Origin of the sequence: Aliivibrio fischeri, from assembly GCF_009727955.1 — a bacterium.
Lineage (GTDB): Bacteria > Pseudomonadota > Gammaproteobacteria > Enterobacterales > Vibrionaceae > Aliivibrio > Aliivibrio fischeri_A.
Map to the genome: position 1 here is coordinate 115,343 of NZ_WOBR01000011.1, position 56,577 is coordinate 171,919.

The window sequence follows — 56,577 nt, forward strand, 5'->3', positions numbered from 1 at the left end:
GATTCTCTAACCTTCGTATTATGTACCAACCTTCACATAATTTAAAAATTGGCGTGATTATTTTGTAGCTTCTTCCAATACTAATTAAGCAACAATAATCATCCGTACGTAAATTTCTGTGAGGTATACAAATGAAAAAATTACTTTTTACAATGCTGTTATTGATGTTTTCTAGTTATTCTTTTAGTGAACAAGAATCTGTGACTGTTCCCACTCAAGGGCTTAGTACTATTTCACCAACGCTAACAGAGCCAATTGAAATTCCTTCCTGTTTAAAACAAGGCAAGGAAAATTTACAAGGATTTGAACGTTCAAAAAAACTGAGCATATGTCAGATGAAGAATTTTCAAGATCATGCAGTCTTTGGCCATGTGAACTCTGTTGCTATGCTGCATGTACTGGGTGTTAGTTAGCTAGTTGCTAAGAGCCAGTGTCGTACTGGCTCTATTTTATATTGAAATAATTTTAGTGGTGATCTCCACAATCTGAGTCATGAAACAGATTAAAATGTGGCATAGATATATCCATTCCATGGCCTAGATGTCCATTAAATGCGTAAGCGGTTCCAACTGATAATGCAAAAACGGCAGCAATTATTACGATTATTTTTTTCATTATTTATTCCTTTTTTATGCAGATTTGACGTTTCATATTCATTATCCACGGTATTTTTCTGCATAAAAACGTATTTACTTTGCTTTACATAAAAATGAGATTTTTTACCAACAATGCCCATTTTTAACCGCTTTTACCCATCTGGTTCACCTAATTGAAAACCACTGTTTACGTATAGGATACTTAAACGAAAAGAAATGAGAAAAATTACAGTATTCTCACCGCAATCCTTTTTCTTGTGGTATAAACTTGCCATAATATAAACATCACTAAACAAACAGGCACTATTTTATGAGCATTGCAAAAACTCTATTAACTCGTTGCGATTCTAAATGTGAACTATGTGGTTCAACTAACTCACTAGCTCCATTTGCAGTTCCGCCTAAAACAGATATCACGGTTGATAACTGTGTAATGATTTGTGATACATGTACAGCACAAATCGAAGACGCTGATAAAATGGATGTTAACCACTGGCGTTGTCTAAACGACTCTATGTGGAGCCAAGTACCGACTGTTCAAGTTATTTCTTACGTTCTTTTAAGCAAACTTGCTTCTGAATCTTGGGCTCAAGATGCGCTAGATATGATGTACGTTGAAGAAGACGTTAAAGAATGGGCCGAGAAAGCTCTTCTTTCTGACGGTGAAAAACCACGTGATGTTAACGGCGTTGAACTTAAAAAAGGTGACGACGTAACAGTAATTAAAGACTTACCAGTTAAAGGTACTAACCAAGTAATCAAACAAGGTACAGTTATTCGTGGTATCAGCCTTGGTGACGATCCTCGTTTAGTTTCTGGTAAAGCTAACGGCGGTCAATCTATGTATGTAATCGCTGAGTTCTGTCGTAAAAAGTAATTGATTAATTATTAAAATGACATAAAAAAAGACGCGAATATGCGTCTTTTTTTATGTCTGTATATTATTGAAATAGCTAATCCCTACTCCATTCGTACACGTCACTCTGACCTTTTCCTTTAAAAAAATTAGAATGTTGCTGTATAAACTGATCTTTTTTTAATTCATCAATTGGCCATTCAGAAAAGTTTTCTTTTAGTTCAAATTTATCGGATTTGATTTGAAGTGATGTAAGTTGGTTTGCGGTGCGTCTAAACAGATAACCTTGACCATTCTTTTCACATTGGAAATTAATTTGTTGTTGCGGGGTTTGATTGAACTTTAGCGCAGCAGGTAAAAGTGATCCAGATACACACGAGTCTTCATACGTCACTATGATTTCTAATTTGTTGGTATAAGTAATGTTTACCACAGTAGTAAGTTTTGAACTGGTATCCACACGTCTGAATAACAGCTGCTTAGTGTCTTTAGTGCGTGTGGTTTGAATTCCATTAGAAAACGGTTCGTAGTACATCCATGACCATTCCCAGTCCATGTCTCTTGATACGTAATTAAGTTGAGTTGATGAGTGTTGCCATAAAGCAAATAAAACAGCACAGGCACTTAAAATGAGTGCAACAGAGAAAGCTTTAAAAAAAGAAGAGACTGAAAACATGATGATACTGATTAATGAACGGTTTTGAGAGTTTATCATATGGAAGATATAGGAACTAATTTATTCACTAAAGTGCATGAATACTCAAAATGTTTTGTATAACCCCGGTAGTTTTTTTAACCAATTGAATTTTTATGTCTATTAATTTATTACAGATAAAAAAAGCCGAGACATAATATCTCGGCTTATCGACTTTATCAGATTAGCATATTAGATATGTTTGCTGATTTCCACACAACTTTCTTTAGCATCACCGAAAAGCATTTCAGTGTTTTCTTTAAAGAATAGTGGGTTTTGAACACCCGCATAACCTGTGTTCATAGAACGTTTGAATACGATTACGTTTTTCGCATTCCACACTTCTAGAACTGGCATACCAGCGATTGGGCTGTTTGGATCTTCCATTGCTGCAGGGTTAACGGTATCGTTAGCACCAATAACTAGAACGGTATCTGTTTCAGATAAGTCATCGTTGATCTCATCCATTTCTAAAACGATATCGTAAGGTACTTTAGCTTCTGCAAGAAGAACGTTCATGTGACCCGGTAAACGACCCGCAACTGGGTGGATACCAAAACGGACTTCAACACCTTGAGCACGAAGTTTTTCAGTGATTTCGTGAACTGGGTATTGAGCTTGAGCTACTGCCATGCCGTATCCTGGAGTGATAACTACAGACTTAGAGTTTTTAAGCATTTCTGCTACTTCTTCAGCTGTTGTTTCACGATGCTCGCCCTGCTCTTCATCACCAGATGAAGCAACAACGTCTTGACCGAAACCACCAGCAATTACGCTGATGAAAGAACGGTTCATTGCTTTACACATGATGTAAGACAGAATTGCACCTGATGAACCTACTAATGCACCAGTAACAATCAGTAGATCGTTTGATAGCATGAAACCTGCTGCTGCTGCTGCCCAACCAGAGTACGAGTTAAGCATTGAAACAACAACTGGCATATCTGCACCACCGATTGAAGCAACCAAGTGATAACCGAATGCAAATGCGATCAATGTTACTAGAATAAGTGCGAACATACTGCCTTCAACACTTACAAAGTGGTAAAGAAGACCAGCTGAAGCAACTAATGCTAGTAAGTTCAGTTTATGACGGTGAGGTAATTGAAGTGCAGATGAATTAATCACTCCGCGTAGCTTACCGAATGCAACTAAAGAACCTGTGAAAGTCACCGCACCAATGAAGACGCCTAAGAACACTTCTACAAGGTGGATATTTAGCATTGCACCAACAAGAACACCGTGATCGATGTAACTGTTGTAACCAACAAGAACCGCAGCCATACCTACGAAGCTGTGAAGAATTGCCACAAGTTCTGGCATTTCAGTCATTTCAACTTTTTTCGCATAGTAAAGACCAATTGCGCCACCCATAGCCATTGCTACGATGATCCAACCTGTCCCTGTTGAATCAGGACCAAAGATAGTCGCGATAAGTGCGATAGCCATACCAGTAATACCGTAGTAGTTACCGCTACGAGCTGTTTCTTGTTTAGACAGACCGGCTAAACTCATGATAAATAGAACGGCAGATACAATATACGCTGCTTGAACTAATCCTGCTGACATTGTCCTACTCCTTATTTATCTTTACGGAACATTTCAAGCATACGCTTGGTTACAGCGAAACCGCCAAATATATTAATACTTGCGATAAGAACTGCGATAAATGCTAAAAATGAAACGACACCATTACCCTGACCCACTTGCAGTAATGCACCTACAATGATGATACCTGAGATAGCGTTCGTTACTGACATTAGTGGTGTATGAAGTGAGTGACTCACGTTCCATACTACATAATAACCAACTACACACGCTAATACGAATACCGTAAAGTGTGCTAAGAATGCAGCAGGAGCTACAGATGCAACCCAACCAAATGCAGCAATACCTGCACCGATCATTGCGAACTTCTTAACTGGTGATGTTGGCTCTTCAACTTTTGGCTCAACCTTAGCTTTTGGCGCTGCTTTCGCTTGTGGTTGTGCTGACACTTGAATTGGTGGCGCAGGCCAAGTTACTTCACCTTCTTTAACAACGGTTACACCGCGAAGAACAACGTCCTCAAAATCGATGTTGATGTTGCCATCTTTTTCTTTACATAACAGTTTTAGAAGGTTTACTAGGTTTGTGCCGTATAGCTGAGATGATTGAGTTGGTAGACGACCAACCATATCAGTATAACCAACGATCTTAACGCCGTTTTCTGTTACGAAAACTTCGTCTTTTACTGTGTATTCACAGTTACCACCGTTCGCTGCCGCTAAATCGACAATAACACTGCCCGCTTTCATGCTATCAACCATTTCTTTGGTAATTAGCTTCGGCGCTGGACGCCCTGGGATTAATGCTGTTGTAATGATGATATCAACGTCTTTAGCTTGAGCTGCATATAGCTCTTCTGCTTTTTTGTTGAATTCATCAGACATTTCTTTAGCGTAGCCATCACCTGAGCCAGAGTTTTCTTTGAAATCAACTTCAAGGAATTCTGCACCCATTGATTGCACTTGTTCTTTTACTTCTGGACGAACGTCAAATGCACGAACGATTGCACCAAGGCTACCAGCAGCACCGATAGCGGCAAGACCCGCAACACCAGCACCAGCAACAAGTACTTTAGCTGGTGGAACTTTACCAGCGGCAGTTATTTGACCTGTAAAGAAGCGGCCAAACTCATGTGCAGCTTCAACTACAGCACGGTAACCAGCAATGTTTGCCATTGAACTTAGGGCATCAAGCGCTTGAGCACGAGAAATACGAGGAACCGAATCCATAGCAAGAACGTTAATGTTCTTTGTCGCTAACTTTGCTAGTAGTTCTTCATTTTGTGCTGGCCAAATAAAGCTGATTAAGCTTGCGCCATCTTGAATTAAATCGAACTCATCAACGCCCGTTGCTTCATTTACTTGAGGTGCATTTACTTTCAGAATCAGTTCTGATTTCCATACATCATCAGTTGAAACAACGGTTGCGCCAGCTTGTTCAAAAGCTGAATCATCAAAGCTCGCTAAGATACCAGCGTTCGATTCTACAGCAACTGTAAAACCAAGCTTGATAAGCTGCTCAACCGTTTTAGGTGTTGCAGCAACACGGGTTTCACCCGCGAAGACTTCTCTAGGTACACCAATTTGCATAGTAATTCCTTGACTATTGGCATGAATTTGTCAGTTAGTTTTATCCAAGCTAACCGATTAATTCAAGTGTTTTGTAATAAAATGACATATTTTCATTACTTAAAATTTTATACGACCTTATTCTCACCGCTATTTAGTAAAAAAACAACATTTTGGTGACAAAAAAGAGGTCAAACCACTAATTGTTACTTATTGATTTTCAAGAATAAGTCGAAAAAACAATCAAATTGTTTATTTTTTAATATCAATCTAGTTACATTATTTAAATAATGAATCACCAAGTTGATCGATCAGTACTTTTGCTTTACTTACCATGAGTTCATCGGCGTTGACTTTTGATGAGATAACATCAGAACGAATAAAGCGATGTTCTTTTAATTCGCCATTGATTTCTTTGGTGAGTTTTCCAGCAATTCGAAATTGCGAACCGTCTGGTTCTGAATTTGGATAGATAAGAAAGGTTTTGTACTCAATTGGTTCAACACTAGGCCGTGTTGTGTTGGATGAGCCAAATAAACGTGAAAAAAGCCCCATTTCATTTTCCTTTTTGAAATAAGGCTTATTATACATCAGTGCGCTAATTATTAAGTAGATCTGCTCTAATAAACTGAGATCATTCTTTTTCGAAAAGCTCAGAAATTGGTGTAATTCTGATTTCTATACGACGGTTCTTTTTACGCCCTTCTGCATTTATGTTGGTAGCAATTGGCTCTGATTCGCCAAAACCATAGGTATTGATTCGATTTCCATCAACCCCATTTTCTTCTAGTAACGCCAGAACAGAATCAGCACGTTTATTGGAGAGAGACATATTGAATTTTTTGCTGCCACGGCTATCAGTATGACCTGCAATAAAAACTTCTGACTCTGGTTTATCATTCAGTAATTTAGCTAACTGTGATAGTACAAGTTTGCTCTCATTTTTAATTTCTGTACTGCCTGAATCGAAGCTCTTATCACCATTTAGTAAAATGATAATTTCTTCATTCGTTTGAGCAACACTGCCAATATCTTCCGTAACAAATTGCTGTAGCTGTTCATTGTGATAATCAACAAATGACGCAACGGTTGGTGTTTCTGCAATATCTGCCATTTCATCATCTGATGTGCTCTGGCACCCCATTAATAAACTTGCTGATATGATAATTCCAAGTAGCTGTTTTTTCATTATAAGTATCCCTAGTCCAAACTAAGAACAATTTATCAAACTTCTTATACAGTTACTCACTCAGTAAAAATGAAATCGAGTCACTTCATTTACTTTTGAAATTATGATGTTACTCAGTATCACCTTTGAGATTGTTTTTATTTCGAGTAATGAAAAATAGAAAAGCATAAAGGATACACAGTGCGTACAGACCACCTAAATTCGTTAATACTCCGCTTAATCCTGCCCCTTGCTGATTCAGTTTTAAAAATCCGTTAATGGCAAAGCCACTAGGCAATAGATGCATGATATCGGTAATAATACTTGGTACCATTTCTGCTGGCCAAATAAAGCCTGCACTAAATACAATTGGCATGGAACTAAACAAAACAAGTAATAAAATACTTTCAGAGGTTGGAAGTATCTTACCAAGAAATAAGCCAAGTAAAATCACAGATGATATGAATGGCACCAATAAAACAAGCAGTTCTAATGGCGTACCAAATCGACTGATAGAATAAAAATCAAAGAAATAACCAAAATACAAACACGCTAATAATAGTTCGGTAAATAGGAATATTCCAAACCTAACGATCAGATGCGTTGCTGTATTTTCATTAGCTGATGATTGTTTTTGTCTTACCCCTACAGCCATTAATAAGGTTTGCTGAAGGATAAGCACAAATACTGCGGGAACAACATATTGTACATAACCCATGTAATGGTTAAATACGGGAATGTAATTGGATTGGAAAGGTCTAAATGAATGAACTGCAGCATTCATCGGTGTACCATCTATAGCCAAGTGAGCAACTCGGTATTCAGCAGAAATAGTTCCACCGGCTGTCATTAACCCTTCCACGATGGTACCGTAAATCAAGAAATAAGAGGCATCGCCTGCGTAACCAACGGTTGGTGCTTCGCCTAACTGTAATTTTTTTGAAAATTCAGATGGAATGACAAGAAACCCAGTAATATCGTTATTTAAAAATTGGTTTTTGGCTTGGTTAATACTGTTTGCTTGCTCAACCACATTGACTTGTTGTGAGGTATTTACCATGCGAATAAATTTTCTACTTAACTCAGATTTATCCAGATCCACCACCGAGATCTTTTGCTCTTCAGGGCTTTGATGTTGATATGGCAATGGATATAAAAACGCATAGAAAAGTACGCCACCAATCATTGCTAATACAATCGTAGTGTTACTGAATATGGCTTTTGCTTCTTTTTGAATAAGTAGAAATAGCGACATAATTTATTTCTTTAGCTTAAGAGAAAGTAATAACAAAGGAAGAGTAAATAAAGTAAGTATTCCAATGTTAGGAAATGCACTAACTAAAGAATCTCCGTAATTTGATAATTCAATTTGAGCTCGAACAAAATGGCTTGCTGGCAAAATAGAATGCCAAAACGTTGCTAATGAATTCATATCAGTTACGGGAAATGTCACTCCTAAAAATGCAAAACTAGGTGCTGTATAAGCGCCAGAAATGCTCATTGCTTTTACAATGTCATTAGTACCATAACCGATGGCAATGCCCAAACTGATGCAAGCAAAGCTCATCAAACTCATGTTTAAAATAAATGCAGTGATTGAACCATTAAACGGAAATCCAATGACACCGTATAAAAAATAAAACAGTACAGCCCCTAGCATCATCGCTATGCAAAAATAAACTAAGGTAAAGTTGAATATACTTAGGCGTTCTTGCTTATCAAACCACTCACGAAGCGAGTCACATCCTGTTCGTACAGATTCGTTTTGCATCGCCCAAAGCATGCCAACAATAACCGCCATTTGCCAAATAGCAGGTAAGATGGCAGAAACAAGGAATTGATTATAATTACTACCAAGGTTAAACAGTGGCGTAACTTGCACCTTAATTGGAACGGCTGAATTAATAGCCTGAGTCCATGTGGTTTCTTTAATGCTTAATTGTTTAATTACTGACAGTTTTGCTTGTGCTGTCATGTCTGTTTGCATTAATGCTGAGTTTATTTGCTTAGCGATAAGAATGAACTGACCGTTATAAAAGCCTGTTATTTTCGGGCTTTTACCAAGCATTACGTCTTTCTCAAAATCACGAGGGATAATAATATAGCCATAATTATCACCTCTAGTTAATGCGAGGTTGGCTTTTTCTTTATTTGGTTGAATACTTTTAACTGAAAGTGTTGGCGTGGCATCGTAATCACGGATCATCATTCTAGATAAATGAGATTGATCGAGATCGACGACATCAATGGGTAATTCTCTAACGACATTTGAAGAGAATATCCACCAAATCACAAGCGAGATCAGTAGCGGTAAAACAAAAGTCACCGCCATAACCCAAGGGCTTGTAAAGTATGAACGCCAATATGTTTTCATTGATATCATCGTATTCTGCACTTGATTCTTATTTACTTTCAACCGTAACAATGGCACTCATGCCAACTCGAAGATCTGTAATTGGATTTACTGGATGCGCCTCTATCTCAAAAGTTTTAAGATCAAAACCTTGGCTGTTATCTGTTGCACGCCATGTGGCGTAATCACCTAAAACAGAAATATGGGTAATTTTGAATTCTTCCGTTTTATCAAGTGCTGGAAGGTATACATTTAAAATGTCACCTTTTACATAATTTTTAAGCTTATCTTCACGAACATGGAAAAGCGCCCATGCTTCTTTCATATCAATAACACTAACAACAGGAAAGCCTTGTGGCGCTATTTCACCTGCATTTAATAGAACTTGTGAAACTTCACCTTGATACCAACTGTCGATTTTTGTATCTGCGACATAGGCTTCCACTTCAGCAACCGACCCCATGGCCATTTTTACTTTTTCGTTAGCTGCACGCTTGGTCTCAGTACGAGCCCCCTCTTTAGCCATTTGGTACATTTGGTATGCAGCACTTTCTGTGTATTTGGCTGCTTGCCATTGCGTATAGGTTTCATCTTTTTTCTGCTCAGCTACAACACCATCTTTATATAGGTTATTTACACGAGCATAGGTTTTTTCAAGTAATTGACTTGCCGCTTTTGCTTTACGCCATTGATCTTTTGCTGCGGCAACTTGTTGAGTTCTTGCACCTTGTTCAGCTTCTTCTGCTAATGCACTTGCAGCTGCTTCACCGGCTTTTGCTTGTGCTAATTTAGCTTCAATTTCAGGGCTGTAAAGTGAAAATACCGCTTGGCCTTTTTCAATCATATCGCCCTTTTTAACGTAAATGTTTTCAATACGTCCAGGGACTTTGGATGAAATATTGTATTGTTCAGCTTCAATTTGACCTTGAAGTAATTCAGGACGAGGTTGATATGCGGCCCAAAAGCTGTAGCCAATCCATCCAATAACAACCGATAAAGTAACAATGCTAATAATTTTTTTTGAGTTACTCATGAATTTACCCTTGTCTTGCTTGTAGTTGATATTGTACAAAAGTGTCTGTTTGATTACTTAGAGCTAATAATTTAACTAAAGAAATCACATAATTAAATGAAGCTAAAGAACGTTGCGTTTTAATGCTTGCAAGATAAAGCTCTGCATCAACCACATCTAACGAGGTCGATAACCCTTGTTTAAAGGCTTTTTCACGAAGTTCCACATTTTCTTTAGCAAGCTCTAAACTGGAAGCTAAACCGTTATATTCATCAATCGCTTGAAGTGCTTCTCGGTAGGTTTTCTCAACCAATAGTGCGAGATCTTGCTTTGCTTGTGTTTTTAAATATTGAACTTGTTGAATAGCACTGTGTGCTGCTACCACTTTATCCGAACGACCTTTGTTATCGATTAAAGGAACGTTAACACCAACACCTACAAGCCAATCAGGTGTTATTTCTGCAGATAAACTGTCCCCTTCATATAGATTGTAGTTACCATACAGGTAAACTTCAGGGTAATAGCTTCCTTTTTCGGCTTTAACTAAACTTTTTGCTTGCAGTTCTTTTGCATCTAAGAGCGCCAAACCAGGATAGGTATCTAAAGTACTATCAATAAATGCGTTTAATTGAGGCAATGATTTGTTGATGAATAATTGAGTTTCAGGCGTGACGGTTTCTGTTGTTTGTAACATGCTAACTAATGCTGCATTAGCGATGTCGTAATCTTGCTGTGCTTTTCGCAAATCGACTTTTGCTTTGTCGTAAGACGCATCTGCTTGAAGGCGCTCTACTTTAGCAATTTGACCTTGTTGCTGTAGTTTAATAGCATTATCACGGTGTTTCGCTAGGCCCTGTTCTACTTCGCTATAGGTATTAACTACTTCTTTCGCTAATACTGTACTAAAGTAATATTTGGCCAAATCTTCGTAAGAAGCCTGTTGTTTCATTAATAGTTGGCTACGTGCTTCTGCTGTTTTTCCCTCTGCGGCACTTTCTGCTGCTGAAATTCTACCACCAGTAAATATTGGCCAAATAGCACGAATCGAACTGGTGAAAATATCACGCTCAGTAAGTGTTGAAGTTACTGGACCTACTAATTGTCCAAGTAAGCCAGCTATTGCTGGGTTTGTATTGGTGCTATCAATTAGCTGTTGCCCTGAGACGGTAACATCATCATCAAGATAAGTGTAATTTGCGCTTAACGTGATTGAGGGAAGATTTAGATCAGAAGTTCCAGATGCCAACGACTCTTGTCTTTGTACATTCATTCGTTCTGCAGCAATACCGTTGTGATTATTTAATACATTTTTCCAAGCAGAATCGAAATCAACAGACTTAGCCTGTACAGATATAGATAATAATGTCGTTATTAAAATTGAAACACGTGTCATTTTTAGCATAAACCCTCCGTTAAATAGAGTATATACTCTAAATAAACTTAGATGCAAAAAAAAAGCTTACCATTAAGATAAGCTTTTTAATGCAATTAACCAGATTTATTTTGCCATACGGATAAGAGATAGACCTATTAACCACTCTAGATCTTTACGACTCTCTTCGCCATATAGGTCTTCAACCATGCTATATAAACGCTCAATACCGTTATGTGCAAACTCATGTGCATTTGCTGATGTTACAATATGGTGGAATAAAAGGCGCAAAATAGCACGGAATTGCTCGTCTTCTAAAGATGAAATCCAGCTATCAATAAATTGTTGTTTGTCACCTTGCATATCAAGGCGCTCAGCAAAAAGACGGAAAATACGACCATCTAGCGCTGCTGTAAAATCTGTTTTCTTTGGGAAATGGTGGCTAATGCCGGTTCTTGAAACACCAGTCTGTTGACTTAGTGTTGTATATGACATTTTGTCATAGCCTAAGCGTAATAGTTGATCAATAACCGCATCCATGATCTTTTGGATGGTGATTTCAGTATCTTCTTTACTTCTTTTTGGCATAATAAAGCTCTTCTAAGTGGTTAGTCCATTAAGAAATCAATCATAAAAATGTACTAATAATAAAATCTAGTAGATTTGTAAGATTCAAATCCTTTTATTAAATTATTTTTATCGTGTATTGCTCTTTAAGCATCATATAACAACTTGTCCGTTAAATTCGTTCTCAAAAGTAAGAAATAAAAAATGTAACGCAAATACGAAGTTGTGGCCTAAAAGGCATTTAGAGTCTAGTTTGCGGTATACAGTATTGAATTACAACAAACGCCTGCTGATTCTTACAAAAATTTGTCATATAGGTTCATTTTTTGAGAAATTCATCCCAAGTTACGTAACTGTGTGCAATTCTTTGTTCTGATGTTATCTTTTATACAACTAGATATTCAATATGATAAAAATGGTAGAGTTCTGATAAAAAGCAGCATAGTATTACCCTACTACTACTATTGAGGATACAAGCAATGAGTTCTGAAGTTGAACAAAACGTACCATGTGAAGCATGTGGTTGTAGTGCTGAAATGGGTTTTGTGATTAAAGAAGGTGATGATGTTGCAGAAGTAAGCATCTTTGCTGACAATAAAGTATTATTAGAATCTGAATTTTCTAACTACCTAGCATTGGCTAAAGAAGTATGTGCAGACGTTGAGCACAGTATTGTAATTACCGAAGATGAAAAAGAATTGCATGCTCGTCTTAAGTTTTCATGCAGTGCAGAAAAACTAATTTATGAATTAAAAACACGTTCTCTACGTCGTTAATTTTTAGTTCAAAATGAAAAAAAGGCCCTAACTAGTCACCTAGAGGGCCTTTTTTATTAATTCTGTATTATTAAAGAGCTACGATATTAGCTGCTTGCGGGCCTTTTTGACCTTGCTCAACATCGAAAGACACTGCTTGGCCTTCTTTTAACGTTTTGAAGCCTTCTGATTGAATTTGGCTAAAGTGAGCGAACACATCAGGTCCATTCTCTTGAGCAATAAAACCAAAACCTTTTTCTTCGTTAAACCATTTAACAGTACCAGTTGCTTTAGCCATGATGTTTCCTTAAACCTTAAAAATTTGAGTTTACTAGTGACACATTTGTCGCTTCGGTATCCATTACCGAATTTCACTATAACAAAAGTAGTTTCATAAATGAAACGTAAAATAAGGACCTATATCACTGATTTGAGATTAAACTTATTTGCAAATTTGTCGATAATATAGGAAGAGATTCATTTACCGTGAAAATTATGTCTAAATTCAATTACCTGCTAACTGGCCTTATTGGCTGTGTATTTTTAAGCAATCCAGTTTATGCAGAAAAGCTAAACAAACACCGTTTAATTAATCATATTGATAGTTATGGAAATATTACGCTTAGAAACACAGATTACACTGAGCTGCCTGATGACCTTGTTCTTAAAGGTAATTTGAATCTTGCGAATAGTAAAATCAAAAAATTACCAAAAGGTTTAGTTGTTAAAGGTAACTTAAATTTGGCCAATACGGTTATTAAAACCATTCCTCGTGGAACGAAGGTTGAAGGTTATTTGAACTTAGCTGGTACGACTGAACTAAAACGTTACCCGCGAGGTATTAAAGTCGCTGGTTTTATTAATTTTGCTGGCTCTAGTGTTACAGAACTTCCGCAACGTTTAACGGTAAATGGTGACTTAAGTGTAATTAGGACTCCCCTTACTCGGTTACCTAAACAACTAACGGTTACAGGGAATCTATATTTAGGTTATTCAAAAATCACAACGCTTCCTGATGATTTAGTTGTAAAAGGCAATATCTATTTAGGCGGCCAACAAATTACAGAATTTCCAAAAACCATAAAAGTTGATGGTTATATTTTTAAGTAGCATTACAATAAGTCCATAATAATTATGATGGACGGTATTATGTTAGACAATCTACACGAGATGGTGATTTTTGCTACGGTAGCAAATGAATTGAATTTTACCCGAGCAGCAGAGAAACTTGGTATTTCAAAATCTCATGTATCCAAACAAGTAAAGGCGCTAGAAACACGTTTAGATTGTCAGTTGGTTCAACGTAATAATCGCTCGGTTTCTATTACTGAACTTGGTAGTCAATATGCAGAATATTGCCAGAAATTAATTGATATCGCATATGAAGCTGACGCTTTATTAGATGCCCACCACGGCAGAATATCAGGTGTATTTAAAGTCGGTATCGCTCAATCCTTTGGAAATAGTCATATTATTCATGCTCTTGCTGAGTTCCAAGCTCAGTTTCCTGAAATCGAACTTGAAGTTAGCCTTTTTGATCACAAACCTAAACTGCTTGAAGATGGTCTCGATTGCTGGATTGCGATTCATGATGATTTACCTGAAGGTATGGTGGCAAGAAAAATAGCAGATTGTCGTTTTGTTGTTGCGGCTTCCCCTAGTTATATTGAACAGCATGGCTGCCCTACACGTCCTGCTGAATTGGTAAAACATAAATGCATTACTTATCAAAGTAACGAACGAAGATTTAATGATTGGGAGTTCACTCGTGATGGTGTACACCAAGTGGTCAATGTTCAAAGTAACTTTAAAATTGACAATGCTTCTGCCATTTTAGATGCAACGAAAGCCGGAGCCGGTATCGCATACTTAGCAAGCTACTTATTAGAAAATGAATTTGATAATGGCAGTTTAGTTCGATTGTTAAAAGAATGGCAGGCTGATATGAAGTTACCGATCTATGCGGTATACCCAAGGAGACAGCATTTGCCTCCTAAGGTAAGAACGTTTATCGATTTCTTATCCCAACAAGTTGGTAACCCTCCTCATTGGGATAAAAAACTATTTAATTGATTTATAATGTAGCTTCAGTATTGGTTTTGTGTGCGTTGTTAACTGGATTAGCGTAAAGCGCACGTAAATAAGGCTTTTCATCTTCGGTTAATTGAGCGAGTTTTTCATTTAGCTCGCTGATCACGCCTTGATTCACATCATTTGATTCAACATTTGCAGCGGCGTAATTGATCGGGAATAAGTGGTAGTTCTGTGTGATTTGCTTATCCATCTCAACCGCTAATTCATCAGCATTTTCAGGTGCATTAGTTACAACGTCACCAAAGTGAATGTGAATGCGTTTTTTATTACCTATGATGCCTTTAATAATGCTATCGATATCTTCAAATTCGCCTTTTTCATAAGAACCTTGAGTCGCTAATGCATTCAGTTCTTTGGCTTTTTGCAAATCAAGAGGGTCGTTTTCGTATGAAATGGATACAGGAACAATATTCAAACCGTTCATGTAATCAGCGAAACTTTCTTTACGCTTACGCCCTTCTACATGAAACATTTTTAAAATAGCTGGATCAGTAAAATCATTACCGTCTTTCGCTCGACCTTCTTTTTGGGCAATCCAAATTGAATTATTAGTTTCTAGTGAATGTTTGATATATGAAGACAATAAGCCTAACGCTTGTAGCATTTGGCGAGGTGCTTTTGCTGAGCGTTTAACAATGAAACTTTTATTCAGTTTCATTAATTCAGTGCTGCACGCTTTCTTTAATAGATTGTCGCCAATGGCAATGCGTACCGTCTGCATTTTGTTGTTATATAAAACCCAGTTCATTAATGCTGGATCCATTGCAATATCACGGTGATTAGACACGAACAAGTAAGACTGTTCTGGATCTAATTTATCAAGACCTGAATGAGTAATACCACCTGTTGTGGTTTTGATGGTTTTATTCAAATACTTCGCAACATTAATTTGCACATCTTCAACGGTTTTGATTTTTGATAATGTGCTACGTAATTTGTAACGTAGTAATGGAGCAAGAAGCCAAAACAAAAATTTAGATGCTGATGGAAATTTGTAGTGAAGAATGGCTGTTATGAATTCATCATCAGAAATTAATCGCTCAATAGCCGCAGGCACTTCGTTGTCGTTATATGGACGAATTTCTTGATAGATATCTTGTGTGGTCATGTTTGGACTTCTGGTTACCGAAAATGTAATAAGCGCACATTCTACTTGATTTTTATGTCGTTGTACGTGATCAATTTCAGAGGTCGTACCATTGAAGAGCAAATCGATGATAAACCATGAGAATGCATTGATTTTTTAATGGAAACCAGTAAAGTTACGCACTTCAATTTAGAGGTCGATATGAAAAACGCAATTACATTTGAGTCAGACACACTTACTACGCTTTTTTACACTGCTCGTAAGAAAAAAAATCATTACGAACTGGTTTCGGTTGAATCTGGCGCAATGCTAATCCGTCTTGGTAAGTGGGAATATTTGGTTGAAGCTGGAGAGATGTTTTGGCTGCCGTTCGACTCTTTAATCTCAGAAACGGTGGTTCCTAATTCAACCATTTCAAGAGTCTGTTTTTCTATAAGAACTCGTGAAAACTTGCCGCACCAAGGTGGTTACCTTCACTCGACACCATTGCTTTGTGCTGCTTTAAATAAGCTTCAAACGAAAGCTCTCAGCAATGAAGCACAGCAACGTCTATTATCTGTGATTCAGGATGAGATCTTGGATTCGACTTGTCACACATCCCTTTCTGCTAAATCAAGTGCAATAACCCATTATGTTACAGCATTAGGGAAAAGCACAATTCCAGCAGAAATTGATTTATCTGCCGATATGATGATGCTATTAAAAGTTCGTGAAGCTGATAAATTGAGAAAATCAGGCGGTAAGATGGATGTTATTGCCGAAAGACTTTTCGACGGGAATGTTCAATTAATGGAGCAGGCTTTTGCTATTTTGAGTGAATAACACCCTGCTCTAATAAAGGTCTTTATGAATTAGGTGGTTACTGAAAAGGCACTTCAAATTGCATAAAGACCTGATCATCTGCTTTATCGTGCCAGCGATAATCAATACGAAATCGAGCACTTTTTCCTTTTTTCTCCCCACCAAACGCCAAACTCAATTGTAGACCGTGACTTTCAAGCCATTCACCATACGATTCAAATTCTTCAATTTTTTTATCGTAATACTCTTCTGGTTGCCAAACGGTAAAGCCAACGGCACTGTCACTTAAATAACCCGTTAGTAATGGATCATCACCTGTACTGTAAGCCCAGTTCTCCCAGAATGTAGGCTCTTCAAATACTTCGCTTTCAATTCTATTTGTCATACTGGTTAGTTGATTAATGAACTGGTTTACTTCAAACAGAGGAATTAAGCATGACGAGGTTGAAGAGTAAATTTCACGAGAATAACTATCGTAACTTTCCTGAAAACAAGTGGCCTTATTCCCTGCACTCACATTTAAAGGCAGTAAGAAAAGCAGACTAAGTAGGCTCATTTGTTTCATCATTTATTGTTACTCGTATAATCGATGTTTCTTTATATAATCCGCAACATGCGGTGTTGTTAAGTGGCTAATTTCCATATTGTCACTAATTGCATTCCTTATGTCTGTGCTGCGGATCGCAACTGTTTCAGGACATGCCATGACAGACCAACGTTTTACTATTTCGTCTGACTTATGAAACTTAGCAAATTGTAATAGGTTGTCTGGTCCTATTATGAAAGTTATATCGGCGTTTTTTTCATTTTCTTGAAGTTTATTTAGCAGTGAAAATGTAGTTACGCTCTGATCTGGAATGTGAATCTCTTTTTCTAATGTCGAGATTTCGACATTTTTGATAATTAAATCTTTAGCAAATTCATTCAACATTTCTACACGAGTATCGAATGAAAGCATGGTTTTTCCCCAAGCATGGGCAATACTCGGTACGAGTAATACTCTATCAAAATGCCCAAGACGCTCGATAACGCTTTTATGACCAAGAGATGGCGGATTAAACGCGCTTCCAAATACAGCAATCTTCATACAAACTTCCTATCGATTTGATTATAAACAGCATAAGTGAAAATTTTGTCAAAGGCTATGCCATGTATCATTTCTCTATTATTAATTACATTATTTCAGTATTATTAATCAACATTAATCGTAAATAAGACTCGAATGAGCAAAGGAATGAGTAATGCAGCAGCAAATTGTTGAAGAAATGAAAGTAAAGGTGTCAATTGACCCAGTTGAAGAGATCAAAAAACGTGTGGACTTTATTAAAGGTAAATTGCTTGAAGCTCACTGTAAATCGTTAATTCTTGGTATCAGTGGTGGTGTTGATTCGACAACTTGTGGTCGTTTAGCTCAACTTGCCGTAAACGAACTTAACCTTGAGACTCAAAGTTCTGATTATCAATTTATCGCAGTTCGTCTTCCTTATGGTATCCAAAAAGATGAAGATGAAGCACAACTAGCACTGCAATTTATTCAACCGACCCACTCTATTAGTATCAATATTAAAGACGGTGTTAATGGGCTACATTCTGCTAATCACATCGCGCTCAAAGATACCGGTCTACTGCCAACTGATAGCGCAAAAATTGATTTTGTAAAAGGTAACGTTAAGGCTCGTGCTCGTATGATTGCTCAATATGAAGTTGCAGGTTATGTCGGTGGTTTGGTATTAGGTACTGATCACTCTGCTGAAAATATTACGGGTTTTTATACTAAATTTGGTGATGGTGCGTGTGACTTAGCGCCTTTATTTGGTTTAAATAAACGCCAAGTTCGTGAAGTTGCAGCACAATTAGGCGCGCCTGAGCAATTAGTTAAAAAAGTACCAACTGCTGATTTGGAAGAGTTAGCACCACAGAAAGCTGATGAAGATGCTTTATTGGTTAGTTATGATCAAATTGATGACTTTTTGGAAGGTAAAAAAATTGATGCTGATGCAGAAGCTCGATTAATTAAAATCTACCAAATGTCTCAGCATAAACGTAAGCCTATCCCAACTATTTATGATTAATCATTAATCGTCGGTAATGGTATTTGATTAGTGACTAAAGCTTCTTTTGAGGCTTTAGTCATTTTTTTTATACGATATTCGTATTTTAAAGCAATGGATTTACTTTCAACGTTGCAGTGCCAAACTAAGGTCAAAGGTCCTTTACCTTTAAGGTATTTTGCCCCTTTCCCATCTTGATGCATTTTAAAGCGTCGTTCTAAATTATTAGTAATACCACAATACAAGCTACCTACCCGAGTTCTTATCAGGTAGATAAACCATGTGCTCTTTTCTTCTGCCATTATTTATCAAGTAAATTGTTGATAAGTTTCTTTAGTTCTTCAACTTCACGTTTTAAATCAGATACGTCTGATTCTAATGCAACAATACGTTCATTATCATCTGTATCTGAAGATATCTGTTGATACGTTGCAGTCGCTTGACTGACTTCACCACAGAATAAATGGGCAAACCGTGCTTCTCTTTTACCTGGTTCTTTGGCTAATTTGATCACTTTAGGGTTGTGTTCATCTGCAGAAAGGCCATTCAGCACATTTTCAACTTGGGCTACGTTATCAAATTCACATAAGCGTTGTGTTCTCGTACGAAGTTCGCCTGGTGTTTGCGGACCTCGTAGAAACAAAACACATAAAATAGCGAGTTCTTGCTTAGAAAGTTTAAGACTACCAAATTCCGTATTACAAAAACGATGTTGGTATTTTGCTACACGTGAATTACCTCGTGTTTCATCAGTGATAATACGCTCTTGGATTAGTGCATTCACACTATCTAGGACATCAGAATCAGTCAATGATGTTACAGGGTCACGATTGCTTTTTTGATTACAGGCCGTTGTTAATGCATTGAGAGTTAATGGATATTGCTCTGGCGTTGTGATTTCTTTTTCAATTAAACAGCCGATAACACGGATCTCAGTCTCGCTAAATATTCTCATTTTATCTATTCCTTGCTTATAACCGCCCAAAATGACGTAAGTGTGAGCTAAGCGGTTAAAATATGTTATTAACTAATCAATTAGTAGATACGCTATATTCTATTCATGATAGTATTCTTAAGTTAAATTAATATCAATTGGAGAAACACTCATGGGCCTTTTTAGTAGTCGGTCTACCTCGGCATCTTTATCTATCGTTGCAAAAGGTTGCCGTATCATCGGTAATCTAGAATCAGAACAAAGCATCCAAATTGATGGTTACGTTCAAGGTAATATTGCAACTGAAGCTGAAGTGATTGTTACTCCTACTGGGAGAGTTCAGGGCGATATCAAAGCGGGACTAGTTTTGATTAATGGTTTGGTTGAAGGAACTTGCCAAGGTGGCGAAGTGAATATTCAAGCTAAAGGTAAATTTAAGGGCACCATGCAAACCCAGCACCTTACTATCGATAAAGGTGGTTTGTTAATTGGTGAAAACCTTGAAGTTGTTGAAGTTGAAAATGTGACTAAGATTTCTCCAAACAGAGACTTAGAGAAAGAAGCAAGTGAAGATAGCTCAAAATCTGCTTAATACCATCTTTTTAACACTGTATTGATCTTGTTATTGTTTTCGCTATCGCATTTATGATTTAATCAAGATAGAAGCTATTAAATATTATAGGAAATTGAAATGAACAACGTTTTTGAAATCATCAACCAAGCTCGTCGTAAAAATAAACTGAAGCGTGAACTTCAAGATAACCAAAAGAAAATTCGTGATAACCAAAAGCGTGTAACTCTTCTAGAAAACATGCTTGATTACATTCACCCTACAATGACTACAGCTGAAGTTATTGCCGTTGTTGAAAACATGAAAGCAGATTACGAAGACCGTGTTGATGATCACATTATCAAAAGTGCTGAAATCTCTAAATCTCGTCGTGATATCAGCCGTAAGATCCGTGAACTGACAGAAGCTGATAAAAAAGCGAATAAATAATCATTTATTTGTTAAGTAAAAAAGGAGGCTAAATTAGCCTCCTTTTTTTATTCAGATTTTGTAATTATTTCTGGTTCAACCGCTCAGCCAAGGCTTCAGCAGTTACATCTTCAACGGCTAAAAACATTGATTTGATTTCCCCTGTTGTACTTCGCATTGGGTTTAATGTGACATTCTGATACATAAACTCACTCTGCTGAGTAATTGGCCGAACATTACGACAGCGAAATAAATACGGCTTTTGACGCCAAGTAATGAAACTGCGCGTGCCTAATTCAAAAACAGGTTTAGACTTTGCTTTAAACCAAGCTTCATTTATTTCCGGAAATAAATCAAACAGTGATTTTGTCATCACATCATGAGCTTGTTTTCCACTATGATGTGTCATGAATCCATTCCATAAGTGCACATTGAATTCTTTATCGACTACGATTAGTCCGATATCGACGTTTTGTACCATGTCGACCATCCAATGAAATTGTTCAAATTCAGCTGGGATCCCATTCATTATTCGTCATCCAATAGGTATGCAAGTTTGTTGTCTAAAATTGGTAGAGATTCGTCTACTATCATTAATAGCATATCGCATTTAATTTGTGTGCCATCAATGTTATAGCTGACCTCAAAAGCCATGATGCGATTGAACGTCCCTTTAGTTGATTCCACAACACTATCAATGGAAATATGTTGTCCAAGTAATACAGGAGCGCTTTGGAAGAAACGCACTTCTGCTTGCTCACCAATTCCTTTAAGGAAAGCACCAACTAAAATATTTGAAACATCCATCAATAACTCAAGTTCTAAACTTGCATCGTCACTTTCAGGATAATCCATTAAGGTCAATAAATCGGATACGCTTGAATCACTTAATAAAATCAAAGCTTCACCAGCGATACCCTCACCACTAAAGCCTTGGCACACTCCGGACATATGTTCATTAGTCGCTAAGTGACGTAATGTCATTTGCAATTCACTCATTTCGAATAAATTGACGTTCGGTAATGGCATGTGCACAAATACATCAAAGTGCCTTGCTAGTGAATCTGCTGCTCGACCTATTGCTACGTTAGCCACCTCAAGATAAACATCTCGACGTCGTAACTGAATTGGTTGAACCGACTGCACTTGATAGCTTGCAGGTTTTTCTGGTTGAATACCAATATTCTGTAATGTTGAGATTAAGGTGGCTTTATCTAATGGTTTTTTGATGAAGGCTTTCGCCCCTAACTCTGCAACTCGTTGTTGTGCTTTGGGTTGTATATCACCAGAGACAACAACGGTAGAAATGGCAATGTTACGTTTTTGAATCTCTTCAAGTGTACCGTAGCCATCTAACTCAGGCATGGTTAAATCAAGAAAAAGAATATCAAAGGTATTGGCTTCTAATTTATGAATGGCTTCCCAACCATGTTGTGCAAACTCAATATTTGCTCCCCATGATGCAGGTATTACTCGAGATAGTTGTTTACGAGCCAGAGCGGAATCGTCACAGATTAAGATGGAAATGGCCATCTATTTGAACCTTAATTAATAAATCTATTACTGCACTATAGCAAGGATTATAGGCCATGAATACGGTAAAGAATGTATAAGACATGAAAAAGGAGCCTTAAAAGCTCCTTTGTCGTCAGTTATTTGATGTTTTGTTTAAGCGGTCTTCAAGTACTTCTTTAGCAATGGCTTAGAAATTTTTGCATCTTTAATCTTAAACCAAAGGTAAGTTGCCACAATCGAAAAGAATAGATATGAAACGGCAAAAATAAACGGCGATGAGATTAACTCTGCATTCATACCAATGATCACGCCTGTTATGGTTACCGTAATTTTTGCGAATAAGCCTAAAACTAGCATTAACATTGCAAGTTGAGGATACTTGGTCGTTCGAAATGCAAACCAGTGGCAGCACCCTACTGCTAATGTAGCGATACTTAACCCTAAAATGAAAGAATGAAAATGCTCAGCAGCTGCAACACCACCGATGGTTGATATTAAAAAAATCAGAAGTAATTTCATAAACACCTCAAATGAAAAATTGGAGCATCCTTTCAAATTTGAAATCTTTGTTTCCGCTGCATTCTATCGCTTTTAATTTTAAATTCAAGTAGATGTAAAACGGCAATTTGTTACGGAGATGTTTCAGTGAGGGTGCGGGGAGATAAACAGTGAGCCATAAGCACTATTATTAATAAAAAAGTCTTATTAATGATGCGTTAAATGTTAATTGATAGTTAAATTTACTGGTATTAAGAAGAGAAATATATTTATAAAATATTTGAGATAAGGCATAAAAAAAGCACCCTTTTGTTTGGGTGCTTTTAAAACTAGATAAAACGCAGATTAAGCTTGAGTTGCTGCTACGTAGTTTTCTAATTCTGAAATTTGTACTGTAGTGATGTGTTTACCGTCTAGGTAGAATGCAACACTGTCATCTACTTTTTCGCCACGAAGTACTTGTTGAGTACCATCTAGTAATGCAACGTGCATTTCAAGCGTGTTTGCATCGATTTGTTCAACAGTTGTGCTCTTAACCTTGTTGTTAACCTGTAGAGGTGCAACTGGTGCTTTTGTCATTGATGCATCGATTTTGTCGTTAACTTTAAATACAGCGCCGCCAACATCTTTATCTACGATCGCAGGGCTCTTACCTGTGATGATGTTTTTACCTGTCCAGAATTCAATTGAGTTAAAGATAAATAAGTCAGCTGCAGCTGAAATACCATAAACAGGTGCAAGTAGAATATAAAGTCCAGCACGGCCGTAACGGTTATCAACTGCTTTTAAGTTACCAAAGGTAACAAGTTGAGTAACACCCATTTGACCCATACAACCAGTTAAAGTAGTTACGCCTAACGCCACTGCTACAGCTATTTTCATCTTTTTAAAGTTCATAATATTCTCTATTTATTAGTGTTGTTGTTAACGCGGCGCATATTATCAAGTAATTATTTGTAAAAATAGACCCAACATCAACATTTTACAAAGATATGACAGAATAATGCCGCTAGATCGTCAATTATATGACGCCAATAAAAGTGAAATATTAGATTGAAAAAATGTGGTGTAATTTTCATACAACCTATTCCAATAAATAAAAAGTGCTGATAAACTCCGCGCAGTTTTACGTGACACATGTCATATTTCTAAAAAACAGCAGTTAATTCATTCAAAATTAATTGTAATAAACTTTCAACTCACCGAGAAAACGATGAAAAATATCGATAAAGCAATGCGTATCCTGCTTGCAGGCTTTTGTATCAACCTATGTTTAGGAATTCTTTACGCATGGAGCGTATTCAATAAAGCACTTGTGACTGATATGGGATGGACTGCGTCTCAAGCGTCTCAACCTTATGCGACTGCAACGATCACTTTTTCAATCTGTCTTTTAGTTGCTGGTATTCTTCAAGACCGCATGGGACCACGCTTAATTCTTATTTTCGGTACGATTTTAGTTGGTCTAGGTATGATCGCTTCTAGCTTTGCTGAAACAGTGTTCATGCTTAACATTACTTTTGGTATCATGACTGGTGCTGGCATTGGTTTTGGTTATGCATGTCTAGCTCCATCTGCTATGAAGTGGTTCCACCCTTCTAAGAAAGGTATGGTAAACGGCTTAATTGCTGCAGGTTTTGGTTTAGCTGCTATTTACCTAGCACCTGTTACATCAGCGCTTATTTCTATGTACGGAATTCAAACTAGCTTTTTAGTTCTTGGTGTTGCAATTCTTATTATTGCCGTTCCTTTAGCGACAACGATTAACAACCCACCTGAAGGTTACCAACCTGAAGAACCTAAAGTTAAAGAAGGCAAAGCGCCAGTAGCAACTCGTAAACCAATGGATCTAAACTGGAAAGCGATGCTTAAAACGCCACAGTTTTATTCTCTATGGATTATGTACGCATTCGCTGCATCTGCTGGTTTAATGATCATCGGCAATATCACTACAATTGCAAGCATGCAAGCAAATCTACCAAATGCTGTTTACCTAGCTTCTCTTTTAGCAGTATTTAACTCAGGCGGTCGTGTGGCTGCTGGTATGCTTTCGGACAAAATTGGCGGCGTAAAAACACTGTTAATTGCATTTGTTCTTCAAGGTGCGAACATGGCTCTATTTAGCATGTACGACAATGAAGTAATGCTAATCATTGGTACGGCTGTCGCTGCTGTTGGTTACGGTACACTATTAGCAGTATTCCCATCGCTTACTGCTGAGTTCTACGGTCTGAAAAACTACGGTACTAACTACGGTGTTCTATACACTTCATGGGGTATTGGTGGTGCAATTGGTGCTGCTGTTGTTGGTTTCTCGATGACTCAAGGTGGTGACTACGCACTTGCATACACTATCTCTGCTGCTATGGTTGGTGTTGCAATTATTCTAGCTCTAGTTACTAAGCCTATCTCTGAAGAAAAAGCTCAGCAACTAAGTCCTGCTACTGTTTAATATTATTCAATAAAATCAAAGCCCGTTTGTATTTACAGACGGGCTTTTTTTGTTTTTTTCGCTTTTTATTATTACAATATGCTTTATCTTAAATTTATTGGATGTGCTTATGTTTTCTAAACGCTCACTATTGATTGCCTTTGTTGTTATTTTTTCAGGTTGTGCAACATATGCTACCTATAACTACGATCAATTATTTGGTGAGGCTCACGTACAGAATCGCATTCATGAGTATAAGTCACCTGAAAGCATTGATTATCTTGAAGAAGTTAAACCTCTAATTGATAAACGCTGTGTGGTATGCCATGCCTGTTACGATGCTCCCTGCCAATTAAAAATGTCTTCAGCAGAAGGAATCGATCGTGGTGCGCATAAATCGAAAATTTATGAAGGTACACGTTTAGTCGCTGCTAACCCGACACGTTTATTTGAGGATGCTCAAACAACACAAGAATGGCGTGATATTGGCTTTTCAGCGGTATTGAATGAGCGAGATCAAAATGAAATCGCGAATACTGAAGCCGGTGTTATGGCACGAATGCTTACACTGAAGCAAACAAATCCACTTGCCAAAGAAACGCAGTTAACGGGTTATGATTTTTCTATCGATCGTGATCAACAATGTCCAACAATCGAAGAAATGTCAGATTACGAGAATCAATACCCAAGCTGGGGGATGCCTTATGGAATGCCTGAGCTGTCTATTTCAGAACATGATTTACTAATGAATTGGCTAGAGCAAGGCGCTCATATGAGTGATATTGCTCCTCTTTCGGATTCTGATATTGCAAATGTTGAAAAATGGGAAACGTTCTTTAACGGTAATTCATTAAAAGAGCAACTGACTGCTCGTTATCTATATGAACACCTATTTTTAAATCACCTTTATTTTACGACCGATCCTAAAACATTACGTTTCTTTAAAGTTGTTCGTTCGGCAACGCCTCCTGGTGAACCTTTATCTTTAATCGCAACTCGTCGCCCATATGATGAACCAGGAGTAAAACGTGTTTATTATCGTATTGTTCCTGTACGTAGTAGCATTGTTGATAAAACACATATGCCCTACTTACTTGATCAAACACGCTTTGAAAAATGGAATAAATGGTTTGTTACTGCAGATTATCAAGTAACCTCACTACCAAGTTATTCAACAGAAATTGCAGCTAACCCTTTGGTTACTTTCGTCGATTTACCTGTTCACTCACGTTATAGCTATTTACTGGATGAAGCTCAAGATACCATTCAAGGCTTTATTAAAGGTCCGGTTTGCCGCGGGCAGTTAGCGCTAAATGTGATTAATGATCATTTTTGGGTTTTCTTTGTCGATCCAGATAAAACAGACAGTCCTGATGTCGTTAAGTTCTATAGAGAACAAAAAGAGAATCTCGCTCTACCTGCGGAGTTAGACAGTACTACTGTGCCAATTACGAGTTGGATTCAATATTCTCGAAATCAAGCTCGCTACTTAGAAGCGAAAAATACCTATTTAAATAGTATTTTTGCTGATGGAAAACATCTAACACTTGATCTCGTATGGAATGGCGATCAGAAAAACGATAACGCGGCATTAACTATCTACCGCCACTTTGATAGTGCATCGGTAATTAAAGGATTAAATGGTCCTACACCGAAAACCGCTTGGGTAATTGATTACGCCCTATTAGAACGAATTCATTATTTGTTAGTTGCGGGATTCGATGTTTATGGCAATTTCGGCCATCAATTAATGACTCGCATGTACATGGATTTCTTAAGAATGGAAGGCGAAAGTAACTTTTTAGCTTTATTACCTAAGAAAATGCGTAAAACAGAATTTGAAAGTTGGTATCAAGATCCGTCACCACAATTGAGCCGTTTTTTACAGCGTGATGTTCAACCATTTGAACAGCCAACGCAGATAACTTATACGTCTGATAATCCAAAAGATGAGCTTTTTGCTAAGTTACGTAAACGTATGGGTAAAGGATTATCAGATCGTTACAATGTAACTAATGCAGTTTTAGATAAATCATCACATGTTGCGTTAAATAATATTGATCGTATTCAAGGTGATGGTCTTCAATACCTTCCACAAATTATGACGTTAAAAATTGTATCGGGTAAAGGAAGCAGTGAATTTTTTACTTTATTAAATACAAGTGCACATAAGAATATTTCTTCTTTATTTAATGAGGAAGGAAATCGTATTCCTAAGCTTGATCGTTTATCTATCTTATATGGTGTTGTAGGTAGTTACCCTGCGGCCTTTTTAGAAATTGAAGAGTCTAAGTTATCTGATTTTGTTAAACAATTAAGCAAAGTCGGTTCTGAAGAGGATTACGTAGCATTACTTGATATCTACGCTATTAGACGCAGCTCAAATAAATTCTGGGCTTATAGTGACGAGTTAACAGAATGGTATAAAATGAAATATCCAATCGAAGCCGGTCTTTTGGACTACAATCGGTTTGAAAATAGATAATTCTTATTTTTGAATATTGAAAAGTGAGTGTACACAGGAGACACTCACCTTTTTAGGGGTATTTTACTTGTTGGAACAAATATTTATAGAATGCCTTAATGCATTTAGTGATGATTACAAAACCATTTGTAAGCACCATTACCCTACTATTCATAATCGTGGAATGTCGCCATCACATCTAAGTTCTGCTTTTCATCGACGATTAAAAACGATAGTTCAGGCGCAAGGTCACTCTTGTGACATAACACTTTTTTCACATGACACGGAACATCAATTGTATATTTTCTCTTTAATAATTAATGATGAACGTATATGGATGATCTATCCGCAATTTTTAAATGCAAAAACAGAAGCCAAAACACAAATATATACGGCTATAGAAACGCTTAAGAAAAGTGATGCTTTATCATTGAATGACCATTTAATGGTATTGTGTGACCATTGGTTTGATAGAACAAAAAGCAGTAAAGAATTGTATTTCTGGTGGACTGGCAAAATGCCTGAAGATAATACGATCTATGTTCATCAAGGTATTCATAATTTGATATCTGAAACCACACTCGATAAGCAATTGAACAACTTAAGCATGACATGTTTGAATCGCTCTATATATCACCCTTTAGAGTCGAATCAACAACATGTCTTACTTAAATACTTTTTATGCTTTGGTTTATTCCGCTATATTCACAACTAGTTTTTTATCCTAGAGCTTCATCATCGTCTTTGTTGATGTGCTCAATATGGATAACACCTTTACAACCTAAATTTTCTATCTGAGTCTTATGTAGTTGTGTACTTAGATAAAATCCATATTGATAAAGTGTTTCCCCTTTTACAGATTTAATTTCTTTACGATACACAATATCACCAATCATTGCAGGGAATGAACGTATTCTAAGTTCACAACTGCCTTCTTGTAATTTACGTTCACTTGTAAAACCAAACCCTTTTTTAGATACATCCATTAATTTAACGCTAACAAAAGGCATTAATCTATGCGCCCAAAATATTTTAGCATTAACAGATTTTTTACACTCAAATCTGGGCCAACGGCGTTTTAATAAAAATTCCACATCTCACCTTGAGTTTGTCTTTATGCGCTTATTCTCAACAAAAACCGAGGATATTTCAACAAGATTATCAGTAAAATTATCATGAATGATACACTGTATAATGGATTATTTTTGATTTTAGCAGGATCATACAAAGCACATATGTAAACAGGTTTTTATATTCATCGATATTAATGACTGAACATTAGGTATTTAATACGTTTGTGCAAGCTCAACTGGATACCCTCTTTCTATGGCAAACTGTTCAGCTAAGTGACAAACGTCATCATTAGATGGCTGAATTAGTGTATTAATTTCTGAGCCTAATTTTATTTGCTGCACTATTTGTTTAGCGCATTCAATAGCTGATGAGGCTTTTACTATCTCTGCCCTAAAATAACCATGACCATCATAATTAATCGTTGCCGCTCTTAGTGTCACATCATCTCCAGGAATTTGTTGAGCTCCATATAACGGTTTACCTGCTGTCGATGCAGTTTCAAAAGAAGAAATAAATTGAGATAAATGTTTGATGGCTTTTTCAGTTCGCTCTTGTTGAATGCTCTCTTTCCAACCATTCGTAATTTTATCGATGAACTTTTCTGGTAACTGCGGTTGAGATGATAGCTCTGAAGAACGAGATAGCCCATCTTTAAATAACGTAATGTCTTCAGTCATTCCGTGTAATTGAAAATAACCATTAGGGTATGGAGTTAACTGTGCCATACCTTTTGGTGTACCTCTTTCTCCATGGAATATTACTTCTGGCCATTTTCCAAAAAAGTCACTATTCCAATGTGTCACATAGGCAGCTTTGAATTCAACCAGCCTTTTGGTTTGCTGTTGTGCAAGATCATCTATGATACCGGTGCGAAACCCTGCGCAATTAATGACATAATCAAAGTTACAATTAGTGACAGTGTCACTGTTTGAGAAACTTAAAAACCAATTACCATTATCTTGCTTATTTAATTTTTCAACTCGACTTAAAAGGTGCAGATTTACATTGGATTGTTCACTAAGAATTAATTGTGCGGTTGATGCCATTCTAAATACACTAAGACCATATTCTTGCACAATGACTACTGGGTATTTTATTTGCTCTAAATCTGTTGTTTTAGCAAATGGGATCATCCACTCAGTCATTGAACGAGGTTGATTTGTTGGTTCAAGTTCTGCGATTTCAGATAATTGTTGCTTAGTAAACGTCGTGAAATACTCTTCTGGTTTACCAAACATTTCATTCTTTTCTGATTGCTCAACTAATTTTTGATAATGTTTTTGCAGTAAATTTAAACGCGGTAAAAGATCGCTCGCTTCTGCTCTATCGTCTTTAGGTACAGCGATAATTGTCGGTCGAATATTTAATGAATGAGGGAAAAATTGAGCGGTTTGAATTGACTCTGTTAATAAAGCGATGCATTGCTCATCAGAGATCTCACGGTACAAGTTACCGCCGGCGTGTAAATGACAAATAGGTGGACCATTAACTAAACTGGTTCCTTGTTCAAAAAGATCAATTTCAATATCAAACTTTGATAGATACATTGCAATTGTTGAGCCTGCAACGCCACCACCAATGATGGCTACTTTCTTTTTTGAAGGTTTTTTGTCCATTATTTTCCACAATCCAAACAATATTTATAATAACTTTGCTATTTTACTTTGCGTCGCAAAAAAATAATAGAATAGAGAAAGAAAAAGCTTGATCTATATACTTACCTTTTACATTTCAATGAGTTACTGTGTTATTCAAACAGTTACCCACAGAAATTGTGGATAACTGTGGGTAACTTTAAGTCCATAAGGTTAATTTAATAATTCGAATAGCTACGCCCAGGATAAGTGCGCTAATACCAATTCGATACCACTTATATTCATTAACAGACATTTCAATTCGTTTTACAAATAGCATAACTGCACCGGTTATGTCTGATGTTCTTCTGGAATATTGTGTTACCGAGACTAATATGCACACAATACCAATCAACATAAATAAATACTGTGCTATATCAATGAGAAGTTCCATATTTAAGCTCCTTATGTGTTCTATGTAACTATCTCTTTTTTCTGTAATTAAAGTAAATTAGCAAATAGTCTTATATATTTTCATTCTGCCGTTATAAAGAGGTACTTATTCATCCTTGTATTTTGTTATACTGCTCACAACTTTATTAGATTATGTGAATGTAATGGAACAGCTTGAAGCCAAACTAAAAAAATTAGAAAAACGAAACTACCGTAGCTATACCTCTATTAAAGGGGAATACGACTTTACCGACTTCACTCTGTATATCGATAATGTTCAATCTGACCCTTATGCACCACCAACTCGTATTCGTGCAAAACGGGCATGGTCGTTAACCCATCTTCAATGGCTTCAAGAGACATCTCTTGATTATCAACGTGCCGCTCGTGATTTTTTAGCACGTCACTTCAGCGAGTTATTGGAAAAAGATGCGACGTTATCTATTGCATTATCTGGCCAAACTGTTTTGGACCACACATCAGTAATTTTTGATGATGAAGGTATTGAACTTCGTTACAACATTAATTTACCGGCTGAAGGTCGTGAGATTTTAGCGAAAAAAGCAATTAACATTTTAACTTTCCATATGCCAAAATATGTACGCCGTACACTTTTGGCGCGTGAACTTCCTATTGATGAGTTAAAAGAGCATTGTAAGGTTATCGTTGATCAAGTTGCTCTTCGTCGTCAGCTTTCTGAACATGGTTTAGTTGCTTTTGTTGCTAATGGCAGTATTTTACCTCGAATTGCTGGTAATAATGATCGTCCAATGAAGGATGCGATTGCATTTCAAAGCCCTGAATCATTAGAAATCGAGTTAATGACGCCTAACCGTGGTCCTATTAAAGGTATGGGTATTCCAAAAGGCATCACGCTAATTGTTGGTGGTGGTTTTCATGGTAAATCAACATTACTTAATGCCTTAGAGCGCTCTATTTATGATCACATCCCTGGTGATGGCCGTGAGTATATTGTAACAGAAGAATCGACAACAAAAATTCAGGCAGAAGATGGGCGTTGTGTTCATAATTTAAATTTATCGAACTACATTAATCATTTACCTATGGGTAAAGACACGACATGCTTCTCAACTCAAGATGCATCAGGCTCTACATCACAAGCGGCATGGCTTCAAGAATCACTAGAAGCGCAGGCTAAAACACTCTTAATTGATGAAGATACGTCTGCAACCAATTTCATGATCCGTGATGAACGTATGCAAGCATTAGTAAATAATGGTGCAGAGCCCATTACCCCTCTTGTCGATCGTATTGGTCAATTACGCGATGAAATGGGTGTATCAACAATTCTTGTTATGGGTGGTTCTGGCGATTATCTTGATGTTGCAGATACAGTCATCCAAATGCATGATTACCAAGCTGTTGATGTTACTTCAAAAGCAAAAGAAGTGGTTGCTTCACACCCTACCACACGTGTACGTGAAGGTTCTGACAATTTGCTACCAACTGAGACACGTCAATTAAACCGTTCTTCTCTTCAGGCGATTCTTCAAGAAGGTAAGTTCCGTATTCAAGCAAAAAACAAAGATTCATTACGTTTTGGTCGTGAATACATTGATATTACCGCTATCTCTCAACTTCAATCTTCAGCACAAGTTCATGCTATTGGTTGGATGTGGTTTCAGCTGTCACAAACTCCAGGTTGGGAATCGAACCCTGTTGAGTTTATTGCTCAGCAACTTCATGATAATTGGCATGAAATGATGCCAAAGCACGGCGATTTGGCTAAACCGCGTGTTATTGAGGTAATGGCGACACTTAATCGTATGCGTGTAGCTGAATTTAAATAGTAAATCACAACTTTTATAAAGCCTCCTTCTATAGGGGGCTTTTTTGTATATAATGCTTTTCTTTTAACAAATAACAATCAATTTGATTACAAATTAAGCATTCAATAATGATTATCCACTGAATAAAAGTGAATAATTACTTTTTTTTAATGAATAGTATTCCACTTCATTAGAAAACAGTGTAATCTCCACTTTATTGAATGAATACGGAAATTTAGTGAATAATAATGCTAAGGAATAGCAGTTTATTAACTAGTGGTAATTTGAGAGATTTATGCAAAATTCAAGTGAGAGTATACCTATGAGCAAGAAGAAGAATCTTCTAATGTTTCTTATCCCGTCATTAATCGGCTTGTTCCTTTTTATGGCACCAATAACCTATAACGGTGATATCACTATCCCAGTGGCCGTTTTAGCTAAATCAATTCAGGCTCTATTCGGTGAGCACCTAGTAGCTATGGTTACTGGCATCACTATGTTTATGGCAGTAGTAACCATCTTATTTAAATTGTTTAAACCAAGTTTTATTACTAAAAATGAATTCCTATTTGGCTTGTTGAATCCAAGTCCACTTTGGTTCGTCGTTCGCTTAATTGGTGGCGCTGCGGCAGCAATGGTATTTTTCCAAGTTGGCCCTGAAGCTATTTGGGAACCAAATACTGGTGGCTTAGTATTAAACGATTTACTTCCTGTTCTATTTTCTGTATTCATTTTCGCAGGTTTATTATTACCTCTTCTTCTTAACTTTGGCTTACTTGAACTATTTGGTGCTTTGTTAAGTAAAGTGATGCGCCCTGTTTTCAATTTACCAGGTCGTTCAGCTATTGACTGTATGGCATCATGGTTAGGCGATGGTTCAGTAGGTATTCTTTTAACAAGCAAACAATATGAAGGTAAGTTTTATACTCAACGTGAAGCCGCTGTTGTTGGTACGACTTTCTCTGCAGTATCAATTACTTTCAGCCTGGTTGTTATTGCTCAAGTTGAACTAGAGAGTTATTTCTTACCATTTTATTTAACAGTATGTCTTGCTGGTGTTGTGGCTGCAATTATCATCCCTCGCCTACCGCCGTTAAGCCGTAAAAAAGATCTATTCATTGATGGTACCGAGCGTGATGCCGATGCAGAATTAATCCCAGAAGGATACACAACATTTTCTTGGGGTTTAGAGCAAGCGATGAACAAAGCAGCTAAAGTAACTTCTATTAGAGGCGTATTTGGTGAAGGTGTTAAAAATGCAGTAGACATGGTATTTGGCGTATTACCTGTAGTTATGGCATTAGGTACTGTTGCCCTTGTTATTGCTGAATATACTTCGGTTTTCACTGTACTAGGACAACCGTTTATTCCATTCCTTGAATTACTAGGTGTTCCTGAAGCGGCAGCTGCATCTCAAACGATTGTTGTCGGTTTTGCTGATATGTTTATTCCATCAATCCTAGCGGCTTCAATCGATAGTGAAATGACACGTTTTGTTATTGCTGCAATGTCAGTTACACAATTAATTTATATGTCAGAAGTTGGTGCCTTACTGCTTGGTAGTAAGATTCCAGTAAACATTTTTGAACTGTTTGCTATCTTCATCTTACGTACTATTATCACACTTCCTGTGATTGCTGGTATGGCACATTTAATTTTCTAACTAAAGTTACTCTCACATATAAAAAAGGCGAGCTCTATGAGTTCGCCTTTTTTTGATCTATAAATTGATAAAAAATAAAAGTTGATACTGGAGTGGCTATTAATGAAAAGAAAAAACACACTGGACCAGAACGCCCATAACTGTTTGCGATAATTGAAACGCCAATTGAAAATGACACATACAACCATAGAAATAGATAAATCATACTCACCTTACATTTATAAATGTATGATTAGATTTATATACTTTGTGCCTTAAACCGGATACTTATTATTACTCGAATTGCTTATATATCAGCATTTATGTAGATTGACGGCGAGCATTACTTCTTATGATGATTTACAGATAATAAAAAAGGCCCAGTAAAACTAGACCTTTAAATTTATATTATTTAAATGCTTATTTATAAAAAGCTTCAACAGTGCCTTTTAGTTTGATTAGCATTGGTTGTCCACGACGATCCAATGCTTTTGGTGAAGGAATTTTCACCCAACCTTCACTAATGCAATATTCTTCAACATCAAAGCGCTCTTTACCATTAAGACGAATACCGATGTGATGTTCAAAACATTCTGCCACATGGTGTGGGCTACGAGGATTGCCTGAAAGGTGATCGGGTAACGTTGGTTGAGTTTTAGCGTCGTTCATGTTCATGACCTATAAAATAAAAGTGCGTCATTGTAGACAATCTAAGACTAACTCACAAGTGCTCTTATTCAATATCATTAGTGATACTTAGTTAGTGATTAATTTTTATTATTTTGTGTTCTAACTGTTTTGTGATGGGATTCCTAAAATCTTTTTTCTATACTAGTCATAATATTAGATGAATAACATGGAGATAATACAAATGGATACAACGTCACTCATCTATGACACCCTTACAAATTTAGCAACTGCTAAGCCGACTCAATGTGCTCAAATTCGACAGAAACTGTATGATGAACTAAATTTACCATTTGATAAAAAGTTCGCACTATATTCGAGTGTACTTGGGCCGGTGAGTGCAGGAAGGATAGACGACCTTAATGATGCAGTTAATAAAGCTCGTGCTATTTTAGAAAGTTAAACTATTAATACTGTAATATGTCATTCTAGCCTTTTAATTAAGGCTAGAAATTCGGTTATATATAATAGGGTTTGTCTTGTTAAAAAGTGCTCAATATTTTTATAGAGCTGATTTTATTATCAAACCCTTTAGCATTCCCTTCCCCACTTTTACGAGTATAAAAACCGCCAGTATAGTTTTTACCTTCATAAAAACGAACAGTCCAACCTGATGGGATATCATAAGAAGACATTCTATCGTCAAAATCATAATCACTTAAATCAGGTTCATTATGCTCAATACTTATCGACGAGCCCATTTGATTACTTTGACTGTAAATCTCTACACTCTTATTTGTGTTTGATTCTAGACCAAGTATGATTGTTGATTGATTACATTTCGCTTCACGAGACTTACAAAAAATACTATCTTCGCCTTGAGATTTCTCACAGCGTCGTTGAACTTTATAACGAGCAATATCCTCTGTTATTCCTGCCTCTGCAAAAATATCTTGGAACGGTTGAAGAGTACAGATGTATATCTGACTTTCGTTAGCAGAATCAAAATTAAATCCAGCATGAGAAACAGAACTCAAACCTAGAAGCGTTGATAAAATGATTATTTTTTTCATGATTTCTATCTACCACAGCAAATACATTGCTGTCATAAAGCACCCAAAAATCCACCAAAATAACTGGCGGGAATATTATTGTAACGCAAAACAAATATTAGAATGATGTATTCTAATTTCAAAGAGTTATATTGTGAATCATTCAATAAACTAGAGCCGGGTCAACCTTATTACCTAGATAATTCAGTAATCGTATTGCTAAATGGGCCTTGTCATAATGAGTGGGTTCGGGTTTAGTGTTTCGCAGTCTTGATATAAATCAGCAGGTAGTTGACGATAAGCGGCCTGTTTAATATATGAGGTTTTAAAAGCAATCATTGCCTCTTCTATCTCATTAGAATACATAGGCGTAATAGACACATTATTCCACTGATAATTAACATCGGTAACGTAAACATTTAACGCATCATAAGGTAACTGAAATACTAATGTTTGATTGCAAGGAGTAAAAGTTCCCAAAGGCGCACCACTTGCATCTTGTGCTTTAGTGGAGGTGATAGCGATAAAACTGCCCGCTTTAGCCGTACCTACAATATAACGTCTATCTTTTGTATATTGATATGATAAAGAGGAAAACCAATCTTCTTTAAATACTGCATTTTCAAAATCGATTTTACCTAAAGATAGTTTGATATCATAAATACTTGTAATATTGCCGATAATAAAGCTCACATTATGTAATTCTGTTTCTTTTTCAGTTGCTACTTCGGTTTTAGTCGCTGAACATCCACTTAGGACCAATAACAGAGCTAAATTAAACATCTTTGTTAACATCTAAGTCACCTTGCACGTATAAAGCTTATTGATTTAAATTAGTTAAATCTTACAACATTGCTAATACATCAACAGATGTAAAAGTGTGAACTGATTCGAATATCTTCTTTCTGTTGTATCTAATAAGATTTAATTAACTCGTTTTGCCAGTTATGTCGGTTCCATCAAGAAAATAATGCCTAGTTACATAATAAAATGCCCTTTTAAATAGGACATGCTATTGAAATTGATAGTGTGGAAAATAACGTTGATGCGATTGTTATATTTCTAATATCTACTTGATTGTTGAGCTATCACCTCCGTATTCTTTATATAAATACGATAATAACCAATAGCACTACTTATTATAAATAACATGTCTATTAATACAGCCACTGGCGATCCTACAATGATGTCATGAGCTCCCCAAACTACTGTCCCTAAAACCATTAGCCAGCGCATAAGTTTATCGTTATGCATGAATGAAGCTTTAGTATGAAATAACGAAGCAATACAACTTAATACACTTGTGATGCCATTGAACGTTAAAATAGTGCCTAATACTGTTACAAGATAAAACAACCATTTCATTCTTGGATCCGATATAAAAATCCCTGCAAAGTAACGAGATGCACCAATCACAAGTAAACATGCAGCGGTCCACTGTTCTAGTAAGGCAAAATGGGTAGCGATTAATAACGCTGAAATACTTAGTGTTAATAAAAGTGTCTTACGATTTGTAAACTGAAATGATGCGATATCAAATAAAGCAGCTAAACCTACCAATATCTGAGAAATAATAAAAAAGGACATAAGTCCTCCATCAATAAATAGAAAATTTAATGGAAAAAATTAAGATAAAGTACTCAAAATAATCCGGAAATCTTGAGCTATCTTTTAAAAATACTATTTATTGGGGAGATATATTGCTACTGCTTGAACTTGAAGAAGGTAATTGAAATAAATTGAGGATATTTGACTGACTAATAAACTCATAGTAAAGATCCTCATAGCGGTGATGATAAATAATTAGTGTTCATTCTATATGTTAAAATTAAAAAAACAAATCACTATTACCTTTTGTTACGATTAACTGTTAACCAATCGGAAATGTAGCGCCCATATAACACGTTTGCTACTGTGCAATTATACTTAAAATTGACGCCTTAAAACGAGAAACACCCGGCAAACTGAGATTGCCGAGTGTAGTAAGTGGTGTTGGTGCATTTGTTATGCGATACAGACTACTTTAATAATCTAATCATGACAGCATTGCTATTGTAATTGTCAATGTGGCAAATTTCATCGCCTTCAAAACGAACTTCGACTTGTTTATTGTTTAATAATGCTTTTTCTGCTAAAGATTGAAATTGCATAATGTGTGATGAGTTATTAAAGGTTAAATTACCTTCAATTGTGGCATCTTCTTTATAAGTTGTACGAGGAATTAAACCGTCAAACACAGGCTCATCTTGAGTAACGCCAATTCTTTTCCATGCTTTCCAACCTTCAGTTTCATTTTCTAATAAAACCATAACACCATTATGCTCTGCTTGTACTGCAGCTACATTTAATGGACCGCAATCTTGCCAATCACCCACATCTGATGGTATCTGATTATCTGCGAATGATTGAAAAGCCATAGTAGAAAGTAAAGCCACTAAACATACATTTTTCATAAATATTTCCATTTTATTTTTATTAAAAGTCATTAATTATCTAGCAATATCTCAAAGGTGGATATTGAGCGTGTAAATATAAATGATTCACTATTCATATTTAATGAAAATTAAACCCAAATATAATGATTATTTAATTTAAGAAAATAGACATGAAAAAATAACATAATGTTATCAACTATAGATTCCTTGAACTTAATAACTCACAACAATAAGCCAAGCAAACCAATTACCCTAAAGCATTCAAAATGCAAATACTCAATTTAACTTATAAACGTCATAAAAAATTAACATTTTATTGTGAGAAAAACACTATTAAATGTATGGAAAAGTATTATATATGGTTCATATTGACTTAAGTTTAATTAAAAACTATGCCATATTGAATTTAAGAAACAAAAAATCAATTTAACATAGAACCAACATCTAATCAGCTTTATCAAAAGCTACTCATTGGAACTATTCATTAAAACTAACTATCAATTAAAATTATTTGCAAGATCAATTAAATAGTTACATCACTTATTTCTATAATTTGTTACATAGAGTTGAGTCACAAACTATAATCAATAAGACATTAATTCGCATAACGCCTACATAATACGTTTGCTGCCAAGCAATTATACTTAAAATTGATGCCTTAAAACGAGAAACACACGGCAAACTGAGAATGCCGAATGTAGCAAATCGTGTTGATGCATTTGTTAGGCATATGCCAACCCACTATCAGTTTTTAGCTTGTATAAAACTCTAATGCCGCCTTTACTAGTTTTCTCTTCACTAAATTCAAACAATTCTGTTTTAAGCATCAATGATTTTAACGATTTAAATTCCGTACTTTTACGAAGTGATTCCCACTCTTCGGGTTCATGTTTTTTTAATAAATAACTAGCTGAATGCAATAAAGTCCAACCATCCTTTCTAGTTGCTTCCTTTGCAATTTTAGCAAGCATAAGTACCAAACTATTTAACTGTAAAACTTGAATTATTAGCTCTTGCTTATAGACATCAGAAGAAATAAATTCCGACATTGTTTTTTTACAGTCTGCTAATGCTTTAATAAAAGACTGAGTCGCATTGATTTCTGAACGTATATGCTCACATTGTATATCTAGTCCTTTGCTAATGTGTTCACAGCTATCAATCGATTTTAAATCAAGCTCAAGAAGTAAATGATGAACTAATTTATTCCTTTCTTGAACTAATTTGGATAAAGATTTATTCTTATTTAAATAAAACTCCTCATTATCAACCCAAAATTTGAAAGATATATGAGGTTCTTTATGATCATTATCACTTCTTATGCTTTCGTTTTGATTATTATTCTCTGTAAACTGCCCAACTAATTGCCCCATCGTTTGTTTACTTAGGGAGGCTCTTTTAAATTCAATAATATCTTGGAGTTCACTTATATGGCCATCAATTTCCTGAAAAGTAAGAATATGCTTCAATAACCCTTCAAGCTGTTGAAATAAAATGATATTTCGACCTACTTGTCTTTGTACTTCATTAATTAAATCAGTTAATAGCATATTTACTCCATGTGCCTAACGCCGCAATAACACGTGCGAACGACCGACTTACAAAACCAATTACACTCCAAACCACAAACGCCGAGTGTAATTAGCATCGTGTTGATTGCTTTGTTACACGAACTTTGTCAACGCTTCGCTTTAATTGGTAAAGAACTGATTTACCAATAATATTTAGAAACCAATTCTAAATTACAAAAGCCAATTTAGCGAACAAAAGAACCGTTCAACTACAAAAACTGCGAAACGAAGCAATCCTTTTTCTAGCATCATTTGAACAATTTGGTTTCAGCAAGTTTTGAGCTGATAAACCAAATATCCAAACAACAATTGGGATTGATAATGCTGCGAGGAAAACACTGATGCAGGATACAATGAGACAACACCAATGAACAATTAAAGCGTAAATTAGCCTCTGAAACGCCTGAACTTAGGGAAATAAGGGCTAATTTGCCGAACCTGATGAAATGAATACTAAAAGGAAACAAAGAAGAAAGAAAACCGCCCTACTTTCACATCTAAAAATCGAATGGTTCTATCGCCGAACTGTGCCAAAAAACTGCTATCTTTAGTTCGTGTAACGCCTGCATAACACGTTTACTACTATGCAATTATATTCAATATTGACGCCTTAAAACGAGAAACACCCGGCAAACTGAGATTGCCGAGTGTAGTAAATCGTGTTGATGCATTTGTTATATTGCCTATTGATAAACGACATGAAATCGTTCCAATACAAGAACCATGTCCTCACTAGGCTCAATATTAAACTCTAAACATTCAGCACCAAAGAAACGCCAATGAGATTCACGCCACCATGTTAATGACCGGTCGCCCTCGCCTTCTGCATGAGCGAACTCAGCCGTAACTTCGTTATATTGACACATTTCAACTGAATCAATTTCAATGATACAAATTGGTTTTCCATTCCAATCAACAACCACTTGTAAATGACCAACGGTTGGCATTGGTTCTTCACCTGATTCATACCAAATATTTAAGCTACAAGTTGCTGTCTTTTGACCAATTCGGATTAATTCCGCACATAAATTGGCATTATGCTCATCAGCACAGAAATAGTCTGAACTAAATGATTGATACTTGTTACGCTCAATTTCAGAAAGTGAGCTTAGATACTGATCCAAGTAGATTTGAGACTGTTCTTCCATGAAATCCTCTTAACTATTTTCGCAATATAACGCCTGCATAACACGTTTGCTACTATGCAGATTAAGCTTAAATTTACCACTAAACACGGTAAACCCAAAAAAACCTAGAAAGCCGAATGTAGCAAATCGTGTTGATGCATTTGTTATATGCAAACAACCATTCTTACTATGAGGTCATTACTTTGATGCCAAAAATAGTAAACAATCCACCAGTGACATAATCCATAACCCCAGAAATGCGAGCATAAACGCTTTTAGCTGATTCATGGGAAAACGCCGTAGCTAAAAATAAATGCCAACTAAGCGTAATTGAAGCCATTGTTAGCATGATTGCTAATATCATCGTTGCACTCATGTTTTCAGGCATAGAAACACTGAATAAACTAACGACGAAGAAACCCGTTTTCGGATTTAAAATACTGGTTATAAAAGCTGAAATAAAAACCTTTCTTTTAGATGGTGATACCGTTTGATTGATTTCAGTTAACTCATCTAACCTCTTTATTTTTAGAGTTAGATAAATCTGACGCATTCCCAAATACAATAAATAACTACCACCTACCACTTTCATTGAGCCAAATAATTGAGGGAAATGCGAAAAGAGAATAACTAGACCGGAACCACCAAAAAACGACCAAATCAATGTTGCACAACTAACACCAAAAGCAGAAAATGCTGCAATTTTACGGTCGTAATTAAGTGCAGTGTTGATCGTTAAAAGAACATTAGCACCAGGGGTCGCGACAGCTAGCATCCAAATTAAAGCCACATGAAGAAGAACCAATAAATATTCCATTATCTACAATCCAATAAAATAGCCCTTGAGCTTAAAATGCATATAACGCCTGCATAACACGTTTACTACTATGCAATTATACTTAATATTGATGCCTTAAAACGAGAAACACCCGGCAACTTGAGGATGCCGAGTGTAGTCAATCGTGTTGATGCATTTGTTATAAGATTTTACGTGTGATTCTCGTTACAGTTCGAAAGTACAATGCATGATCTAAACCATATCTAGTGATATTACCGTACTCGGGATCATAATAACTTTGTACGATACCTTTCTTGTTAAAGAGTTCGAATGGAAGTGGATTAGTAGCAAAAGGATTATGATAAATTTGCAGCCCATCAACGGCTCTCTCGTTATGCTCTTGGTTTGAGTAAAGGTGTTTAACTGGAATTCCGTCAGCAGTGTGTGACCAAACAGAACCGACTTCTACATCAGAACCAAAATCAATACCCATTGCACTCAGTTTTCCCCAAGTTGCTGTTGATGAAAAAATAACAGCACTAATATGTTCGAAGTCATTATTTGCGAAAAAACCTAATGGAATTTCTGCACCATTGTCTTTTTCAACAAAATCTAAAAACTCCGTCGGAGGCCCATTAGGATATTCTTCAGGGTTATCTAAGTATACGTCTTCATTGACATATTGATTGTAAAGTAAAGCACTTATAGGACGATTATATTGCAAATTAAAATAAGGTTGCTCAAAAGGTGCAATAGCTAAAACAAATGGTTTTCCTTTTACATGTTCAATCTTTGAGTATGACTCTAAGTATTTCTTTGACTTATAAAGAAATGCATTTGATAAACGAATAATCGCTTCTCTATTTATTTCAGCAAATCTTTTAGTTTTAGCTATTTCTTCGGCATCAAATTTCTTATCCCATTCATTAGGCTTACCATTAGCTGCATTAGCGGTTGTTGCCTCAACAATAAACTCATTCTCTTGTGAGCTAACACTGAAATCTGGAGTTGCTTTACTCCAATCAACTGTTAATTCAAGATCTTTAAACACTTGAAATAAATAAACTTCCCAAAATGAAGAATTAAAAGTAGTCTGAAATTCCTTAATTAGTTTTTTATCTCTATCCACAAACCCTTTGGCCCACGAATTAAAGATTCTTCGCTCACACTCGCGCTCAGGAATAAGTATATTTTTAAAGTTATGATGCTGTTTTCTTTCATTTACTTGTGGTTCAAAAAAGTCCATATAAAATCCTTATAACGCCTGCATAACACGTTTGCTACCATGCAGCCTAAGCCTAAATTTACCACTTAACACGGTAAACCAAAAGAAACCTAGAATGCCGAATGTAGCAAATCGTGTTGATGCATTTGTTATGTTCGCTCTAACCGTTGATCACCGAACATATTTAAACTTAACATGAGTATCGATGTAAGAATTAAGATCACCACCAGATACTGCAATGATTTTCATTCTGTCAATGTGCTGCTTACCTGCACTATCGTAGTCATAACTAACTGAACGAGCCGTTTCATCGAACCAAACCGTAATAGAGTTAGAATCTAACTCAAAGCCACGTATTCCTGAAGAGTTGTAAGTTTGCATTTAAGCCTCAATAATCCATTTGTACCAATATATACAAATATCATTATTATAATCTTGGTATGAACTACTGTGACTAAGCTCACTAATTACTAACTTAATAAAAATTAAGACAATATTTTAGATAACAATTGCCTTCCGCCTAGAACATAACGCCTGCATAACACGTTTACTACTATGCAATTATACTTAAAATTGACGCCCTAAAATGAGAAACACTCGACAACCTGAGATGCCGAGTGTAGTAAATCGTGTTGATGCATTTGTTATATGTATTCCATAGCACTAACTTGAAATATAAAAGTAATTCAGATTACTAATCTTGAAATGTTAAATGTGCTTCTGGAAATTGAGTTGATTGTACCTTTAGGAATAAACCACCAGCAATCAAATAACCTACAATCATTCCTACCGTTGGGATGGTTCCTGAAAAGTGTAATAACGTAGATAAAAGAAAAATGCCACTAACACCTAACTGATACGGCATCAAAGCTTTGAAATCCTCAAAACGTTTATGAGCTACTTTTATCCCCTCTTCATTTAACGTCAAATCACCGCCACAGATAGAACAAGTTATTATGTTATCTTTTTTTAATCTATCTATTTCTTTAATTTGAATTTCAGAATCACCAGTACATTTTGGACAGCTATAATGAAGTGCAGTTTTCATTTCTTTTCCCCTTAGTAATAAACATCAATATTATCAATTAATTAAACCAAAATAAGTTAAAAACACGGCAGATAATATCACTAGACTTGGCTATATTAAGTTAATTAGAAAAGATTCATTATTTTTTGCGACCAGACCATTACCTTTGATTTAGATGTTTCATATCATTCATAGAATAACAATAAATCACCAAATACTGGGAAATAAAAAACTTAAATTACATATAACGCCTGCATAACACGTTTACTACTATGCAATCATACTTAAAATTGACGCCTTAAAACGAGAAACACTCGGCAAACTGAGACTGCCGAGTGTAGTAAATCGTGTTGATGCATTTGTTATGTTTACTCTTACCACAAATTCATATCTCTTTAGTTAACTGAAGCATTCATAACTTCAACTTCACTTAATAAAAGACAACTGTGTAGAGGTAAAAACATATCATAGCCATTACTGAGATCATCAAAAATAACTATATTTAGTCTTTCTAAATCCTCACGTTTAAAATAGTAGTAATCTGCATTCTCTGATAATAAATAACCACTTATGACCTTTCCAATATGTTCACTGGATAACGAATTGTGACCATAAGGAATACTTTTAATTGAAACTAGAACTTTTTTCATAATTTTTTCTCGTTGAGACTTCTACTTAAATAACAACATCTATTTTATATAGTACCTATGAATAACTTACCGGAAAGTAAAATGTAGGAATATCACACAATATCAATTACATAAACTCCCATCAGTGCTTAACGAACGATACTTACCCCGTAAACATAACGCTGGCATAACACGTTTATTACTATGCAAACCTACCTGAATTAACCGCCTTAATCATAAAACTAAAGGCAAACCCAGAACGCCGAGTGTAATAAATCGTGTTGATGCGATTGTTGTGCGTGCTTACTTTCGGCTTGGCTAGCTTGGTAAAGAACTGCCCTGCCAAGATTTTCTAAGTCCTGATTCTAATTTACCGATAGTAATTAAGCGAACAAAATGTTCTTAAATTGCGAGATGAAGTAAATGGAAAACAGATACATTTCTTACACCATTTGAACGGTTTGGTTTCAGCAGATTTGGAACTGATAAACCAAATATCCTAACCACAATTGGGATTGAAAAAGCTACGAGGAAAGCACGGATGCAAGATAAAATGAGGCAACACCAAAGAACCATTGAAGCGTAAAATAGCCTCTGAAACGCTTGAACTTAGGCCGACAATGCTTAATTGCCGAACCTGATGAAACGAACGCTAAAAGACAACAAAGAAGAGGATGTGTGATAACTAAATAGCGTTTACAAAAGTTTCGTTTCTATTGATGAACCGTGCAAAAAATTTCGGACTCAGTACGCACAACGCCGCAATAACACGTTTGCTGCCATGCAGATTAAGCCAAATTTACCACTTAATACGGTAAACTCAAAGAAACCTAGAATGCCGAATGTAGCAAATCGTGTTGATTGCTTTGTTATGCGCGACTTGACTAATTTGAATTTTATACCATAATCACCATATTATTTGGTATTTTAAGGTTAAGGCAATGGCTAAAAACACAAGTATTACTTTAGGTGATCATTTTGAAGGCTTTATTAGCTCACAAATTCAATCTGGAAGATACGGCTCAACCAGTGAGGTTATTCGATCTGCGTTACGTTTACTTGAAACACAAGAAACAAAATTGCATACATTACGTAACTCTCTTATTGAAGGAGAAGAAAGCGGAGTCGCTGATTACGATCTAGATTCATTTATTAATGAACTTGATAGCGAAAATTCAAAATGAAGCCATTCACATTAACGATTTCAGCAAAAAATGATCTTAAGGATGTAGCTATATTTACGGCTCGTCGTTGGGGAAAAGAGCAACGAAATATTTACCTTAAACAGTTTGATGATTCTTTTTGGTTGTTAGCGGAAAATCCAGATATAGGTAAAGGCTGTGATGAAATTAGGAATGGTTATCGAAAATTTCCCCAAGGTAGCCACGTGATATTTTACAAACAAACAGGTAGTCAACAAATACAGATAATTAGAATCCTGCACAAAAGCATGGACATCTCCCCTATTTTTGGCGCATAACGCCTGCATAACACGTTTACTACTATGCAACTATACTTAATATTGACGCCTTAAAACGAGAAACACTCAGCAAACTGAGATTGCCGAGTGTAGTAAATCGTGTTGATGCATTTGTTATATTTTTTTGTTCATTATTACTGGTAACTCTTCAACTAACCCAACAGCCACCGTTTTTAAATTATCGATACCATCATAAGCATGATCACAACAATCGCGCAATTGATCAATTTTACAACGAACATTTATTGGAAATTGATTTAATTCATCATCGTTAAACTCATCAATATCATCTTGGAAAATTTCATAAATACGATCTAATGAATCAGCTATTTTTCTCGACTCTTCAGCAGTTAAAATCAATAAAAGAGCCAACTCAGATTTTCGGTCCCCTGACCGCCTTACCATTTCAAGAGTATCTTTCAACTTTTCATTCGTATCTAATTCTTTTTTTCGAAATGGATTCTTAAACATACGTTTTCCTTCAAAAATATAACGCCTGCATAACACGTTTGCTACTATGCAGACTTAGCTGAATTTTAACGCCTTAATCACTGAAACTAAAGGCAAACTGACAACGCCGAGTGTAGCAAATCGTGTTGATGCATTTGTTATGTGCGTTTAATCCTCTTTCGCCATCGCTCGATTAAATCCATACCAACCTTCTATATCGCCAAAATCACTAATACCAAAACGTTTCTCTATTACGGTAAGAAAATAACGATATGCATCTTGAGAGGCCAACATTAATGTCTCATCAACATGACTTGCAGTAACAAAAAACTTACCATTATTTTCCTGACACTGATACATACCCACATCTTCACACCCAGATACTGCTTGATGCAATGCATAAACCTCTTCATGATTTTCTAAATCAGCCATGTCTAACCATGCATCAAATTCTGTAATTGTAGCCATTATATTTTCCTTCTAATTAATTTGGACAAGTAAGCCTGTGTAATCCAAGCTGCCAAAATTATATGGAATTAATTTCACACTTTCTTTGAGGTAACTAGCAGTTTTAAAGCACATAACGCCTGCATAACACGTTTGCTACGATACAGACTTAGCTGAATTTTAACGCCTTAATCACTGAAACTAAAGGCAAACTGACAACGCCGAGTGTAGCAAATCGTGTTGATGCGATTGTTATGTGTAAATACATATACTGATTTAAAACTGGTCTCCTTCATTAAAGTCAGAAACTCTAATAAAGTTAACACCTGAAAAGTTTTCTTTTGAAATGAATTCGACAATACTTTTATGAAAAAACAAATAACTCTTAGAGCAATTTGCAACTTTAAATATCAATCGACTTTCTTCATTAATATGATTTAGCACGGCTTCATTCAAGTAATATTGCTTAACTTCAAGGAAGTCATCATCATCGTCGTCATCGAAATCAAATATTTCTATTTTTGACCGAGTAAGATCAAGGCAATTTAACTCAGTATATAAACCCAAATACCAATAATTTCCATGGTCATTGTTGGCATTATCAATATAGATAGAAGGATAGATTTGGACACCATCGATAGTATATTGACTCAATTCGTCTTTAAGTTTTTTATTTATCAATAAACCAGAGGTATCTACAACTAAATCAGTTAATAGATCGGAAGTTTTCTCCCCCTCACTAAAACCATTAGTAAAAAATAAAGGGTCTCCTCCATTTTCTAATTTTTTGTAATGGTACTTTCTAAGTGCTGTTCGTTTATCTGGTTTTATATGAACTTGAGTGTCATCATTTGGACGAAAAGCAATATAGTACTCATCATTGTATTTTGTCATTACTTACTCCCAACTATGATCTTAAAAATTACTACTATATAAAACAAACACATAACGCTGGCATAACACGTTTATTACTATGCAAACCAACCTGAATTAACCGCCTTAATCACAAAACCCAAGGCAAACCCAGAACGCCGAATGTAATAAATCGTGTTGATGCGATTGTTGTGCGTGCTTACTTTCGGCTTGGCTAACTTGGTAAAGAACTGCTCTGCCAATATTTTTAATATCCTGATTCTAATTTACCAATGGCAATTAAGCGAACAAAATGTTCTTAAATTGCGAGATAAAGTAAATGGAAAACAGATACATTCTTTACACCATTTGAACGGCTTGGTTTCAGCATGTTTGGAACTGATAAACCAAATACCCTCGCCACAATTGGGATTGAAAATGCCAAGAGGAAAACACTGATACAGACTAAAATGAGGCATAGCCAAAGAACAATTGAAGCGTAAATATGCCTCTGAAACGCCTGAACTTGGGGAAATAAGGGCTAATTTGCCGAACCTGATGAAACGAAAACCAAAAGGCAACAAAGAAGAAATTTACGCTTACTAAGCCGAAACTACGGAAGCCTCGGCTCTATTGATGAACCGTACAAAAAATTTCGGACTCAGTACGCACAACGCCTGCATAACACGTTTGCTACGATGCAGACTTAGCTGAATTTTACTGCCTTAATCACTGAAACTAAAGGCAAACCGACAACGCCGAATGTAGCAAATCGTGTTGATGCATTTGTTACACGATCTTTGTCAACGCTTCGCTTTAATTGGTAAAGAACTGATTTACCAAGATTTACTGTAAATTGAGTTTAATTAGACTGGCTCAATTAAGCGAGCAAAATATCACTTCAACGGCAATAACTGTGAAACGAAACAATCCTTTTTCTAGTACGATTTGGCTTCAGCTAATTTGGAACTGATAAACCAAATACCCTAGCCACAATTAGGATTGAAAATGCTGCGAGCAAAACACTGATGCAGACTAAAATGAGGCAAGGCCATGAACAATTGAAGCCTGAATTGATTTCTGAAATCCATAAACTTTTGGCAATAATGGTCAATTGCCGAACCTGATAAAACGAATATTAAAAGGCAACAAAGAAAAAGGAAATCCACCCTACTTTCACGACTAAAAAACTAATGGCTCAATCGCTGAACTGAGCGAAAAAACTGTAATCTTTAGTTCGTGTAACGCCTGCATAACACGTTTACTACTATGCAGATCAAGTTGAATTTTACCGCCATAAACACAAAAACCAAAGACAAACCTACAATGCCGAATGTAGTAAATCGTGTTGATGCATTTGTTATATCGAGAATGCTAACTTACTATTTTCTTTGACATATTGTAGCCAGAAATAGCAAAACCAACCTCTTGATACAGTTTTAACGCTCTTTGGTTTTGGTACGCAACTCGCAATTTTATTTGCTCAATACCAATCAATTTCAATTGTGATTCAAGAGCAGTAATTGCCAATTTCCCATAACCATTATTGCGGCAGCTTGGGAAAATGAAAAAGTCATAAATAAACGTCGATTTATCATTTGCGTTAATCGAGTGCCACAAATAACCAACCAATTCTGAATCCGATTCAATACACAATAATTCATGGTCGTTAGTTTCCAAACCATTAGGAAAACTACGAAGAAGATCCTGATTAGCTATTTCGAGCGCCCTATCCATTGAGTGACCATAGTTTTCAGCTATTTCACGGCTGTAATCATCAATGAAATAATCACAATACGCTGGATATTCATTTGAGGTCATTGGTCTGAGCTGAATCATGTCTAATCCTTTAAAACGATGAACTTAAAAAAACGATATAACGCCTGCATAACACGTTTGCTACTATGCAGATTAAGCCTGAATTTACCACTAAACACGGTAAAGCCAAAGAAACCTAAAATGCCGAATGTAGCAAATCGTGTTGATGCATTTGTTAAATGCCTATTTACGTTATATACTAAACCCACATACTTAATGCGCATGAGTGGTAACGTTATGAGAAACCAATATAATACACAGGCGGTAAAAAAAGCGACCAATTTAACTTTAAATAGTGACCTACTCGCTGAAGCAAAACGTTTAAAAATAAACCTTTCAGCAACAATGGAAAAAGCACTTTCACAAGAAGTGAGTAAATTGAAAAGACAAGAATGGTTAGATCAAAACTCTGAAGCTATTGATGCTTGCAACGAACTAACCGAGAAACACGGTCTTTTTTCTGATTCATACCGAGTATTTTAAATGTCTCAATTTACGCTATATAAAAACAAAGATAAAAATTCAGCTAAAACCTACCCTTACTTTGTAGATGTTCAAAGTGATCTGCTTGATAACTTAAATACTCGATTAGTCATCCCATTAACACCAATCGAACTACTTGATAAGAAAGCACCAAGTCACCTTTGTCCTACGATTCATATTGATGAAGGTGACTTTATAATGCTGACTCAACAAATGACAAGTGTTCCAGTTAAAATCTTATCCGAACCTGTTAATGAGTTATCGACTTTCAGAAATGAGATTATTGCTGCAATTGATTTTTTAATCACTGGCATTTAACGCTTGCATAACACGTTTATTACCATGCAGACCAACCTGAATTTTACCGCCTTAATCACTAAACCTAAGGCAAACCCAGAACGCCGAATGTAATAAATCGTGTTGATGCGATTGTTGTGCGTGCTTACTTTCGGCTTGGCTAACTTGGTAAAGAACTGCTTTGCCAAGATTTCCTAAGCCCTGATTCTAATTTACCGCTAGTAATTAAGCGAACAAAATATTCTTAAATTGCGAAATGAAGTAAATGGAAAACAGATACATTTTTTACACCATTTGAACGGCTTGGTTTCAGCAAGTTTTTAGCTGATAAACCAAATATCCTAACCACAATTGGGATTGAAAATGCGGCGAGGAAAACACGGATGCAGACTAAAATGAGGCAACACCAAAGAACCATTGAAGCGTAAAAATGCCTCTGAAACGCCTGAATTTAGGCCGACAATACTTAATTGCCGAACCTGATGAAACGAACGCTAAAAGGCAACAAAGAAGAGGATTTGTGATAGCTAAATAGCGCTTAAAAAAGTCTCGTTTCCATTGAGGAACCGTGCAAAAAATTTCGGACTCAATACGCACAACGCCGCAATAACACGTGCGAACGACTTACTTTCCAAACCAATTATACTTCAAACCACAAACGCCGAGTGTAATTAGCATCGTGTTGATTGCTTTGTTACACGATCTTTGTCAACGCTTCGCTTTAATTGGTAAAGAACTGATTTACCAATAATATTTAGAAACCAATTCTAAATTACAAAAGCTAATTTAGCGAACAAAAGAACCGTTCAACTACAAAAACTGCGAAACGAAACAATCCTTTTTCTAGCACCATTTGTACGATTTAGTATCAGCAAGTTTGGAGCTGATAAATCAAATATCTTTGCCACAATTGGGATTGATAATGTTGTGAGGAAAACACTGATGCAGGATAAAATGAGGCATAACCAAAGAACAATTGAAGCGTAAAAATATCTCTGAAACGCCTGAACTTAGATCAACAATAGTCAATTGCCGAACCAAATGAAATGAAAGCTAAAAGGAAACAAAGAAGAAGGGAATCCACCCTACTTTCACGCCTAAAAAACTAACGGCTCAATCACTGAACTGAGCCAAAAAACTGCAATCTTTAGTTCGTGTAACGCCTGCATAACACGTTTGCTACCATGCAGATTAAGCCTAAATTTACCACTTAATACGGTAAACTCAAAGAAACCTAGAATGCCGAATGTAGAAAATCGTGTTGATGCATTTGTTATGTGAATTATTTTGATAGCTGCTCTCTAGAATACCGTTCAAGACTTTCGATATTTTCATATATAACACCCAAATTTCGGTAAGCTACACGAATCATTTCCCAGTCTAATTCTACTGCTTTAAAATCAGCTTCACTTCTAGCAAAGTCATATAACTCATTAATTAAAGCTTGAATTTCAGCAGCATTATATAAACAAGAACGTGCATATGGAGCATTTGCATAATTCTGTGTACAAATACCCTCAAGTCTAGAATGATGAATTTGTAATAATTTCAATAAATTAACCAAATACTTAGCAACGGCTGGTTCTGCAAACTTTATACAGTTCTTAAATACTGTAAATTGTTCCAAAGGTAATATTGGACATTCAATGTTTAAATTTGAACTCATGTTCCCCCTCACCGGTGGGAGCACGCTAATTAATACTAACGCGCTTGAATTTAAATACTTGCACAATTCACCTAGAGCATGGGGTAAAAATGCTTTTTCACCTTCAAATTCTCTTTTTGTATGCTCAATTGATTGATAACGAGAAACATACAAAGCAATTACAGTCGCTAAAAAAGCTAGGATGCCAACATTTAATGACTGCCAACTATGCCATACCCCATGAACATAGTTCCAATCACCATAAAACCAAGGGATTACAAACATAAATGGAACATATGTTAATAAAAATAACCAAGCAATTATCTTGATGATATTAATATATAATTCCGATTTTAAAAGACCTATTTTTCTCAACTAGTGATACCTCTTAATTCACATAACGCCTGCATAACACGTTTGCTACTATACAGACCAAGCTGAATTTTACTGCCTTAATCACTGAAACTAAAGGCAAACTGACAACGCCGAGTGTAGCAAATCGTGTTGATGCATTTGTTACACGATCTTTGTCAACGCTTCAATTAACTTGGTAAAGAATTGATTTACCAAGATTTACTGTAAACTAAGTTTAATTAGACTGGCTCAATTAAGCGAGCAAAATATCATTTCAACGGCAATAACTGCGAAACGAAACAATCCCTTTTTCTTACACCATTTGTACGATTTGATTTCAGCAAGTTTTGAGCTGATAAACTAAATATCCTAACCACAATTGGGATTGAAAATGTGGCGAGTAAAACACTGACGCAAGATAAAATGAGGCAAAACCATGATCAATTGAAGCGTGAATTAGCCGCTGAAATCCATGAACTTTTGGCAATAATGTTTAATTGCCGAACCTGATGAAATGAAAACTAAAAGGCAACAAAGAAAAAGGAAATCCACCCTACTTTCACGCCTAAAAAACTAACGGCTCAATCGCTGAACTGAGCCAAAAAACTGCAATCTTAGAGTTCGTGTAACGCCTGCATAACACGTTTACTACGATACAGACTTAGCTGAATTTTACTGTCTTAACCACTGAAACTAAAGACAAACCTACAACGCCGAGTGTAGTAAATCGTGTTGATGCATTTGTTATGTGTTTATACCAACAATCGCTATTCTTAATAGTTTATTTATTTTGTCCACTATTAATTGCCTCCCATTGCTTGATGGTAAATTGTAAACGTTCTATTAGGTCATCATAAGTAATAATATCAATTACATTTTTGTATTTTCTTTTTATTATTTCAAAATCTTGGAGTTGTTCATCAGACAAACCTTTTTTCCGACCCATTATGATAATACCACTAGGATTAGTGATTTTAAGCTTAAAGTTTGGAGCTAGCTTTTCTTTATAATCTTCAGTTAGCTTATCTTCCCCTCTTAAACCCCATTTGTTTAAATAAAATATGTATTTTTCAATTTGCATTACAGTGCCAGATAACTCTTTCAGTGGTACATAGTTATCTCGATATGTTCTTTGTGTAACAATACATTTATCAAACGGTTTTTTTATTTCAATAATATCAATATTTCCAGTTGAATCGACTAATAGATAGTCGATAAATCTATTTTTTTTACTATACGTATCTCTTACACGAGCTTCTTTAAAAACATGAATATACTTAGGATAAAGAAGCAATATTATTTGTAAAAGCTCCTCTTGCCATTGAGCTTCAGAATAAGATACCTCATCATTTAGCATTTTATTTAGTTTATCTAAAAGGCAATTATATTTAAAAACTTCAAATTCAGAAAAATGGATACTGAGATCCTCTCCCTTTTGAGTTACTTTTTTATTTAAATACTTTTGATATTTACTTTCATAGTCTTCTTTAGTGTCAATGTAAGAGGATAGAATACTGCTAATGCGAGCATTTGAATACATATTTAATTCATAGCTATTAGGGAAGGATTTAAGCAATTCAATATATATTAATAATGGTATCGCATCTTCATGATCTCCGCCGATATAGATTGAATTTTCAACTAAGTTATCAACTTTAGGAATGACTGATATTCCTCTTTCCGCTACAAAAAACTTTTTGTTGAAATCTACCGCTTCATCAATAAATAAATCATTTTTTAAAGACAGTACTTTCTTCGAGAATCGATAATATTTACCTTCTTTATTTGCAACATGAAACTCAACAACATCACTTCCATTATCTAAAGATGATATAAGATCAACAGAAGTAAAGGTAAATGCTCTTACTATTGATACTCTTCCCTTCTCTTTCATTTCGTTAAAAACCCAACTGGCATCGGGCTGTTCACTCGAATAAGACAAGATTAACTTATTATTTTCACGTCTAAATTTGATCACAACTTATTCCTTGCTTAAGGGGATTCCAACACATAACGCCGCAATAACACGTGCGAACGACCAACTCTACCAAACCAATTATACTTCAAACCACAAACGCCGAGTGTAATTAGCATCGTGTTGATTGCTTTGTTACACGATCTTTGTCAACGCTCGCTTTAATTGGTAAAGAACTGATTTACCAATAATATTTAGAAATCAATTCTAAATTACAAAAGCCAATTTAGCGAACAAAAGAACCGTTCAACTGCAAAAACTGCGAAACGAAACAATCCTTTTTTTAGCACCATTTGTACGACTTGGTTTCAGCCAGTTTGGAGCTGATAAACCAAATATCCTCGCCACAATTGGGATTGAAAATACTGAGAGCAAAGCACTGATGCAGAATAAAATGAGGCAAAACCATGAACAATTGAAGCGTGAATTAGCTTCTGAAATCCATGAACTTGGGGAAATAAGGGCTAACTTGCCGAACCTGATGAAATGAAATCTAAAAGGCAGCAAAGAAAAAGGAAATCCACCCTACTTTCACGCCTAAAAAAACTAACGGCTCAATCGCTGAACTGAGCCAAAAAACTGCAATCTTTAGTTCGTGTAACGCTTGCATAACACGTTTATTACCATGCCAACCAACCTGAATTAACCGCCTTAATCACAAAACCCAAGGCAAACCCAGAACGCCGAGTGTAATAAATCGTGTTGATGCATTTGTTATATGCATTTTACTTTATTTTAGCTAACTCTGCGTCAAGTCGGCTTAACTGCTTGCCGCTTAGAATTGTATGAGGTCTCAGGTACTTTTGATGCACTCTCGAGGCTTCATTATTCCATTGTACGGCTAAGTTTCGTAATGTTGTCATCCATTCTGGATTGTCAATCGTTCGATACAACAGCTCTTCATTTACGCTTAGTTTTCCTGATGTTTGAATATTCCAAATTTCATGGGTATAACGAGAACCCACACCAAATTTAGCTAGGTCATCTAGGATTAAATTATCCATAGAAGCTAGAGTAACACGATGCTTAGCTTTAACCTTTACTCTTCTGTAGAGCTTCTGGTGGTCATGGGAACAGTCTCTTGCTTTCTTTATTGCTGCTTTAGGTTTCTGCGTACTTGGGCTTAAAGAAATAACTAATGACTTCAAGGAACATTCTAATGACATAGCCAGATCAACCATAGCTTTCGCTCTAAATTGACGATGTTGCATTAAATCATGATGGCTATTCATCAAGTCGTATCTTTCAATGAACAAATTTCCATCAGTATAAAAATTTATGGCTACGACTGACTTAGCTGCCTGCACGATTTTTACATTGTTTGCTGCGCCAGCAATTTTCTTCATTTTAGATATATTTAAACTCATACAGCTTATCATTCCTCATATTGTTGATATTTCCAGCATGCATATAACGCCTGCATAACACGTTTGCTACCATGCAGATTAAGCTTAAATTTACCACTTAACGCGGTAAACCCAAAGAAATCTGGAATGCCGAATGTAGCAAATCGTGTTGATGCATTTGTTATGAGTATTACTTAAATGGGCTAAGATCGATACCCTCTAACTCGCAAACAGCCATGATTGTTGGATGTGATGATAAACGATTTAGATAAGCTGACAAATGATCAAAACTTAATGGCGATTGCTTAATTGGTAAACACCACTCAGAAAGCATAAATAAGAAGAAATCACAGGCTGATATTTCATCGCCTAAAAGGTAGTTCTTACCCTCAAGTTGATCATTAATTACGGATAGTGATTCAGCAATTCGATCATCTTGAGCGGCAACCATATTTGGAATAGTGCTTTCATCATTTGTATGTCGATGTGGATAATATCGAACCATTAACTCAGCTTGAAGCGTATTATTCAAGTACGCTAACCATTGGAAAAACTGAGGTCTACTTTTGCTCCCCAACCGAGGGATTAAACCATGCTTAGGATTTTGCTCACAAAGATGAATACAAATAGCAGAACTTTCAAAGATTGCTATTCCATCGTCAATTAATGTAGGAATTCTACCTGCTGGATTTAATTTTAAATATTCAGCTGATTTGTGGAAGCTTGATTTCCTATCAATCAACAATAAATCATACTCTAATCCCATGAAATGTAATAAGAAGTGCGGAGCTAAACTCGCGTTGTTTGGGTAATAATATAGCTGATACAAAATGACTTCCTTTTCTTAATCCACAAATACTCATAACGCCTGCATAACACGTTTACTACTATGCAATTATACTTAATATTGACGCCTTAAAACGAGAAACACTCGGCAAAATGAGATTGCCGAGTGTAGTAAATCGTGTTGATGCATTTGTTAGCTTGATATCTCAAGGGGTTAATTGTTATTTATGTCAATTATATCCAGTTGCATTTTTGCAAAATGAACAGTTGCCATTGAACAAATAACCAATTGACTTA

The 56,577-nt window shown here is 36.0% G+C and carries 64 protein-coding genes (1 of these 64 running past the window's edge); 19 read left to right on the forward strand and 45 right to left on the reverse strand.

Annotation, left to right across the window (positions count from 1 at the left end; translation table 11 throughout):
• The first annotated feature begins 131 nt into the window (after window positions 1–131).
• Entirely contained in the window at window positions 132–413 is a 282-nt protein-coding gene (locus tag GNP81_RS16090; RefSeq protein WP_236798271.1) for a hypothetical protein, read from the forward strand.
• 52 nt (window positions 414–465) lie between these two features.
• Here the strand turns inward: GNP81_RS16090 and GNP81_RS16095 are convergent, their stop codons facing one another.
• Window positions 466–615 (reverse strand): hypothetical protein, encoded by a 150-nt coding sequence (locus GNP81_RS16095; protein WP_011263433.1) that lies wholly within the window; start codon window positions 613–615, stop codon window positions 466–468.
• Window positions 616–906: 291 nt separating this feature from the next.
• Between GNP81_RS16095 and GNP81_RS16100 the strand changes: the two genes are divergently transcribed.
• The gene (locus tag GNP81_RS16100; protein WP_005422752.1) at window positions 907–1,473 is read left to right on the forward strand and encodes a PhnA domain-containing protein; all 567 of its coding nucleotides are present in this window, start codon (window positions 907–909) and stop codon (window positions 1,471–1,473) included.
• Window positions 1,474–1,549: 76 nt separating this feature from the next.
• Here the strand turns inward: GNP81_RS16100 and GNP81_RS16105 are convergent, their stop codons facing one another.
• From GNP81_RS16105 to GNP81_RS16150, 10 genes are all read right to left on the reverse strand, one after another.
• Window positions 1,550–2,128, reverse strand: a complete 579-nt coding sequence (locus GNP81_RS16105) for a hypothetical protein (RefSeq protein ID WP_155674348.1) — start codon at window positions 2,126–2,128, stop codon at window positions 1,550–1,552.
• 210 nt (window positions 2,129–2,338) lie between these two features.
• On the reverse strand, window positions 2,339–3,715 hold the full coding sequence (gene pntB, locus GNP81_RS16110; protein ID WP_155672785.1) for a Re/Si-specific NAD(P)(+) transhydrogenase subunit beta: 1,377 nt from the start codon (window positions 3,713–3,715) through the stop codon (window positions 2,339–2,341).
• A gap of 11 nt (window positions 3,716–3,726) precedes the next feature.
• Entirely contained in the window at window positions 3,727–5,283 is a 1,557-nt protein-coding gene (pntA, locus tag GNP81_RS16115; RefSeq protein ID WP_155656619.1) for a Re/Si-specific NAD(P)(+) transhydrogenase subunit alpha, read from the reverse strand.
• A gap of 258 nt (window positions 5,284–5,541) precedes the next feature.
• Window positions 5,542–5,817 carry an HlyU family transcriptional regulator gene (locus GNP81_RS16120; protein ID WP_155674347.1) on the reverse strand — a complete coding sequence of 92 codons (276 nt, stop codon included), beginning with the start codon at window positions 5,815–5,817 and terminating at the stop codon, window positions 5,542–5,544.
• Window positions 5,818–5,896: 79 nt separating this feature from the next.
• On the reverse strand, window positions 5,897–6,451 hold the full coding sequence (locus GNP81_RS16125) for an OmpA family protein (protein WP_155674346.1): 555 nt from the start codon (window positions 6,449–6,451) through the stop codon (window positions 5,897–5,899).
• 109 nt (window positions 6,452–6,560) lie between these two features.
• Window positions 6,561–7,685, reverse strand: coding sequence for an ABC transporter permease (locus tag GNP81_RS16130; RefSeq protein ID WP_155674345.1), 1,125 nt, complete (start codon window positions 7,683–7,685; stop codon window positions 6,561–6,563).
• Between the two features lie 3 nt (window positions 7,686–7,688).
• A complete protein-coding gene (locus GNP81_RS16135; protein WP_236798269.1) occupies window positions 7,689–8,804 on the reverse strand; it encodes an ABC transporter permease in 1,116 nt (371 codons plus the stop codon).
• A 28-nt stretch (window positions 8,805–8,832) separates the two neighbouring features.
• On the reverse strand, window positions 8,833–9,816 hold the full coding sequence (locus tag GNP81_RS16140) for an HlyD family secretion protein (RefSeq protein ID WP_155674343.1): 984 nt from the start codon (window positions 9,814–9,816) through the stop codon (window positions 8,833–8,835).
• A 4-nt stretch (window positions 9,817–9,820) separates the two neighbouring features.
• A complete protein-coding gene (locus tag GNP81_RS16145; protein ID WP_155672791.1) occupies window positions 9,821–11,197 on the reverse strand; it encodes a TolC family protein in 1,377 nt (458 codons plus the stop codon).
• Between the two features lie 96 nt (window positions 11,198–11,293).
• Window positions 11,294–11,755, reverse strand: coding sequence for a TetR/AcrR family transcriptional regulator (locus GNP81_RS16150; protein WP_005422766.1), 462 nt, complete (start codon window positions 11,753–11,755; stop codon window positions 11,294–11,296).
• A 458-nt stretch (window positions 11,756–12,213) separates the two neighbouring features.
• On the opposite strand from GNP81_RS16150, the gene GNP81_RS16155 reads away from it, so the two are divergent.
• Window positions 12,214–12,510, forward strand: a complete 297-nt coding sequence (locus GNP81_RS16155) for a YfcZ/YiiS family protein (RefSeq protein WP_005422768.1) — start codon at window positions 12,214–12,216, stop codon at window positions 12,508–12,510.
• Between the two features lie 70 nt (window positions 12,511–12,580).
• Here the strand turns inward: GNP81_RS16155 and cspE are convergent, their stop codons facing one another.
• Window positions 12,581–12,787, reverse strand: coding sequence for a transcription antiterminator/RNA stability regulator CspE (gene cspE / locus GNP81_RS16160; RefSeq protein ID WP_005422769.1), 207 nt, complete (start codon window positions 12,785–12,787; stop codon window positions 12,581–12,583).
• 197 nt (window positions 12,788–12,984) lie between these two features.
• Here cspE and GNP81_RS16165 point away from each other — a divergent pair, with 197 nt between their 5' ends.
• Together GNP81_RS16165 and GNP81_RS16170 are read left to right on the forward strand one after the other, a co-directional pair.
• A complete protein-coding gene (locus GNP81_RS16165; protein WP_155672793.1) occupies window positions 12,985–13,599 on the forward strand; it encodes a hypothetical protein in 615 nt (204 codons plus the stop codon).
• Between the two features lie 39 nt (window positions 13,600–13,638).
• Window positions 13,639–14,562 carry a LysR family transcriptional regulator gene (locus GNP81_RS16170; RefSeq protein WP_196587410.1) on the forward strand — a complete coding sequence of 308 codons (924 nt, stop codon included), beginning with the start codon at window positions 13,639–13,641 and terminating at the stop codon, window positions 14,560–14,562.
• 1 nt (window position 14,563) lies between these two features.
• Here GNP81_RS16170 and GNP81_RS16175 read toward each other — a convergent pair whose 3' ends face one another.
• Entirely contained in the window at window positions 14,564–15,691 is a 1,128-nt protein-coding gene (locus tag GNP81_RS16175; RefSeq protein WP_196587409.1) for a 1-acyl-sn-glycerol-3-phosphate acyltransferase, read from the reverse strand.
• 180 nt (window positions 15,692–15,871) lie between these two features.
• On the opposite strand from GNP81_RS16175, the gene GNP81_RS16180 reads away from it, so the two are divergent.
• Window positions 15,872–16,492, forward strand: a complete 621-nt coding sequence (locus GNP81_RS16180) for a hypothetical protein (RefSeq protein WP_236798268.1) — start codon at window positions 15,872–15,874, stop codon at window positions 16,490–16,492.
• Between the two features lie 37 nt (window positions 16,493–16,529).
• Here GNP81_RS16180 and GNP81_RS16185 read toward each other — a convergent pair whose 3' ends face one another.
• Window positions 16,530–17,039, reverse strand: a complete 510-nt coding sequence (locus tag GNP81_RS16185) for a hypothetical protein (protein WP_155672796.1) — start codon at window positions 17,037–17,039, stop codon at window positions 16,530–16,532.
• A gap of 6 nt (window positions 17,040–17,045) precedes the next feature.
• A complete protein-coding gene (locus GNP81_RS16190; protein WP_155674341.1) occupies window positions 17,046–17,558 on the reverse strand; it encodes a nicotinate-nicotinamide nucleotide adenylyltransferase in 513 nt (170 codons plus the stop codon).
• A gap of 154 nt (window positions 17,559–17,712) precedes the next feature.
• On the opposite strand from GNP81_RS16190, the gene nadE reads away from it, so the two are divergent.
• The gene (gene nadE / locus GNP81_RS16195) at window positions 17,713–18,543 is read left to right on the forward strand and encodes an ammonia-dependent NAD(+) synthetase (RefSeq protein ID WP_155672798.1); all 831 of its coding nucleotides are present in this window, start codon (window positions 17,713–17,715) and stop codon (window positions 18,541–18,543) included.
• Here nadE and GNP81_RS16200 read toward each other — a convergent pair.
• Both GNP81_RS16200 and GNP81_RS16205 read right to left on the reverse strand, forming a co-directional pair.
• The gene (locus tag GNP81_RS16200) at window positions 18,540–18,824 is read right to left on the reverse strand and encodes a GIY-YIG nuclease family protein (protein WP_155672799.1); all 285 of its coding nucleotides are present in this window, start codon (window positions 18,822–18,824) and stop codon (window positions 18,540–18,542) included. The genes nadE and GNP81_RS16200 overlap by 4 nt on opposite strands.
• Entirely contained in the window at window positions 18,824–19,477 is a 654-nt protein-coding gene (locus tag GNP81_RS16205) for a YceH family protein (protein WP_155674340.1), read from the reverse strand. The genes GNP81_RS16200 and GNP81_RS16205 overlap by 1 nt, the downstream gene beginning before the upstream one ends.
• A 151-nt stretch (window positions 19,478–19,628) precedes the next feature.
• Here GNP81_RS16205 and GNP81_RS16210 point away from each other — a divergent pair, with 151 nt between their 5' ends.
• Together GNP81_RS16210 and GNP81_RS16215 are read left to right on the forward strand one after the other, a co-directional pair.
• The gene (locus GNP81_RS16210) at window positions 19,629–20,048 is read left to right on the forward strand and encodes a bactofilin family protein (protein WP_155672801.1); all 420 of its coding nucleotides are present in this window, start codon (window positions 19,629–19,631) and stop codon (window positions 20,046–20,048) included.
• Window positions 20,049–20,147: 99 nt separating this feature from the next.
• A complete protein-coding gene (locus GNP81_RS16215) occupies window positions 20,148–20,456 on the forward strand; it encodes a DUF496 family protein (RefSeq protein ID WP_005422781.1) in 309 nt (102 codons plus the stop codon).
• A gap of 64 nt (window positions 20,457–20,520) precedes the next feature.
• Here GNP81_RS16215 and GNP81_RS16220 read toward each other — a convergent pair whose 3' ends face one another.
• The 4 genes from GNP81_RS16220 to GNP81_RS16235 all read right to left on the reverse strand — a co-directional run bounded on the left by GNP81_RS16220 (window position 20,521) and on the right by GNP81_RS16235 (window position 23,345).
• A complete protein-coding gene (locus GNP81_RS16220; RefSeq protein ID WP_146863599.1) occupies window positions 20,521–20,964 on the reverse strand; it encodes a PAS domain-containing protein in 444 nt (147 codons plus the stop codon).
• The gene (locus tag GNP81_RS16225) at window positions 20,964–21,968 is read right to left on the reverse strand and encodes a response regulator (protein WP_146863602.1); all 1,005 of its coding nucleotides are present in this window, start codon (window positions 21,966–21,968) and stop codon (window positions 20,964–20,966) included. The genes GNP81_RS16220 and GNP81_RS16225 overlap by 1 nt, the downstream gene beginning before the upstream one ends.
• A gap of 135 nt (window positions 21,969–22,103) precedes the next feature.
• Window positions 22,104–22,469 (reverse strand): hypothetical protein, encoded by a 366-nt coding sequence (locus GNP81_RS16230; protein ID WP_005422784.1) that lies wholly within the window; start codon window positions 22,467–22,469, stop codon window positions 22,104–22,106.
• A 324-nt stretch (window positions 22,470–22,793) separates the two neighbouring features.
• Complete coding sequence (locus GNP81_RS16235) at window positions 22,794–23,345, reverse strand: DUF3332 domain-containing protein (protein WP_155672802.1); 552 nt, start codon at window positions 23,343–23,345, stop codon at window positions 22,794–22,796.
• A 316-nt stretch (window positions 23,346–23,661) separates the two neighbouring features.
• Here GNP81_RS16235 and GNP81_RS16240 point away from each other — a divergent pair, with 316 nt between their 5' ends.
• From GNP81_RS16240 to GNP81_RS16250, 3 genes are all read left to right on the forward strand, one after another.
• Window positions 23,662–24,900 (forward strand): L-lactate MFS transporter, encoded by a 1,239-nt coding sequence (locus GNP81_RS16240; protein WP_155672803.1) that lies wholly within the window; start codon window positions 23,662–23,664, stop codon window positions 24,898–24,900.
• Between the two features lie 109 nt (window positions 24,901–25,009).
• A complete protein-coding gene (locus tag GNP81_RS16245; protein WP_155674339.1) occupies window positions 25,010–27,364 on the forward strand; it encodes a fatty acid cis/trans isomerase in 2,355 nt (784 codons plus the stop codon).
• Between the two features lie 67 nt (window positions 27,365–27,431).
• Window positions 27,432–28,058 (forward strand): hypothetical protein, encoded by a 627-nt coding sequence (locus tag GNP81_RS16250; RefSeq protein ID WP_236798267.1) that lies wholly within the window; start codon window positions 27,432–27,434, stop codon window positions 28,056–28,058.
• Window positions 28,059–28,062: 4 nt separating this feature from the next.
• On the opposite strand, the gene GNP81_RS16255 is transcribed toward GNP81_RS16250, so the two are convergent.
• The 3 genes from GNP81_RS16255 to GNP81_RS16265 form a co-directional block, all read right to left on the reverse strand.
• On the reverse strand, window positions 28,063–28,437 hold the full coding sequence (locus GNP81_RS16255) for a hypothetical protein (protein WP_236798266.1): 375 nt from the start codon (window positions 28,435–28,437) through the stop codon (window positions 28,063–28,065).
• Window positions 28,438–28,629: 192 nt separating this feature from the next.
• Window positions 28,630–30,033, reverse strand: coding sequence for an FAD-dependent oxidoreductase (locus GNP81_RS16260; RefSeq protein ID WP_155674338.1), 1,404 nt, complete (start codon window positions 30,031–30,033; stop codon window positions 28,630–28,632).
• A gap of 178 nt (window positions 30,034–30,211) precedes the next feature.
• Window positions 30,212–30,445 carry a hypothetical protein gene (locus GNP81_RS16265; protein ID WP_155672807.1) on the reverse strand — a complete coding sequence of 78 codons (234 nt, stop codon included), beginning with the start codon at window positions 30,443–30,445 and terminating at the stop codon, window positions 30,212–30,214.
• A 163-nt stretch (window positions 30,446–30,608) separates the two neighbouring features.
• Between GNP81_RS16265 and GNP81_RS16270 the strand changes: the two genes are divergently transcribed.
• Together GNP81_RS16270 and GNP81_RS16275 are read left to right on the forward strand one after the other, a co-directional pair.
• On the forward strand, window positions 30,609–32,255 hold the full coding sequence (locus tag GNP81_RS16270; protein ID WP_155672808.1) for an ABC-ATPase domain-containing protein: 1,647 nt from the start codon (window positions 30,609–30,611) through the stop codon (window positions 32,253–32,255).
• Between the two features lie 274 nt (window positions 32,256–32,529).
• Window positions 32,530–33,897, forward strand: a complete 1,368-nt coding sequence (locus tag GNP81_RS16275; protein WP_196587408.1) for a YjiH family protein — start codon at window positions 32,530–32,532, stop codon at window positions 33,895–33,897.
• 399 nt (window positions 33,898–34,296) lie between these two features.
• Here the strand turns inward: GNP81_RS16275 and GNP81_RS16280 are convergent, their stop codons facing one another.
• Window positions 34,297–34,545 carry a DUF3297 family protein gene (locus tag GNP81_RS16280; RefSeq protein ID WP_005422827.1) on the reverse strand — a complete coding sequence of 83 codons (249 nt, stop codon included), beginning with the start codon at window positions 34,543–34,545 and terminating at the stop codon, window positions 34,297–34,299.
• Between the two features lie 202 nt (window positions 34,546–34,747).
• Between GNP81_RS16280 and GNP81_RS16285 the strand changes: the two genes are divergently transcribed.
• Window positions 34,748–34,966, forward strand: a complete 219-nt coding sequence (locus GNP81_RS16285) for a PAS factor family protein (protein WP_155674336.1) — start codon at window positions 34,748–34,750, stop codon at window positions 34,964–34,966.
• 79 nt (window positions 34,967–35,045) lie between these two features.
• Here GNP81_RS16285 and GNP81_RS16290 read toward each other — a convergent pair whose 3' ends face one another.
• The 11 genes from GNP81_RS16290 to GNP81_RS16340 form a co-directional block, all read right to left on the reverse strand.
• Entirely contained in the window at window positions 35,046–35,576 is a 531-nt protein-coding gene (locus GNP81_RS16290; RefSeq protein ID WP_155674335.1) for a beta/gamma crystallin-related protein, read from the reverse strand.
• A gap of 198 nt (window positions 35,577–35,774) precedes the next feature.
• Window positions 35,775–36,350: a hypothetical protein gene (locus GNP81_RS16295; protein WP_155674334.1), complete on the reverse strand. Its 576-nt coding sequence runs from the start codon at window positions 36,348–36,350 to the stop codon at window positions 35,775–35,777.
• A gap of 267 nt (window positions 36,351–36,617) precedes the next feature.
• A complete protein-coding gene (locus GNP81_RS16300; protein WP_155674333.1) occupies window positions 36,618–37,142 on the reverse strand; it encodes a YgjV family protein in 525 nt (174 codons plus the stop codon).
• Between the two features lie 431 nt (window positions 37,143–37,573).
• A complete protein-coding gene (locus GNP81_RS16305) occupies window positions 37,574–38,008 on the reverse strand; it encodes a hypothetical protein (protein ID WP_155672814.1) in 435 nt (144 codons plus the stop codon).
• 704 nt (window positions 38,009–38,712) lie between these two features.
• Window positions 38,713–39,540 carry a hypothetical protein gene (locus GNP81_RS16310; RefSeq protein WP_155674332.1) on the reverse strand — a complete coding sequence of 276 codons (828 nt, stop codon included), beginning with the start codon at window positions 39,538–39,540 and terminating at the stop codon, window positions 38,713–38,715.
• Window positions 39,541–40,244: 704 nt separating this feature from the next.
• Window positions 40,245–40,709 carry an ASCH domain-containing protein gene (locus tag GNP81_RS16315; protein ID WP_155674331.1) on the reverse strand — a complete coding sequence of 155 codons (465 nt, stop codon included), beginning with the start codon at window positions 40,707–40,709 and terminating at the stop codon, window positions 40,245–40,247.
• A gap of 166 nt (window positions 40,710–40,875) precedes the next feature.
• Window positions 40,876–41,505, reverse strand: a complete 630-nt coding sequence (locus GNP81_RS16320; RefSeq protein ID WP_155672862.1) for a LysE family translocator — start codon at window positions 41,503–41,505, stop codon at window positions 40,876–40,878.
• A 160-nt stretch (window positions 41,506–41,665) separates the two neighbouring features.
• Window positions 41,666–42,712 (reverse strand): hypothetical protein, encoded by a 1,047-nt coding sequence (locus GNP81_RS16325; RefSeq protein ID WP_155674330.1) that lies wholly within the window; start codon window positions 42,710–42,712, stop codon window positions 41,666–41,668.
• A gap of 150 nt (window positions 42,713–42,862) precedes the next feature.
• A complete protein-coding gene (locus GNP81_RS16330; RefSeq protein WP_155673179.1) occupies window positions 42,863–43,072 on the reverse strand; it encodes a hypothetical protein in 210 nt (69 codons plus the stop codon).
• Between the two features lie 313 nt (window positions 43,073–43,385).
• On the reverse strand, window positions 43,386–43,739 hold the full coding sequence (locus tag GNP81_RS16335) for a hypothetical protein (protein WP_155674329.1): 354 nt from the start codon (window positions 43,737–43,739) through the stop codon (window positions 43,386–43,388).
• Between the two features lie 374 nt (window positions 43,740–44,113).
• Complete coding sequence (locus tag GNP81_RS16340) at window positions 44,114–44,368, reverse strand: hypothetical protein (RefSeq protein ID WP_155674328.1); 255 nt, start codon at window positions 44,366–44,368, stop codon at window positions 44,114–44,116.
• A gap of 920 nt (window positions 44,369–45,288) precedes the next feature.
• Between GNP81_RS16340 and GNP81_RS16345 the strand changes: the two genes are divergently transcribed.
• Both GNP81_RS16345 and GNP81_RS16350 read left to right on the forward strand, forming a co-directional pair.
• The gene (locus GNP81_RS16345; RefSeq protein ID WP_017019247.1) at window positions 45,289–45,531 is read left to right on the forward strand and encodes a type II toxin-antitoxin system ParD family antitoxin; all 243 of its coding nucleotides are present in this window, start codon (window positions 45,289–45,291) and stop codon (window positions 45,529–45,531) included.
• Entirely contained in the window at window positions 45,528–45,827 is a 300-nt protein-coding gene (locus GNP81_RS16350; protein WP_017019248.1) for a type II toxin-antitoxin system RelE/ParE family toxin, read from the forward strand. The genes GNP81_RS16345 and GNP81_RS16350 overlap by 4 nt, the downstream gene beginning before the upstream one ends.
• 114 nt (window positions 45,828–45,941) lie before the next feature.
• Here GNP81_RS16350 and GNP81_RS16355 read toward each other — a convergent pair whose 3' ends face one another.
• From GNP81_RS16355 to GNP81_RS16370, 4 genes are all read right to left on the reverse strand, one after another.
• Complete coding sequence (locus GNP81_RS16355) at window positions 45,942–46,298, reverse strand: hypothetical protein (protein ID WP_155674327.1); 357 nt, start codon at window positions 46,296–46,298, stop codon at window positions 45,942–45,944.
• Between the two features lie 147 nt (window positions 46,299–46,445).
• Window positions 46,446–46,745 carry a hypothetical protein gene (locus tag GNP81_RS16360; RefSeq protein ID WP_146861737.1) on the reverse strand — a complete coding sequence of 100 codons (300 nt, stop codon included), beginning with the start codon at window positions 46,743–46,745 and terminating at the stop codon, window positions 46,446–46,448.
• 255 nt (window positions 46,746–47,000) lie between these two features.
• The gene (locus tag GNP81_RS16365) at window positions 47,001–47,618 is read right to left on the reverse strand and encodes an imm11 family protein (RefSeq protein ID WP_155674326.1); all 618 of its coding nucleotides are present in this window, start codon (window positions 47,616–47,618) and stop codon (window positions 47,001–47,003) included.
• A 1,332-nt stretch (window positions 47,619–48,950) separates the two neighbouring features.
• Complete coding sequence (locus tag GNP81_RS16370; RefSeq protein ID WP_060994246.1) at window positions 48,951–49,415, reverse strand: GNAT family N-acetyltransferase; 465 nt, start codon at window positions 49,413–49,415, stop codon at window positions 48,951–48,953.
• A gap of 216 nt (window positions 49,416–49,631) precedes the next feature.
• Between GNP81_RS16370 and GNP81_RS16375 the strand changes: the two genes are divergently transcribed.
• Together GNP81_RS16375 and GNP81_RS16380 are read left to right on the forward strand one after the other, a co-directional pair.
• Entirely contained in the window at window positions 49,632–49,877 is a 246-nt protein-coding gene (locus tag GNP81_RS16375) for a type II toxin-antitoxin system CcdA family antitoxin (protein ID WP_155674397.1), read from the forward strand.
• On the forward strand, window positions 49,878–50,195 hold the full coding sequence (locus tag GNP81_RS16380; protein WP_155674325.1) for a CcdB family protein: 318 nt from the start codon (window positions 49,878–49,880) through the stop codon (window positions 50,193–50,195).
• Between the two features lie 1,261 nt (window positions 50,196–51,456).
• Here the strand turns inward: GNP81_RS16380 and GNP81_RS16385 are convergent.
• The 5 genes from GNP81_RS16385 to GNP81_RS16405 all read right to left on the reverse strand — a co-directional run.
• Window positions 51,457–52,194, reverse strand: a complete 738-nt coding sequence (locus GNP81_RS16385) for a hypothetical protein (protein ID WP_155674324.1) — start codon at window positions 52,192–52,194, stop codon at window positions 51,457–51,459.
• A gap of 760 nt (window positions 52,195–52,954) precedes the next feature.
• The gene (locus tag GNP81_RS19515; RefSeq protein WP_196585008.1) at window positions 52,955–54,151 is read right to left on the reverse strand and encodes a Shedu anti-phage system protein SduA domain-containing protein; all 1,197 of its coding nucleotides are present in this window, start codon (window positions 54,149–54,151) and stop codon (window positions 52,955–52,957) included.
• Window positions 54,152–54,873: 722 nt separating this feature from the next.
• Window positions 54,874–55,515, reverse strand: a complete 642-nt coding sequence (locus GNP81_RS16395; protein WP_155674323.1) for a hypothetical protein — start codon at window positions 55,513–55,515, stop codon at window positions 54,874–54,876.
• 169 nt (window positions 55,516–55,684) lie between these two features.
• The gene (locus GNP81_RS16400; RefSeq protein WP_155674322.1) at window positions 55,685–56,323 is read right to left on the reverse strand and encodes a glutathione S-transferase family protein; all 639 of its coding nucleotides are present in this window, start codon (window positions 56,321–56,323) and stop codon (window positions 55,685–55,687) included.
• Window positions 56,324–56,494: 171 nt separating this feature from the next.
• A protein-coding gene (locus GNP81_RS16405; RefSeq protein ID WP_155674321.1) for a hypothetical protein crosses the window boundary here: on the reverse strand, window positions 56,495–56,577 show its final stretch. It continues 844 nt past the right edge of the window; only the last 83 of its 927 coding nucleotides appear in the window; its start codon lies beyond the right edge, outside the window; the stop codon is at window positions 56,495–56,497.

What these genes read in the sequence shown, in the direction of transcription:
- GNP81_RS16300 (WP_155674333.1), bottom strand. Translation starts at nt 37,142, where the DNA reads ATGTCCTTTTTTATTATTTCTCAGATATTGGTAGGTTTAGCTGCTTTA.
- pntB (WP_155672785.1), bottom strand. Translation starts at nt 3,715, where the DNA reads ATGTCAGCAGGATTAGTTCAAGCAGCGTATATTGTATCTGCCGTTCTA.
- GNP81_RS16165 (WP_155672793.1), top strand. Translation starts at nt 12,985, where the DNA reads ATGTCTAAATTCAATTACCTGCTAACTGGCCTTATTGGCTGTGTATTT.
- GNP81_RS16180 (WP_236798268.1), top strand. Translation starts at nt 15,872, where the DNA reads ATGAAAAACGCAATTACATTTGAGTCAGACACACTTACTACGCTTTTT.
- GNP81_RS16240 (WP_155672803.1), top strand. Translation starts at nt 23,662, where the DNA reads ATGAAAAATATCGATAAAGCAATGCGTATCCTGCTTGCAGGCTTTTGT.
- GNP81_RS16330 (WP_155673179.1), bottom strand. Translation starts at nt 43,072, where the DNA reads ATGCAAACTTACAACTCTTCAGGAATACGTGGCTTTGAGTTAGATTCT.
- GNP81_RS16230 (WP_005422784.1), bottom strand. Translation starts at nt 22,469, where the DNA reads ATGAAATTACTTCTGATTTTTTTAATATCAACCATCGGTGGTGTTGCA.
- GNP81_RS16370 (WP_060994246.1), bottom strand. Translation starts at nt 49,415, where the DNA reads ATGATTCAGCTCAGACCAATGACCTCAAATGAATATCCAGCGTATTGT.
- GNP81_RS16280 (WP_005422827.1), bottom strand. Translation starts at nt 34,545, where the DNA reads ATGAACGACGCTAAAACTCAACCAACGTTACCCGATCACCTTTCAGGC.
- GNP81_RS16190 (WP_155674341.1), bottom strand. Translation starts at nt 17,558, where the DNA reads ATGAAGATTGCTGTATTTGGAAGCGCGTTTAATCCGCCATCTCTTGGT.
- GNP81_RS16275 (WP_196587408.1), top strand. Translation starts at nt 32,530, where the DNA reads ATGCAAAATTCAAGTGAGAGTATACCTATGAGCAAGAAGAAGAATCTT.
- GNP81_RS16120 (WP_155674347.1), bottom strand. Translation starts at nt 5,817, where the DNA reads ATGGGGCTTTTTTCACGTTTATTTGGCTCATCCAACACAACACGGCCT.
- GNP81_RS16260 (WP_155674338.1), bottom strand. Translation starts at nt 30,033, where the DNA reads ATGGACAAAAAACCTTCAAAAAAGAAAGTAGCCATCATTGGTGGTGGC.
- GNP81_RS16320 (WP_155672862.1), bottom strand. Translation starts at nt 41,505, where the DNA reads ATGGAATATTTATTGGTTCTTCTTCATGTGGCTTTAATTTGGATGCTA.
- GNP81_RS16310 (WP_155674332.1), bottom strand. Translation starts at nt 39,540, where the DNA reads ATGCTATTAACTGATTTAATTAATGAAGTACAAAGACAAGTAGGTCGA.
- GNP81_RS16335 (WP_155674329.1), bottom strand. Translation starts at nt 43,739, where the DNA reads ATGAAAACTGCACTTCATTATAGCTGTCCAAAATGTACTGGTGATTCT.
- GNP81_RS16355 (WP_155674327.1), bottom strand. Translation starts at nt 46,298, where the DNA reads ATGTTTAAGAATCCATTTCGAAAAAAAGAATTAGATACGAATGAAAAG.
- GNP81_RS16090 (WP_236798271.1), top strand. Translation starts at nt 132, where the DNA reads ATGAAAAAATTACTTTTTACAATGCTGTTATTGATGTTTTCTAGTTAT.
- GNP81_RS16375 (WP_155674397.1), top strand. Translation starts at nt 49,632, where the DNA reads ATGAGAAACCAATATAATACACAGGCGGTAAAAAAAGCGACCAATTTA.
- GNP81_RS16340 (WP_155674328.1), bottom strand. Translation starts at nt 44,368, where the DNA reads ATGAAAAAAGTTCTAGTTTCAATTAAAAGTATTCCTTATGGTCACAAT.
- GNP81_RS16290 (WP_155674335.1), bottom strand. Translation starts at nt 35,576, where the DNA reads ATGAAAAAAATAATCATTTTATCAACGCTTCTAGGTTTGAGTTCTGTT.
- GNP81_RS16270 (WP_155672808.1), top strand. Translation starts at nt 30,609, where the DNA reads ATGGAACAGCTTGAAGCCAAACTAAAAAAATTAGAAAAACGAAACTAC.
- GNP81_RS16200 (WP_155672799.1), bottom strand. Translation starts at nt 18,824, where the DNA reads ATGGCAGAAGAAAAGAGCACATGGTTTATCTACCTGATAAGAACTCGG.
- GNP81_RS16135 (WP_236798269.1), bottom strand. Translation starts at nt 8,804, where the DNA reads ATGAAAACATATTGGCGTTCATACTTTACAAGCCCTTGGGTTATGGCG.
- nadE (WP_155672798.1), top strand. Translation starts at nt 17,713, where the DNA reads ATGCAGCAGCAAATTGTTGAAGAAATGAAAGTAAAGGTGTCAATTGAC.
- GNP81_RS16170 (WP_196587410.1), top strand. Translation starts at nt 13,639, where the DNA reads ATGTTAGACAATCTACACGAGATGGTGATTTTTGCTACGGTAGCAAAT.
- GNP81_RS16175 (WP_196587409.1), bottom strand. Translation starts at nt 15,691, where the DNA reads ATGACCACACAAGATATCTATCAAGAAATTCGTCCATATAACGACAAC.
- GNP81_RS16145 (WP_155672791.1), bottom strand. Translation starts at nt 11,197, where the DNA reads ATGCTAAAAATGACACGTGTTTCAATTTTAATAACGACATTATTATCT.
- cspE (WP_005422769.1), bottom strand. Translation starts at nt 12,787, where the DNA reads ATGGCTAAAGCAACTGGTACTGTTAAATGGTTTAACGAAGAAAAAGGT.
- GNP81_RS16215 (WP_005422781.1), top strand. Translation starts at nt 20,148, where the DNA reads ATGAACAACGTTTTTGAAATCATCAACCAAGCTCGTCGTAAAAATAAA.
- GNP81_RS16125 (WP_155674346.1), bottom strand. Translation starts at nt 6,451, where the DNA reads ATGAAAAAACAGCTACTTGGAATTATCATATCAGCAAGTTTATTAATG.
- GNP81_RS16220 (WP_146863599.1), bottom strand. Translation starts at nt 20,964, where the DNA reads ATGAATGGGATCCCAGCTGAATTTGAACAATTTCATTGGATGGTCGAC.
- pntA (WP_155656619.1), bottom strand. Translation starts at nt 5,283, where the DNA reads ATGCAAATTGGTGTACCTAGAGAAGTCTTCGCGGGTGAAACCCGTGTT.
- GNP81_RS16325 (WP_155674330.1), bottom strand. Translation starts at nt 42,712, where the DNA reads ATGGACTTTTTTGAACCACAAGTAAATGAAAGAAAACAGCATCATAAC.
- GNP81_RS16395 (WP_155674323.1), bottom strand. Translation starts at nt 55,515, where the DNA reads ATGAGTTTAAATATATCTAAAATGAAGAAAATTGCTGGCGCAGCAAAC.
- GNP81_RS16315 (WP_155674331.1), bottom strand. Translation starts at nt 40,709, where the DNA reads ATGGAAGAACAGTCTCAAATCTACTTGGATCAGTATCTAAGCTCACTT.
- GNP81_RS16105 (WP_155674348.1), bottom strand. Translation starts at nt 2,128, where the DNA reads ATGTTTTCAGTCTCTTCTTTTTTTAAAGCTTTCTCTGTTGCACTCATT.
- GNP81_RS16245 (WP_155674339.1), top strand. Translation starts at nt 25,010, where the DNA reads ATGTTTTCTAAACGCTCACTATTGATTGCCTTTGTTGTTATTTTTTCA.
- GNP81_RS16360 (WP_146861737.1), bottom strand. Translation starts at nt 46,745, where the DNA reads ATGGCTACAATTACAGAATTTGATGCATGGTTAGACATGGCTGATTTA.
- GNP81_RS16350 (WP_017019248.1), top strand. Translation starts at nt 45,528, where the DNA reads ATGAAGCCATTCACATTAACGATTTCAGCAAAAAATGATCTTAAGGAT.
- GNP81_RS16365 (WP_155674326.1), bottom strand. Translation starts at nt 47,618, where the DNA reads ATGACAAAATACAATGATGAGTACTATATTGCTTTTCGTCCAAATGAT.
- GNP81_RS16130 (WP_155674345.1), bottom strand. Translation starts at nt 7,685, where the DNA reads ATGTCGCTATTTCTACTTATTCAAAAAGAAGCAAAAGCCATATTCAGT.
- GNP81_RS16235 (WP_155672802.1), bottom strand. Translation starts at nt 23,345, where the DNA reads ATGAACTTTAAAAAGATGAAAATAGCTGTAGCAGTGGCGTTAGGCGTA.
- GNP81_RS16140 (WP_155674343.1), bottom strand. Translation starts at nt 9,816, where the DNA reads ATGAGTAACTCAAAAAAAATTATTAGCATTGTTACTTTATCGGTTGTT.
- GNP81_RS16305 (WP_155672814.1), bottom strand. Translation starts at nt 38,008, where the DNA reads ATGAAAAATGTATGTTTAGTGGCTTTACTTTCTACTATGGCTTTTCAA.
- GNP81_RS16100 (WP_005422752.1), top strand. Translation starts at nt 907, where the DNA reads ATGAGCATTGCAAAAACTCTATTAACTCGTTGCGATTCTAAATGTGAA.
- GNP81_RS16150 (WP_005422766.1), bottom strand. Translation starts at nt 11,755, where the DNA reads ATGCCAAAAAGAAGTAAAGAAGATACTGAAATCACCATCCAAAAGATC.
- GNP81_RS16345 (WP_017019247.1), top strand. Translation starts at nt 45,289, where the DNA reads ATGGCTAAAAACACAAGTATTACTTTAGGTGATCATTTTGAAGGCTTT.
- GNP81_RS16285 (WP_155674336.1), top strand. Translation starts at nt 34,748, where the DNA reads ATGGATACAACGTCACTCATCTATGACACCCTTACAAATTTAGCAACT.
- GNP81_RS16185 (WP_155672796.1), bottom strand. Translation starts at nt 17,039, where the DNA reads ATGATGAAACAAATGAGCCTACTTAGTCTGCTTTTCTTACTGCCTTTA.
- GNP81_RS16095 (WP_011263433.1), bottom strand. Translation starts at nt 615, where the DNA reads ATGAAAAAAATAATCGTAATAATTGCTGCCGTTTTTGCATTATCAGTT.
- GNP81_RS16225 (WP_146863602.1), bottom strand. Translation starts at nt 21,968, where the DNA reads ATGGCCATTTCCATCTTAATCTGTGACGATTCCGCTCTGGCTCGTAAA.
- GNP81_RS16155 (WP_005422768.1), top strand. Translation starts at nt 12,214, where the DNA reads ATGAGTTCTGAAGTTGAACAAAACGTACCATGTGAAGCATGTGGTTGT.
- GNP81_RS16205 (WP_155674340.1), bottom strand. Translation starts at nt 19,477, where the DNA reads ATGAGAATATTTAGCGAGACTGAGATCCGTGTTATCGGCTGTTTAATT.
- GNP81_RS16265 (WP_155672807.1), bottom strand. Translation starts at nt 30,445, where the DNA reads ATGGAACTTCTCATTGATATAGCACAGTATTTATTTATGTTGATTGGT.
- GNP81_RS16210 (WP_155672801.1), top strand. Translation starts at nt 19,629, where the DNA reads ATGGGCCTTTTTAGTAGTCGGTCTACCTCGGCATCTTTATCTATCGTT.
- GNP81_RS16295 (WP_155674334.1), bottom strand. Translation starts at nt 36,350, where the DNA reads ATGTTAACAAAGATGTTTAATTTAGCTCTGTTATTGGTCCTAAGTGGA.
- GNP81_RS16380 (WP_155674325.1), top strand. Translation starts at nt 49,878, where the DNA reads ATGTCTCAATTTACGCTATATAAAAACAAAGATAAAAATTCAGCTAAA.